The sequence below is a fragment of the Zobellia uliginosa genome, assembly GCF_018860745.1.
GTDB classification, from domain to species: domain Bacteria; phylum Bacteroidota; class Bacteroidia; order Flavobacteriales; family Flavobacteriaceae; genus Zobellia; species Zobellia uliginosa_B.
The window spans coordinates 115,343-173,013 of the sequence record NZ_JAHKPY010000006.1; the positions used below are offsets into that span (position 1 = coordinate 115,343).

Annotated in this window: 40 protein-coding genes and 3 tRNA genes (2 of these 43 running past the window's edge); 21 read left to right on the forward strand and 22 right to left on the reverse strand. The window is 36.1% G+C overall.

Going from position 1 to position 57,671, the window contains the following annotated elements; genetic code table 11:
* Together KO521_RS10500 and KO521_RS10505 are read right to left on the reverse strand one after the other, a co-directional pair.
* Positions 1-823, reverse strand: partial view of a glycerophosphodiester phosphodiesterase gene (locus KO521_RS10500; protein WP_252730011.1) — the 5' portion only. It extends 329 nt beyond the left edge of the window; only the first 823 of its 1,152 coding nucleotides appear in the window; its start codon is at positions 821-823; its stop codon lies off the left edge, out of view.
* Between the two features lie 131 nt (positions 824-954).
* Positions 955-1,893, reverse strand: a complete 939-nt coding sequence (locus KO521_RS10505) for a calcium/sodium antiporter (RefSeq protein WP_215939878.1) — start codon at positions 1,891-1,893, stop codon at positions 955-957.
* A gap of 569 nt (positions 1,894-2,462) precedes the next feature.
* Between KO521_RS10505 and KO521_RS20445 the strand changes: the two genes are divergently transcribed.
* Positions 2,463-2,615 (forward strand): SsrA-binding protein, encoded by a 153-nt coding sequence (locus tag KO521_RS20445; RefSeq protein WP_252730012.1) that lies wholly within the window; start codon positions 2,463-2,465, stop codon positions 2,613-2,615.
* On the opposite strand, the gene KO521_RS10510 is transcribed toward KO521_RS20445, so the two are convergent.
* Complete coding sequence (locus tag KO521_RS10510; protein ID WP_215939879.1) at positions 2,612-3,124, reverse strand: adenine phosphoribosyltransferase; 513 nt, start codon at positions 3,122-3,124, stop codon at positions 2,612-2,614. The two genes, KO521_RS20445 and KO521_RS10510, sit on opposite strands and share 4 nt — an antisense overlap.
* 129 nt (positions 3,125-3,253) lie before the next feature.
* Between KO521_RS10510 and KO521_RS10515 the strand changes: the two genes are divergently transcribed.
* The 11 genes from KO521_RS10515 (at position 3,254) to KO521_RS10565 (ending at position 28,257) form a co-directional block, all read left to right on the forward strand.
* A tRNA-Arg gene (locus KO521_RS10515) sits at positions 3,254-3,330 on the forward strand.
* Positions 3,331-3,649: 319 nt separating this feature from the next.
* Positions 3,650-6,493 (forward strand): outer membrane protein assembly factor BamB family protein, encoded by a 2,844-nt coding sequence (locus KO521_RS10520; protein WP_215939880.1) that lies wholly within the window; start codon positions 3,650-3,652, stop codon positions 6,491-6,493.
* A 96-nt stretch (positions 6,494-6,589) separates the two neighbouring features.
* The gene (locus KO521_RS10525) at positions 6,590-7,501 is read left to right on the forward strand and encodes a sialate O-acetylesterase (RefSeq protein WP_215939881.1); all 912 of its coding nucleotides are present in this window, start codon (positions 6,590-6,592) and stop codon (positions 7,499-7,501) included.
* Between the two features lie 98 nt (positions 7,502-7,599).
* On the forward strand, positions 7,600-9,069 hold the full coding sequence (locus tag KO521_RS10530; RefSeq protein ID WP_215939882.1) for an arylsulfatase: 1,470 nt from the start codon (positions 7,600-7,602) through the stop codon (positions 9,067-9,069).
* Positions 9,070-9,355: 286 nt separating this feature from the next.
* Positions 9,356-10,942 carry a sulfatase family protein gene (locus KO521_RS10535; protein ID WP_215939883.1) on the forward strand — a complete coding sequence of 529 codons (1,587 nt, stop codon included), beginning with the start codon at positions 9,356-9,358 and terminating at the stop codon, positions 10,940-10,942.
* A 286-nt stretch (positions 10,943-11,228) separates the two neighbouring features.
* Positions 11,229-12,746 (forward strand): sulfatase family protein, encoded by a 1,518-nt coding sequence (locus tag KO521_RS10540; RefSeq protein WP_215939884.1) that lies wholly within the window; start codon positions 11,229-11,231, stop codon positions 12,744-12,746.
* Between the two features lie 61 nt (positions 12,747-12,807).
* Entirely contained in the window at positions 12,808-16,050 is a 3,243-nt protein-coding gene (locus tag KO521_RS10545) for a glycoside hydrolase family 2 TIM barrel-domain containing protein (protein WP_215939885.1), read from the forward strand.
* 25 nt (positions 16,051-16,075) lie between these two features.
* Positions 16,076-18,721: a WD40 repeat domain-containing protein gene (locus KO521_RS10550; RefSeq protein WP_215939886.1), complete on the forward strand. Its 2,646-nt coding sequence runs from the start codon at positions 16,076-16,078 to the stop codon at positions 18,719-18,721.
* A gap of 573 nt (positions 18,722-19,294) precedes the next feature.
* Positions 19,295-22,411, forward strand: a complete 3,117-nt coding sequence (locus KO521_RS10555; RefSeq protein WP_215939887.1) for a SusC/RagA family TonB-linked outer membrane protein — start codon at positions 19,295-19,297, stop codon at positions 22,409-22,411.
* 18 nt (positions 22,412-22,429) lie between these two features.
* Positions 22,430-24,217 carry a RagB/SusD family nutrient uptake outer membrane protein gene (locus KO521_RS10560; RefSeq protein ID WP_215939888.1) on the forward strand — a complete coding sequence of 596 codons (1,788 nt, stop codon included), beginning with the start codon at positions 22,430-22,432 and terminating at the stop codon, positions 24,215-24,217.
* Positions 24,218-24,570: 353 nt separating this feature from the next.
* Positions 24,571-28,257: a BamA/TamA family outer membrane protein gene (locus tag KO521_RS10565; RefSeq protein ID WP_215939889.1), complete on the forward strand. Its 3,687-nt coding sequence runs from the start codon at positions 24,571-24,573 to the stop codon at positions 28,255-28,257.
* A 54-nt stretch (positions 28,258-28,311) separates the two neighbouring features.
* Here the strand turns inward: KO521_RS10565 and KO521_RS10570 are convergent, their stop codons facing one another.
* On the reverse strand, positions 28,312-29,196 hold the full coding sequence (locus tag KO521_RS10570; protein ID WP_215939890.1) for a DUF6268 family outer membrane beta-barrel protein: 885 nt from the start codon (positions 29,194-29,196) through the stop codon (positions 28,312-28,314).
* A 334-nt stretch (positions 29,197-29,530) separates the two neighbouring features.
* Here KO521_RS10570 and KO521_RS10575 point away from each other — a divergent pair, with 334 nt between their 5' ends.
* The gene (locus KO521_RS10575; protein WP_215939891.1) at positions 29,531-30,088 is read left to right on the forward strand and encodes a YeeE/YedE family protein; all 558 of its coding nucleotides are present in this window, start codon (positions 29,531-29,533) and stop codon (positions 30,086-30,088) included.
* A 2-nt stretch (positions 30,089-30,090) separates the two neighbouring features.
* Positions 30,091-30,504, forward strand: coding sequence for a DUF6691 family protein (locus tag KO521_RS10580; RefSeq protein ID WP_215939892.1), 414 nt, complete (start codon positions 30,091-30,093; stop codon positions 30,502-30,504).
* Positions 30,505-30,525: 21 nt separating this feature from the next.
* On the opposite strand, the gene KO521_RS10585 is transcribed toward KO521_RS10580, so the two are convergent.
* The 5 genes from KO521_RS10585 to KO521_RS10605 form a co-directional block, all read right to left on the reverse strand.
* Entirely contained in the window at positions 30,526-30,801 is a 276-nt protein-coding gene (locus KO521_RS10585) for an ATP-dependent Clp protease adaptor ClpS (protein WP_215939893.1), read from the reverse strand.
* 27 nt (positions 30,802-30,828) lie between these two features.
* Positions 30,829-31,665: a 50S ribosomal protein L11 methyltransferase gene (prmA, locus tag KO521_RS10590; protein ID WP_215939894.1), complete on the reverse strand. Its 837-nt coding sequence runs from the start codon at positions 31,663-31,665 to the stop codon at positions 30,829-30,831.
* 149 nt (positions 31,666-31,814) lie between these two features.
* Positions 31,815-32,564, reverse strand: coding sequence for a triose-phosphate isomerase (tpiA, locus tag KO521_RS10595; RefSeq protein ID WP_215939895.1), 750 nt, complete (start codon positions 32,562-32,564; stop codon positions 31,815-31,817).
* Positions 32,565-32,621: 57 nt separating this feature from the next.
* Positions 32,622-33,719, reverse strand: coding sequence for a BT_3928 family protein (locus KO521_RS10600; RefSeq protein WP_215939896.1), 1,098 nt, complete (start codon positions 33,717-33,719; stop codon positions 32,622-32,624).
* Between the two features lies 1 nt (position 33,720).
* Complete coding sequence (locus tag KO521_RS10605) at positions 33,721-34,269, reverse strand: DUF1599 domain-containing protein (RefSeq protein ID WP_215939897.1); 549 nt, start codon at positions 34,267-34,269, stop codon at positions 33,721-33,723.
* Between the two features lie 106 nt (positions 34,270-34,375).
* Between KO521_RS10605 and folP the strand changes: the two genes are divergently transcribed.
* Together folP and cdaA are read left to right on the forward strand one after the other, a co-directional pair.
* Entirely contained in the window at positions 34,376-35,203 is an 828-nt protein-coding gene (gene folP / locus KO521_RS10610; RefSeq protein WP_215939898.1) for a dihydropteroate synthase, read from the forward strand.
* A gap of 41 nt (positions 35,204-35,244) precedes the next feature.
* The gene (cdaA, locus tag KO521_RS10615; protein ID WP_215939899.1) at positions 35,245-36,033 is read left to right on the forward strand and encodes a diadenylate cyclase CdaA; all 789 of its coding nucleotides are present in this window, start codon (positions 35,245-35,247) and stop codon (positions 36,031-36,033) included.
* Here the strand turns inward: cdaA and KO521_RS10620 are convergent.
* Complete coding sequence (locus KO521_RS10620) at positions 36,030-37,796, reverse strand: ABC transporter ATP-binding protein (RefSeq protein ID WP_215939900.1); 1,767 nt, start codon at positions 37,794-37,796, stop codon at positions 36,030-36,032. The genes cdaA and KO521_RS10620 overlap by 4 nt on opposite strands.
* Entirely contained in the window at positions 37,789-38,541 is a 753-nt protein-coding gene (gene truA, locus KO521_RS10625) for a tRNA pseudouridine(38-40) synthase TruA (protein WP_215939901.1), read from the reverse strand. Before truA ends, KO521_RS10620 begins: the two co-directional genes overlap by 8 nt.
* 112 nt (positions 38,542-38,653) lie before the next feature.
* On the opposite strand from truA, the gene KO521_RS10630 reads away from it, so the two are divergent.
* On the forward strand, positions 38,654-39,154 hold the full coding sequence (locus KO521_RS10630) for a metallophosphoesterase family protein (RefSeq protein WP_215939902.1): 501 nt from the start codon (positions 38,654-38,656) through the stop codon (positions 39,152-39,154).
* A 55-nt stretch (positions 39,155-39,209) separates the two neighbouring features.
* On the opposite strand, the gene KO521_RS10635 is transcribed toward KO521_RS10630, so the two are convergent.
* The 5 genes from KO521_RS10635 to KO521_RS10655 all read right to left on the reverse strand — a co-directional run bounded on the left by KO521_RS10635 (position 39,210) and on the right by KO521_RS10655 (position 45,503).
* Complete coding sequence (locus tag KO521_RS10635; RefSeq protein ID WP_215939903.1) at positions 39,210-40,241, reverse strand: T9SS type A sorting domain-containing protein; 1,032 nt, start codon at positions 40,239-40,241, stop codon at positions 39,210-39,212.
* A gap of 116 nt (positions 40,242-40,357) precedes the next feature.
* Positions 40,358-42,778 (reverse strand): T9SS type A sorting domain-containing protein, encoded by a 2,421-nt coding sequence (locus KO521_RS10640; protein ID WP_215939904.1) that lies wholly within the window; start codon positions 42,776-42,778, stop codon positions 40,358-40,360.
* 566 nt (positions 42,779-43,344) lie between these two features.
* Positions 43,345-44,205: a hypothetical protein gene (locus KO521_RS10645; RefSeq protein ID WP_215939905.1), complete on the reverse strand. Its 861-nt coding sequence runs from the start codon at positions 44,203-44,205 to the stop codon at positions 43,345-43,347.
* Between the two features lie 122 nt (positions 44,206-44,327).
* On the reverse strand, positions 44,328-44,825 hold the full coding sequence (locus tag KO521_RS10650) for a DM13 domain-containing protein (RefSeq protein WP_215939906.1): 498 nt from the start codon (positions 44,823-44,825) through the stop codon (positions 44,328-44,330).
* Positions 44,826-45,092: 267 nt separating this feature from the next.
* The gene (locus tag KO521_RS10655; RefSeq protein WP_215939907.1) at positions 45,093-45,503 is read right to left on the reverse strand and encodes a DUF4293 domain-containing protein; all 411 of its coding nucleotides are present in this window, start codon (positions 45,501-45,503) and stop codon (positions 45,093-45,095) included.
* Between the two features lie 192 nt (positions 45,504-45,695).
* Between KO521_RS10655 and rho the strand changes: the two genes are divergently transcribed.
* The gene (rho, locus tag KO521_RS10660; RefSeq protein ID WP_215939908.1) at positions 45,696-47,318 is read left to right on the forward strand and encodes a transcription termination factor Rho; all 1,623 of its coding nucleotides are present in this window, start codon (positions 45,696-45,698) and stop codon (positions 47,316-47,318) included.
* Between the two features lie 277 nt (positions 47,319-47,595).
* Complete coding sequence (locus KO521_RS10665) at positions 47,596-48,318, forward strand: hypothetical protein (protein WP_215939909.1); 723 nt, start codon at positions 47,596-47,598, stop codon at positions 48,316-48,318.
* A gap of 1,617 nt (positions 48,319-49,935) precedes the next feature.
* Here the strand turns inward: KO521_RS10665 and rpsT are convergent.
* The 4 genes from rpsT to proS all read right to left on the reverse strand — a co-directional run bounded on the left by rpsT (position 49,936) and on the right by proS (position 51,967).
* Positions 49,936-50,187 carry a 30S ribosomal protein S20 gene (gene rpsT, locus KO521_RS10670; RefSeq protein ID WP_215939910.1) on the reverse strand — a complete coding sequence of 84 codons (252 nt, stop codon included), beginning with the start codon at positions 50,185-50,187 and terminating at the stop codon, positions 49,936-49,938.
* Positions 50,188-50,237: 50 nt separating this feature from the next.
* Positions 50,238-50,309, reverse strand: a tRNA-Glu gene (locus KO521_RS10675).
* A gap of 38 nt (positions 50,310-50,347) precedes the next feature.
* Positions 50,348-50,419 (reverse strand) — tRNA-Glu (locus tag KO521_RS10680).
* 69 nt (positions 50,420-50,488) lie between these two features.
* The gene (gene proS, locus KO521_RS10685; RefSeq protein WP_215939911.1) at positions 50,489-51,967 is read right to left on the reverse strand and encodes a proline--tRNA ligase; all 1,479 of its coding nucleotides are present in this window, start codon (positions 51,965-51,967) and stop codon (positions 50,489-50,491) included.
* A 95-nt stretch (positions 51,968-52,062) separates the two neighbouring features.
* Here proS and KO521_RS10690 point away from each other — a divergent pair, with 95 nt between their 5' ends.
* Positions 52,063-53,319, forward strand: coding sequence for a hypothetical protein (locus KO521_RS10690; RefSeq protein ID WP_215939912.1), 1,257 nt, complete (start codon positions 52,063-52,065; stop codon positions 53,317-53,319).
* Between the two features lie 41 nt (positions 53,320-53,360).
* Complete coding sequence (locus tag KO521_RS10695; RefSeq protein ID WP_215939913.1) at positions 53,361-54,872, forward strand: OmpP1/FadL family transporter; 1,512 nt, start codon at positions 53,361-53,363, stop codon at positions 54,870-54,872.
* 52 nt (positions 54,873-54,924) lie between these two features.
* On the opposite strand, the gene KO521_RS10700 is transcribed toward KO521_RS10695, so the two are convergent.
* The gene (locus KO521_RS10700; RefSeq protein ID WP_215939914.1) at positions 54,925-56,349 is read right to left on the reverse strand and encodes a T9SS type B sorting domain-containing protein; all 1,425 of its coding nucleotides are present in this window, start codon (positions 56,347-56,349) and stop codon (positions 54,925-54,927) included.
* Positions 56,350-56,467: 118 nt separating this feature from the next.
* Positions 56,468-57,671, reverse strand: the 3' portion of a protein-coding gene (locus tag KO521_RS10705) for a T9SS type B sorting domain-containing protein (protein WP_215939915.1). 599 nt of this gene lie beyond the right edge of the window; only the last 1,204 of its 1,803 coding nucleotides appear in the window; the start codon falls outside the window, past its right edge; the stop codon is at positions 56,468-56,470.

Consider the following 57,671-nt stretch of genomic DNA (forward strand, 5'->3'; position numbering starts at 1 on the left):
AGGTTCTAGCATCTCCATTGGCATAAAAATCGAATGGTGCTGCATAGGAGATAAAATCACCCTCAGGTACATTAAAATCCAAACTACCGTCTGCATTTACATTATAAGTTGAAATTAGCTGTACCAATTTTACATCTGATTTTGAGTTGATATACTGCAAAGGAGCAACCTCAAAACACTGAACGAACACAGGCGAATTATACGAGTTAAGTTTTGCTTCCGATAATTTTGCCAATAGAGCATCTTCAATAGGAAGGCCTATTAAGTTATGAAAATAAGGATGCTTCATTTCAGGATAAAGCCCCACATCACTTCCATTTGTAGTTTTTCTAGATTTTGCCAAAGTGATAATTTCGTCTAATGTTGGAATTTGAAACATGCCATCAAAACGATCGGAACGGTCAGAACGGGCTTGTTTGGCTTTTAGTTTTTTAATCTGCTCCAAAGTAAAATCAGAAACAAACCAGTCCGTAATTTCTTTTCCATCCAGATTTTTAGTTGTTTTTAAATTAGCAAACTCCTGTAGGTCTTCTACGTTGGTTGTGCCGGAAATAAAAGGTTCGTGACGCGCTACCAAAAAACTGTCCTTGGTCATGACCAAATCTGGCTCAATGTAATCAGCACCCATTTCAATAGCTTTTGCGTACGCCTCTAACGTGTGCTCTGGATAAATGGACTGTGCACCTCTGTGCGCTATGACCAAAGGTGTTTTACTATTTTCTTCGTGATGACCTCCCCCTATAAAATCATCTAATTTATCACAAGAAGTGAATAAGGTTAGAAGGGATAAACCTGCCATTGGTAAAAAATTCATTTTCTTCATTTTAGTGGTTTTTAAATTGACACTAAAACAACAAAACAGATATTAGCCTAACGTTAAAGAAGATTACTATATGAATATGCTTAGATGAGGATAAGTTAAGGGAATTGTAAAGTAACTAATAAAGACAAAAATTAAGTGATCGTATGGTAAACAAACGCAATATAAACTCCTAGTAATATAATACCATCCCTCCATCCTAAACGAAGACCCCTAGGAATAAAAACTAGAGGAAGTATAAGAAAGGAAATACCTAACATCCAAAAAATATCATTACTCAATAACCCTTCATCCATTACATGAATAGGCGTAATAATAGAGGTGATACCTAGAACGGCCAATAAATTAAAAATATTTGAACCGATCAAATTTCCTAAAGAAATAGCTTTTTCCTTTTTGATCACGGCAATTATAGATGCCGCCAATTCTGGTATGCTAGTACCCACGGAAACTATAGTTACGGCTATTATACGCTCACTAACGCCATATAAAGTAGCCAAACCTACCGCACCATTGATAAGCAACTCTGACCCTCCCCAAAGTGCCGTACCGCCAAGACCTAAAAATAGTACTAACTTATACAGTGGCAAAGGTTCATCATCCTCCGGTGCTTCGTCTTCTACTGCTTGCTTTTGAAAGCGCAATAAATAGACTAAAAACAAGAATAAGGCAACAACCATTATTATACCTTCATACTGTTGTATTTGCCCATCAAAGAAAATAAACCCAAAAAATAGCAGTGAAGCGGCCATCATTACGGGCCAATCTGTTGTATAGAAAGTTTTACGAACATCTATACTTCCTAACAATACCGTCACGCCTAATACTAAACCAAGGTTAGCAATATTAGAACCTACTACATTTCCTAATGCCAAATCCGGAAAACCATCTAATGCTGCTTTTATACTTACAATAAGCTCAGGTGCTGATGTAGCAAAAGACACCACCGTCATACCTATCACTATTTTGGGGATATTCAATCTTAAAGAAAGAGCAACTGCTGATTTTAAAAGCCAATTACCACCCGCTATTAAAAGTGTAAGGCCTAGAACAATAAAAAGAAGATTCTGCATGTACAGTTTTCAGAAAATTAGTGAACAAAGATATAGGAACATTTTTACTTTTAAATGTCTTTTTTAGCGAGTTACCAAAGCAAAATATACGTGTGAAAAAAGTCGTTCAAAAATGGATTTGCACCAAAAGCATTAATTCCGACTCAAAACTATGCTTAAAAAAGAAAAGGATCTTCAAAACAGTCCTTCATTTGTTTCAATATGAAAGTTTTATTTTACTAATAAATTACAAATTGAAACCATACTGTAGACATATTTTTAAATTTATTAACTGTAACCATTTTTTAACCTGCATAATCGTATGAAAATTGAATAATTCTCATCATTCTGCTAGGATATCAATATTTCTTTTAATTATCTTGATTGGATAATCGATTATTATCAACTATCTATTAACCCTAAAAACCCCTAATTATGATTACACTTGCAAAAATTCTATTACTACTCCTAGTATCGATGATCACGATAGTAGCGTAAGTTAAATCATATAGGCCTATATAATAAAAGACCGCCGTAAAGCGGTCTTTTACTTTATTTTCAATAAGTTAGCATATTCTATATACCAACTGATGAAGAAAACATTATTTAAATTTCTTGCCAAAGTAAATCAAGTACTATTACCCTCTTATTCTCAAAAAAGGCTAGACTTATCTAAAGCTTCCAAGATACAGATGGCTATAATTGGCTGGCGCTATTTTGTTACTACTCGGGCTTTGGACTAGTAATTTAAAAGTGCTTTTGTCATAATATTTTCTATTTTGTTCCTACCGTTTAAAAAATCCAGTTCAATCAAAAAGTTACATTGAACGATTTCCCCTCCCAAACGTTGTACTAAATCGCACGTAGCTTTTGCTGTACCTCCAGTAGCTAGTACATCATCATGAATTAGTACTTTTTCGCCTTTAAGAATAGCATCACTATGTATCTCCAAGGTATCTGTACCATATTCAAGATCATAGGTCTGACTAGTTCTTGCTGCCGGTAACTTATTAGGTTTTCTAACCGGGATGAAACCTGCATTCAGTTTTTGAGCCAAAAGAGGTGCGAAAAAAAATCCGCGGCTTTCCATGCCCACAACTTTATCTATCTTAACATCACCCACCATTTCAGCAAGTCTATCTAACGTAAATTGCATGGCTTTGGCATCTGCCAACAGCGGTGTTATATCTTTAAAGACCACTCCATCTTGCGGAAAATTATCAATATCTCTAATAAAGGTTTTTAAATCCATTTAATAAGTAACTTATATTTTGCCGTAAATGTAAAAAGAAATATATTTGCACCCCGTTAGGTAAAAAGCCCATTACAATTGGCTTATTTTAATTTCCGTTCAGGGAAAGCTAACGAAAGTATTTTTATTGGTCCTGTGGCGCAACTGGATAGCGCATCTGACTACGAATCAGAAGGTTACAAGTTCGAATCTTGTCAGGATCACCAAATTGGACGTATTCCAATATCAAAACCTTGCTGATCTTAAGATCAGCAAGGTTTTTTGCTTTTTAAGAATATAGTTGAATTTTGATAATGCTTAAACTGTAGATTTTTGAAAACCCATTGAAGTCTGTCTACTTTTTCAACGTTATATTGATAGCTTACCACTAGTAATTGAAATGAATATACCCTAATACTCATTCGATAAATTACAACTATCCAATACAACTGTTTTTTACGCAAGAGTACAATTAATATATTCTCAAATACACTTCTTCTGAAGCAAAGACTTTAATTTACTCTGTTCTAAAATGCTTAGTAAATTATGAATACATATATAACTCAATCTCCATTAACTCTACTTATTCTACTTTTAGGTATAAATTGTTCGTCGAGTCAAGATACAAGATATAAGGAAGTTATAAATACATCAGGTGTTTACAGTATTGACACAGGATATACAATTTCTAAAGTACGTCCTGCAGTAAACAAGAATAAAACGTACATCGTTGCTAGTAGTTATGAAGGCACCGTTTTAGGCATTTCTTATAACGGAAAAATACTTTGGAAAAATGAACTATCAGGTTTTATGAACCATGATATTTGGGCCGATGATATAAATAATGATGGCTTTGATGAGATTTTAGCCGCAAATGCGGATGGTACTGTATATTGTCTTGATCATAAAGGAAAGGTATTATGGAAATTTAAACAGAATACCGCACCCATGTATGCGGTTTGTATCATAAAAAAAGATAAAAAGGCCTATGTAGTTTGTGGTGGGTACGACAATAGCTTTTACTATGTGACTAGTGATGGTAAATTAATTGATGAAATTGCTTCTCATACCTATTCTGTAGAAAAACCCTTTAGTAAAGCAAAAAAAGAACTACCTCCCGAAGGGTTGCATTTAACCAATTTTTTAAGACCTGGAAAACTTGCGAACGGCAAAGAAATATTGATAGTTCATGGAGTTCAAAACAGCATGAATGGCAATGGAACGCTTTACTATTTCAACCCTTTAGAGAAACTACCTTACAAAACCATAAAAATTAAAAAACGTGGCCCTTATGGAGATGTGAAAATTGGAAATGTAAATGGAGCTCAAGAAGTGTTACTGGGTCGTGTTGGGGCGCAGGCAAAAGGTATGCACTTTACAAAAGTTAGCCTTGACAACCCCAACCACCAATCTTTTGTTGATTTTAAAGAAGTAAAAGACCAAAAACCCCTTAAAAGAGGCATGTATCGTGTTATTCAAACCGATGTGTTCAACTACAAAGGGAAAACGGCTTATATAACCCTATTTGGTAGCAATATTTTAATTCATAATGTTGGAGCTAAAGATGCAGATGCCGAAGTAATCCCTACACGGTTTTCATTTAACGACATGTTTAAAGACCACAACGCAAATAAGCTAATCTTAGCTAGTGCACAAAGTGGAGGAAGCGCTATTCAAATTATAGATTTAGATAATACGAATTGGAAAAATGAATTTTCTAAATTAAATCCTCCAGGGAAAATTCAGACTATACTTACCAATACGAACAAAATAAAACAAGATTTACAGCAGTTTAAAAAACCTTCTTATCAAAAAGAATCCGCTACTGTTTATTTGATGTCAGAAAACAGAAAAAAAACAGGTGCGGCAGAAGCTATTGATAAAATTGAAGCTACATATAGCAACCCTGTATTTTTAAACGGAGGGAGTTTTGATAAAGAAAAGTGGGATCGTTCTGCCATGCCAAGTGAAGTTTATAAAAATAAGCGAGATGGTAGAATGAAATACATATTAACCCAAAACGAGGTTTTAGAAATACTGAAGAAAAAGCATAAGCAGTCTAACGGAAAAGGGATTTCTTATTGGGCCGGTCACGGTAACGACCCTTATATGTACCAAGTAGCTACTACGAAAAAAGGATTTGATATTGCTAACGGAAACAAAACCGTAATAATTTACCCTGAAGTTGAAGACCATTCGGACGAGTTTAATTTTGTCATGAATGATTTAATTCTACCCCTAGCAGATTATGCGAAAACAAAAAATGCTAGTTTATACCTACGCAATAAGCATTTGTTCTGGCAATCTAGTGTTTATATGGATAAATGGGAACCATTAACATCTGGTAAATATGCTAGTGTTTTTGTGCCCGCTATGGAAGAAACCACGGATAAATCTATGGAATTGAGTTTTACATCTCGCTTAGGCCTTTGGGCAAGCGGAGCGGTAGATAGTTGGGGTGCCCGTTGTGCTAGAGACAACCCTAGTTTTGATCGTTTACGCCAACATTCCAATCAAACGTTACCCAACCATTTCTTAAGAACCATGGTGTATACTATTTCAAGTGGTGCCCAATATATAGATAATTTCCCCGTGGATCAAGAGTACATGAGTTTACTATGGGAACTGATTGCAAAAGGGGCTTTATTTGTTCCTGAACGCTCGGACATTTTAAGTTTTTCCCCTGTTCATTTAAGCATTAATAATCCTAATGAAGACTATCTAAATGAAGCTAGCAATGTAAAATGGCTAACGTTTTACAATAAAAACGGAGATAATAAAGAAGCATATGCTTTTAGCAGATTAAATGGTACGTGGCCAGGAGCTCCATTAACTGAATGGGATTTTTCCAGATTTGCTGCAGGAGCAACAGACCGTCATTTAAATTTTATCCCAAAATATAATAACGGTATGGTTTTGATTACTCCTACACAAAATGGTGCGTTTGTAGACAAAGATGCCATTAGAAAACCTTTAGAAGAAAATATTAACCCATGGTACAAAGGCAAACTAAAAGAATACTATTCTGACGGAAAAAATTATATGTCTGCAGATGGTAAATCCATTTATAAGCCTAGAGATTATTACAAGGTAATTGAAAAAGATATTATAGAAAGTGCCACTTTATTACCATTAACAGTTTCTGGCAATGTGGGGTGGGTAGTTGCACAGGTCTCGCCAAAGCATTTACGTTTAACCCTTGTCGAAAACGGATATATTAACCCAAAAGAAGCTACGGCAACCGTTAAATTTAATAATATGAAAGTACTGAAGATTAAAGACCTGTTGAATAATGAGGAGTTTAAATCGAGCCCAAATACGGAGATAAAGATTGCTGTTCCGTTAGGTGGCTTCCGATTTTTAGATATTGAACTAGCTGAAGCATTATAGCAGAAAAGCGAGAATATTAAGATTGATTTAATCGATTTCTAAAATATTCAAAAAAACACATGACAGCTGTTTTATTGAACAAATTATGAATTAAAAATGAAGCATACATTCTTTTATTTAATCCTATTGACTTGCACTTTTGTTGGATGTAAAACAGCAAATATTGATACTATTAACGCAAAAGCATTAGAATCAATAGATGTTAAAATTGTATTGTTAGCAGGGCAGTCCAATATGGCTGGAGCGGGAAATTTTGATGAATTGAGTCCGGTAGACCTTAAAAGAATTGAACATATATCAAAAAGAGTTTCATTAAGTTTCAATGGCAAACCAGCTGAACCGCTTTCATATTATGATAATAAACCAAACGAAAAATATGCCTTTTTAAAGCGTTTTGGTCCAGAACTATTTATGGGATTGACATTAGCAGAGCGTAACCCATATCAAGAATTCCTATTAATAAAGCGTTCACAGGGTGGGACAGCATTGTATGGCGCTTGGAATCCTAATTGGACAGCTAAAAAAGCTAAAGAAGTGGAAAAAGGAGAGTCTAAACAAAATTTGAAACTCTATGATCTTCATATTACAGATATCAAGAAAAATATAGAAGTTTTAAAAACTCAAAACAAGACTTACAAAATAATAGGGTTAGCTTGGATGCAAGGAGAGAATGATGCTGCCAAAGAGATTAGTGCAACCACTTATAAAGACAATCTTAGAATTTTAATTAAAAGTTATAGAGAAGATTTAGGTAATAAAAATCTATCATTCGTAATTGGACAAATAAATTCCAGATATGGAAAATTCCAAGAAAAAGGCCCTGCTATAGTGAGACAAGCAATGAATGAAGTTAGCGCTTCAGACAATCAGGCAGCTATTATTAAAACATCAACAGATACCACTTGGGCGGATTATCCAAAACATACAGATAATGTCCATTACAATACTAAAGGTCAAAAACGTTTAGGGATTGCATTTGCCAATAAGCTAAGTATTCTAAACCAATAGAAGAATTGACAACGGACTACCCCAGAAACGGGCGAAGCCAAGCGCAGAATTAGCTTAAAAGCAATAGAGTAGGTTTTAAACGCAAAATATTATAGAATATGGATGTTAAGAAAATAGCACTATTTACAGTTGTCTTACTTCAAATAACAGCTTGTGGTGCTCAAGCATTAAAAAATTCAAAACCGAATATCGTTTTTGTAATGACAGATGATCAAGGGTTGGTTTTGGAATCAATTGGGCATCCTGTAGTTGAAACACCGTTTATAGATGCTTTTGCCAAGAAAGCATTACGATTTACTAATTTTTATGTAAGCCCAAACTGTGCACCTTCTAGAGCTGCCATTATGGGAGGCGTACATGAGTTTAGAGCAGCAGTTACGGCAACACACAACGAATGTGAACGTATGGCTTTGGATTTGACAACCTTTCCTGAATTACTCCAAAAAGAAGGGTATGAAACCGGAATATTTGGAAAATGGCATTTAGGGGATATTGATGCGCATTTACCTAGGAATAGAGGGTTTTCCGAAGTCTTAATGCATGGAGCCGGAGGAATTGGTCAAAGAGAAAAAGGTGTAGAAATAACAAGTTATGCAGATTTCACACCAAATCAAGGAGAGAAAATGAATGCTAAATATTTCGACCCAGTTTTATTACACAACAAAACCGTAGTGCAAACCAAGGGCTATTGTACAGATATATTTTTCAATTCGGCAATTGCATGGATTAAAGAACAAAATGAGGCCAAAAAACCATTTTTCGCATATATATCTACAAATGCACCTCATTCGCCTTTGATAGCAAAGCCAGAAAATTTGCAGCGAATGAAAGACCGTGGTGTTACAAAACCACAACCTAGGTTGGCAATGATTGAAAATATTGACGACAATTTTGGTGTATTGATGCAGAAGTTAGAAAAATGGAATATGTTAGAAAATACACTTGTTATTTTCACTTCTGATAACGGAGCACCAGGCTCTGACCCAGATTTTATTCAAGGTCATAAAACAGGTAAAGGAACACCCTATGAAGGGGGCGTACATGTACCTGCTTTTTGGTATTGGAAAGGGAAATTTAAAGAAGATGTAGCTATTGACGCATTAACTGCCCATGTAGACTTATTTAAAACGTTTTGTGAATTAACCGGAGCAAATAGTTCCAAAGCAAAACAAGAATTAACCGGAAGAAGTTTGTTGCCGTTATTAGAAAATCCAAGTTATAATTGGAAACCAAGAGTATTGCAAACACAACGTGGAAATATTGCTAAAAACCCCATAGATTCTGCAGACAAAATGTGGTCGGTAAGAACAGACCGTTGGCGATTAGTTGGAAAAGAATTGTATGATATTTCAAATGATCCTTATGAACAAATAGATGTTTCTGAGGAATACCCAGATGTTGTTGCAGCACTATCAAAATCTCATTTTGATTGGTACCAAACAATGATTCCCCATATGATTAATCAGAATAATGTGTGGACAGACCCCAAAGCTCCTTTCGAAAAATTATACGACGAACAATTAGCTAAAGGGGGTATTCCTAATTGGGCACCTGCTAGTATTGACTAATGCAATTGAGGTACTAGAATAAATTATGATTCTATAGACAAAACTCAGAAGATAGTTATCAGTTAATTCAAATAAAAAGCCATTCTAAACCCTCAGTTAAATTGAAAAATTTCCTGAGGGTTTTCTTATTTCTTGAAGATTGTATGGTGTTTTGCGTCAAAAATACTCAGAGAGACATTGAAAATACTGTTAGATACTAAAAATCGCCTACACATTGTAATTTTATCTGCATCGCTTATAAGTGTCTAAGTATTAATATCACTTGAGCTCCAATTAATAATTTAAAATGAAAACAGTCAATTTAAAACAAGGGTTATTATTAGTTCTGCTAGCAGTTACGTCTATTACTTGTAACGCTCAAAATAAGCAAGATAAAAAACCAAACATCATTTACATTTTAGCAGATGATATGGGCCTGGGCGATGTACAATTGTACAACAAGGACAGTAAAATACCAACACCTAATATTGATCGCTTAGGTACTGAAGGTGTTAGATTCACAGATGCTCATACAAGTTCAGCTGTATGTACTCCAACAAGATATGGTATAATTACAGGCCGTTATTCTTGGAGGACTTCGACATTAAAAAAGGGAGTTTTAGGTGGCCATAGTGAACATTTAATTGATATTGAAAGAGAAACCGTTGCCAGCATATTAAAAAAGCAAGGTTATAAAACCGCATGTGTTGGAAAGTGGCATTTAGGTATGGATTGGAAAGAACTTAACGCTACTGAGTCCTTAAGGAAAAAAGCCAATAATGTTGATATGAATGCTCCAATCAAGAATGGCCCTAATACAAATGGTTTTGACTATTATTTTGGAATTTCGGCATCATTAAACATGAATCCCCATGTATTTATTGAAAATGACAAAGCGCTGGGAACTTTCGAATATTTAAAAAATGAAGATGCATTAGAAAAAAGAGGATACATAGGGGCAAAACCAGGCTGGTCTGCTAAAGAATTTGAACAAGATGAAGTCTTATCAACCTTTACTAAAAAAACGTGTGATTGGATTGAAGAAAACAAAGACACTCCATTTTTTGTCTATATGCCATTGAATGCGCCGCATTCGCCAATTGTTCCCAGTAAAAAATTTATCGGTAAAAGTGGTTTAAACGATCATGGCGATTTTTGTATGGAAACAGACTGGGCCGTAGGGCAAGTAATGGAAACATTAGACCGGTTAAACATAGCAGACAATACTATTATAATCTTTACTGCTGATAACGGAACGTCTCCTAAGGCAGGTTTTCCGGCGATGGCAGAAAGAGGACATCATTCAAGTTGGATTTATAGAGGAATGAAAGGAACAAACTGGGAAGGTGGCCATAGAGTACCTTTTTTAGTACGTTGGCCAAACAAAGTGAAAAAAGAACAAGTTTCCGATCAATTAATTTGTACTACTGATTTGATGGCTACCTGTGCTAGCCTTTTAGGAATTACACTAAATGAGAATGAAGGAGAAGATAGTATTAGTTTTTTACCTGCATTACACGGGGAAACAATTCCTGAAGTAAGTGAGCGAACAATAGCACACCATTCTGATGGAGGGATTTTTTCTATTCGAACAGCCAAATGGAAATTGATGTTTGATGATTTTGGAGGTTCAAACAGAACCGACCCAAGAAAAAACGAACCAATAAAAAATGCTGCATCACTACAATTATTTGATATGGAAAATGATGCAACCGAAGACGTAAATCTAGCAAGTCAATACCCAGAAATAGTTGAAGAACTAAAGAAAAACTTGGCAACTATAATCAAAGAAGGAAGAAGTAATCCTGGTAAAAATCAACCAACAGATTTAAATACCTCAAATTTAAAATGGCCACAAATAAAAGTGGTTGAAGAGTATTTATACCAAAAATAAAGATATAGAAAGAAGAAAATTTTTAAAAAGGGAGCTGTAGGAGCCGGTAGCAACAACTATAGTTCATTAAGCTCATATTCAGCTTCTACAGAAACTACTAATTCTGGCGCCTCCGACTTAGAACATTGGAAAAAAGTAGCTACAAGAGAAAAAGAAATTCCGAATAGAAATAAAGAAATACATGCGGATGTATTTGTTGCTAGAGGTGGGGTTATTAGTTGTGGTTTGAAATTTGGACACGCTAATTTATACCAAGAATAACAAAAAAATATATTCAATAATAATTATGAAATTTAAAACCGGACTACTATATACCTTAACTAGCGTATTCTCTTTTGTGAGTTGCACAGGTCAAAAGGTAGTTACAAACAAAAAAGACATAGCTTCTAACTCAACTGAAAAACCAAATCTTATTATCATCCATACAGATGAGCATAATTTCAGGACATTAAGTTGTTATCAAAAACTACTTTCGCTAGATCAAGCTTTTGTTTGGGGAAAAGGTAATAATTCTACAACACCAAACATAGATAAATTAGCTAATGAAGGTGCTATAAGTACTAGCTACTATGCCTCCTCCCCTGTTTGTACACCATCACGAGCGTCGTTAGTTACAGGCTTATATCCGCAAGCTACGGGTGCACCAAAAAATGGACTTCATATTAGTGAGGATGTTCCAACTTTTGCAACCATTTTAAGAAATCAAGGTTATGCAACATCTTACGTGGGCAAATGGCACTTAGCAGGTCATAATAAATATAGTTTCGGGATAAAGTATAAAGCAGGTTTTGAAGATAACCGCTATATGATGCGAGGTGGTCATGCCCCCTATTTTCATGTTAAAGACGGTAAAGTTCTAGATGGACTTGGATATAAAGCCATTAAGAAATATCCTGAAAATGAAATTATACACGCAACCGATTTTTTCACGAACAAAACACTAGAAATCCTAAAACGGGATAAAGACAAACCTTTTGCCCTAATGCTGTCCATTCCGGATCCGCATACACCAGATTATGCCAAGCCGCCTTACAATACGATGTATACAAATATGAACGTTGTAGCGCCTAAAACAATGAATCCAAAATATGCGGATCAAAGACCGTCCTGGGGAAGAGGTGGAAATAACGAAGCTTCCGGGAAAAAATCTTTTGAAAAAGAAAAAAAGATGCTAAAGCAGTACTTTGGAATGGTTAGCCATATTGATGATAGTGTAGGTAAAATTTTAGATTTTCTTGAAGAAAACAATCTTACTAAAAACACCATTGTTGTCTTTACATCTGATCACGGAGATATGTTTTTTGAACATCAAAGGAGAAACAAAGGAGTGCCTTATGAAGCATCTGCCAGAATTCCTTTTGTAATTCGATATCCTAATAAAATTCCAGCTAAAAAAGTTGTTAATACAGCATACACCAACGTAGATTTTACACCAACCATTTTAAGTTTGATGAATATAAAAACCGATACAAAATTTCATGGCTTGGACAGTTCTAATGATTTTACCAATGATGAAAAAATAGTGAATAGCGATAGAATTACATACTTCGCCAAATCCGGTGGCTTTTGGGTTGCTGGAGTGAGTGACCGTTATAAATTAGTATTTGATAAAAAGGAAAAACCATATTTATTCGATTTAGAAAAAGACCCAGACGAGCTTATTAACTTTTACTACAATAAAGATTATGCCGATATTGTTCATAGGATGCAAACCGAATTGATTAAGCAGTTAGTGAAATATGATGAGCCTGGATTAAGAAATCACAAGGATTTGACACAGAATAATCTTAACTTTAAAGGCTGATAAAGTATTGGATTTTAATAGGTTGTTCTTAAACAAATTTGTTCATCTAACATATTTAAAAATGAAAACTTACTCTGTTATTCTTTTGATGTTTGTGTTTTGTTCTCAATTCAGTTTTGGGCAAAACGACTGGGAAAATGAATTAATGTTCGAGCAGAACAAACTACGTGCTCGCGTTCCAAGTTATTCTTATACAAAACATGATGATGCCTTAATAGGAAAACGGGAGGTTTCAAGGCTACAATCCCTAAATGGATTCTGGAAATTTAATTTCGTAGAAAAATCATCGGACAGACCACAAGATTTTATTGCTAAGGATTTTGAAGGAAGCTCTGTAAATTGGAAAGACATTTCTGTGCCGTCAAATTGGGAACTTCAAGGTTATGGCCAACCCATTTACACAAATATAATTTATCCTTTTACTCCAGATATTGAAAATGGAGGCAAGCGGAATTTTAGTTATATGGGACCGCATCCGCCACAATTCCCATTTATAGAAAAATACAGAGATAATCCTGTTGGGTCTTATTACAGAGATTTTACGATTCCCACAGACTGGAAAGAGCAATCCATAATCCTGCATTTTGGCGGCGTGTCTTCTGCTTTTTACGTTTGGGTCAATGGTAAAAAAGTAGGGTACAGTCAAGGAAGTAGATTGGCTGCGGAATTTGATATCACTGATTTTTTGACCGAAGGTAAAAATCGAGTCGCCGTACAAGTTTTACGTTGGAGTGACGGTAGTTACCTTGAAGATCAAGACATGTGGCGTTTAAGTGGCATTCATAGAGAAGTGCTGCTTTTGGCACAACCCAAAATAGCACTTAATGATTTCTTCGTGAGAACAAAATTAGATGCAAATCTTAAAAATGCCAAACTAGAAATTCGTCCACATTTATGGATGAAAGGAAATGAAGACAAACTAGAAGGGTGGACTATTTCTGCAGAATTATATGACACCAATAACAACAAGGTTTTAAAAAAACCAATGTCTTGTTCAATTGAAGATGTCTTTTTTGAAAGGTGGCCTCAACGCGATATTACCAAATTTGCCTTCTTGGAGGCGGATATTAAAAACCCAAATAAATGGTCTGCAGAAAATCCATATCTCTACACTTTAGTTTTTGATGTTAAGGATGCTTCTGGAAAAACAGTTGAATCTAGAAGTCAGAAAGTTGGGTTTAGACAGGTTGCCTTTAGCTCAGAAAATGAACTACTTATTAATGGAAAATCTTTAAAAATAAAGGGGGTAAATCGTCACGATCATCATCCAAAAAGAGGAAAATCACTCACGCGAAAGGATTTAGAAGATGATGTAAAACTGTTAAAACAATTCAACTTCAACGCTGTGCGAACTTCACATTATCCAAACGACCCTTATTTCTATGAATTATGCGATAAATATGGAATTTACGTGATGGATGAAGCAAATATAGAAATCCATCATTTAGGAAGTTATGCACCGCAACAACCAAGCCTTGCAATTCCAATATTAAGTCGGGTTATGCGCATGGTAGACCGGGATAAAAATCACCCAAGTATTATTTCGTGGTCTTTAGGAAACGAGGCTGGCACAGGCCCTGCATTTGCTGCTGCAGCTTCTTGGGTGAAAGATTATGATGCCTCACGATTCGTGCATTATGAAGGTGCTCAAGGACAACCAACTCATCCGGAATATAAAGAAGGAGACGAAGGTCAAAAAGTATTTAGGGGAAAAGCGCATGCTAACCCAGATGACCCTTATTATGTTGATGTTCTAAGTAGAATGTATCCAGAAATCTATCAGCTAAAAACAATGTCTGAAAGCCAATATATAAATAGGCCAATTGTTATGTGCGAATATGCACATGCCATGGGCAATTCCATTGGTGGTTTAGGAGAATATTGGGATTTAATCAACTCTAAACCAAACTTGATCGGTGGTTTTATATGGGATATGAAAGATCAAGGTTTATATAAGACCAATTCAAAAGGAGAACAATTCTTCGCGTACGGAGGTGATTTTGGTGACATCCCAAATGCTGGTAATTTCTGTATTAATGGTGTGTTTTCCCCAGACGGTAAACCAAACCCACACGCTTGGGAAGTAAAATATATTCACCAACCTTTTAATTTTAAGGATTCTGATATTAAAAACGGAAAGCTTACTGCAATTAATCATTTAAACCATACGAATCTAAATGCTTATGAGGTAAAATGGGTACTGTCCGAAAACGGGAAAGAACTTCAATCTGGAATCTTACAGGATATTGATTTAAAACCCAGTTCATCTTCAGTATTAAGTATTCCATTCAAAAAGATAAAATTTAAATCAGATTCAGAGTATTGGATTACGGTTTCTGTTCACGAAAAACAAAATCGTTTTTGGGCCAACAAAGGGTTCCAAATTGCTAAAGACCAAATACTCTTAAACCCTAAGGAATTCTTAGGCGATTATAAATCAAAGTCCAAAGCGAAGGTTTCGGCATTAGAAACAAAAGATAAAATAAAGGTCTTAGGCAAAGGATTTTCTGCAACAGTTTTAAAATCCACCGGAGATTTAAATACTTTTCGTTTAAACGAAAAAGAGCAAATCATTACACCGCTAAAACCTGATTTTTTCCGTCCTCCTATTGATAACGACTTGCGTGGCGCCAGTAGTAGAGATTTCAACAAATCAAGAAAATACTGGGAGTTTATGGCAGATTCTTTGGTAACCGATGTTGTTGAAATTTCAAAACAACTAGAAAATGAAGTAATCATAAGTGTGTCTAAGTACTATAAAGACGAAATTGGACTTACGATTACTTATCGGTTTTTAAGTGATGGACGTATCATAGTAAAAATGAATATGGATGCTAAAAAATCACTTCCAGATTTAGTAAAGTTCGGGATGACCATGGGCGTTCCAAAAACTTATTCTGAAACCACTTTCTACGGAAAAGGACCTCACGAAAATTATATTGACAGAAAAAGAGGAACTGAGGTTAGTGAATACACTTTTAAAACGGACGATTTGTTTACCAATTACATTTTCCCACAAGAAAACGGAAATCGGTCTGAAGTAAGATGGCTGAAGCTTTCAGAAAACAAAAAGAACGATTTGATAATTAAAGGTTCTCCGAAATTGGGATTTTCAATTTGGCCATATACAGCTCAAAATATAGAAGAGGCAAAACATACTTTTGATCTAGAAAATAAAGGATTTTATACCTTAAATTTAAATTTGATTCAAATGAGCGTTAATGGAACCTTGTCGGAAACATTACCACAGTTTATAATACCTTCAGGTGAATATAAATTTGAATTTATTCTCAATGCACAATAACAGCTTGATTCAATAAAACATTGAAATGAATAAACTTCTCTCCTCTTTTCTTTTTACACTAATAGCATTTAATATTTCAGCTCAAAGTTTCTCTACAGGAGGAAATGCTATTAGACATACTATTATCGGGTCCGTAAATGGAGAGTCCGTATTATATATTGGAGAATTAGACGGCAGTCTCTCTTCTTATACCATTGAGGGAAAGAAACTATGGCGAGTCACAACCCATACTCCTGCTGTGCTTTTTGAAATTGAAGCAGTAGATATTAATAATGATGGTAATGATGATTTGATAGCTGCAAATGCCAATGGTAACATATATTGCTATGATAGTTCAGGAAAATTGTTATGGCAATTTACATCAGACCATAAAGTGCGTTTTTCTGAAGTTGCTGTAGTAAAAAATAATGGTAAGATTCAGGTTTTTGCAGGTGGTAATGATTACACTTTATATGAATTAGATGCTAAAGGAAAATTAATCTCAAAAACAAGGATTACGGGTGTTGTTAGAAAGCTAGAATCCGGAAATTTTACGGATACCGAAACAGAAAGTCTTTTTCTAATGACTTACGATCATGATAAATTCCGTTGGGATTTCCTAGGGCTTATAGACCCCTATTCTAAAGAAGTGGTCAAAAGTGTTGATATTAAGAAAAAACATCTAAGGGAACTAACAAAAATAATGGTTACCGATATTGGAATTGCTGATATCAATAATGATAAAAAAGATGAAATACTACTATTTGGAGACCAAAAATTCAAGCCCTTTTTTGCGGCTTTAGATGGCGATTTAAATAGTGTTGCAGAATATAAAGGCCACAATAAACAAACTCAACGCTATGCACATTCTCAAGGTACGTTTTTGCCAAGTAGAAATGAGTTTATGTTTCAGCATGGTGGTATTCTTTTGGTTTTGGATAACAAGGGAAAACTAATAAAATCGTCTGGGGCACGGTATGGTAAAATGGTCTACAGTGATTTTGCATTCGAACCAAAATCAAATCAACTTATAGCTGCTGGGACTGTAGATGGCGGGAATACCATTAATTTTTATGATTTAACAAAAGATAATTGGTTTAAAACTACGCATAGGAAAGAAGGCAGAATGCTTGAGGTACAAAAGAATATTACCTCACTTTATAAGCAGACCCTAAATTTTAAATTACCCAAATATCAAACTAAACCGGATAAGGAATGGGTTATGATAACAAAGAGTAATACCGATCCTAGGATAGAAAAATTAAATGGTGCAAATGTTACATTTGTTATTCAAAAAGCACCTAAGGAATCTACGGACCGCTCCCATTTAGTAGCGATTATGGGTGATATTGCTTTAAAAAAAGACAAACGAGGAAAATACCTAGATTCAAGAGAGGACATTGTACAAATGGCAAGAGATTTTGAAGCCAAAGGACAACCATTTGCATTTTGGGCCGGTCACGGTAACGACCCTTTTTATATTCAGATAGAAACCTTAGAACAAGTTTTAGAGGTTGCACCAAATACCTGTTATGGTTTTATATATGCTGAAATGGCAAATGCAGAAGACCCTAGGGTTATTCATTATGTCAAAGAATATATACCAAGGTTAGCTAAGGCAATCCGTAAAAACAATAAGGCCAAATTATACTTTAGATATAAAAATATGTTTTGGGCAGCAACTGCGCATTTACCGCTGTGGAAAGATATGTTCTTCTCAAAGAAATATAGCGATATTTTAGCACCGGCTTCAGAAGACACCAGCAACCGTACGCAAGACCTAAATTTAGCAGGCCGTGTTGGCATGCATTCCGGAGGTTATGTAAATGATTATGCAATGCGTCTAATTGATGATAACCCAACAAGCTGGAGACCATTATCCCCGGGTGGGCAAAACTCAGTTTCACCCTACTTAAGACAAGGGGTTATCATGGCTGCATACGGAGCAAGATATGGTGTGGTTTCTACAAGTGGCTTTGTTGAGGAACCCGGTCTAAACGTATTGTTTGCTCTAATGAAATCTGGCGTGCTACCTATTGTAGAACCTGAAGATATTCTATCTATTGGTTCATGGCATCTTATAAAAGACGTAGATGATAAATTGATTCATAGTGTAGATGATCATCATAAAATAAATCAATACAAAACTGATGATGACAATGCAGTGTTTTCCGTTTCTCAAATGCATTGGGCAGGAACAAGTATCCCTAAATATGATTTCTCTAATATTGCTTTAGGTGTAAAATACCGTTGGACCAACTATATGCCAGAATTACCACACGGTATGGTTCCCGTTGCTCCAATAGAAAGTAAAGCAGCACTAGAAATAGCTAATGTTCCTTATTTTGTTTCTGATACAAAAGCTGGTTATAAAGGTAAAAATAAAGTACCCGCAGATGAATTTGGCGCTACTATTGAAAACACAGTAGAATCTGGAAAAAAAAGACTAAACATTGTTGTGAAAGGTGCGTCATGGAGTGCCATTAAGATTGACGACAACCACACAAGATTGGTTATTGTAGACCAAGGTTACATTAATCCTCAAGAAAGAACTGCAGCTATTACTTTTCAGAATAAAATACCAAAATCAGCAACAGATATCTTGAATGGTGAAATATTTGCCATAAAGGATAAAAATCTAAATTTAAAAATTCCAGCTGGCTCTATGCGATTTATTGATGTGGCCTATTAACTATATTTTTAACTTAGTGATAGCTTTGTAAGTAAACACTTCTTCTTTTTCTTACCATAGTTTTATCCATGTGTAAAGTTCAATACTACATATCTACCTAAATTTTCTAAAGTTTCTTCAAAATAATCAGTAGTATTTGAAAAGCTGTTTTTCAAACTCAGATATTAATTCATTAAAAATAAAGCGTTAAATCTAACATTCCACAACCCAGCTGATATAAAAGTAGATTATCAACAACAGGTACATACGTTTTATAACCATCATTATAAATTAACAATTTACAGCTACTACGTTTACCATAAAATTTACAGAATTACACTGCAGTACTATAGCCGGTAAATACCATTCTATTCGGTAAAACTGAGATAATTCACTTTTTAAAGAATATCACATACTCCCACAACCCCCATAATTACGGAGTTTACCTGTTAATTTACTGTTAAATACATTTTATGTACGCATATATACATGTCTAAATTAGAATTGAACAATATTTACAGCTGTAGCTGAATATAAACCAATCAAACTCAACCATTAATTAACTCAATTATAAACTAACTTAAAGAGAACTAAATGAAAAAATGGAAACTATTAATAACTAATAAATTAATAAGTAGGCACTTACTTATTATGATATTGTTGTTAGCACAGAGTATTGGAGCACAAACACAGGAATTAACCGTTAGCGGTACGATTACAAGTGCAGATGATGGTGTACCTATACCAGGAGCCACTATAATAATCAAAGGAACATCTACAGGTACAACTTCAGACTTTGATGGGCACTATTCAATTTCAGCTAAAACCGGTGATATTTTGACCTTTAGTTTCATTGGTATGAAAAACAAAAGCATAACAGTAACAAAAGCCAAATTGAATGTAATACTTGATGTAGAAGCAGAGAACCTAGATGAAGTTGTTGTTATTGGATACGGTGCTGTAAAGAAAAAGGAACTGACCGGTGCCGTTGCCCAGGTAAAATCCAAGGATATTGAACAGTTTGTAACTTCAGATGTTGCCTCTGCATTACAAGGACAAGTAGCAGGAGTCTCTGTTGTTTCTAGCTCAGGTGCACCTGGATCACAATCTAGTATACAAATAAGAGGTGTTACATCTATATCGGGCTCAAATTCCCCATTATGGGTTGTAGACGGCATACCCCAAGTTGGAAATCCAGGCTTGAATATGAATGAAATTGAAACGTTTGATATTTTAAAGGATGCGGCGTCAACAGCTGTTTATGGATCAAGAGGAGCTGCTGGTGTTATCTTAGTTACCACTAAAAAAGGTAAGGAGGGGGTTATGAGCGTTGATTTTAACCACACCTATGGTATTCAGAGACTAAATGAAAATGCGCCTTTAATGAATGCAAGTGAGCAAATATCTTTTGAAACATTAAAAGAATCACTGGGTTTTACCAACCACATTTCAATTTTAGAAGCAAACCCTTCATGGTATAACAATGATAACGATTTTAGCGGTTATGTATTAAATAATAATGCTGCAACAACTAATTATACCCTTAATGTTTCGGGCGGGGCAAACAACCTTACTTATAACTTTTCAGGAGGCTATTTAGATACCGAAGGTTCATTGGTAAACTCAAATTTAAAACGGTACAATGCCCGTACATCTACAACATATACATCCGATAATTGGAAAATAAATACGAGTATTGCGGTAACTATCGAAAAGAATGCGGTAGCAAGTAGTGGTTTGCTAGCAACTGCAAGTCGCTACGCACCTTATTTTCCATTAATTGATCCTGAAGCAGACGCTGTTTTCACTACCGATGACGGACCTGTGACCACCCCTTTGAACAATTTAGCACAATCAATTAAAAGAGAGAATCTATTTAGAAGAGATATTTTAAATGGAAGTTTGGATATTACACGTCGTGTCACAAATAACTTAGACTTTAAAACTAGAGTGGGTGTATCCATAAGGAATCAATTACAAAAACAATTTATACCCGCATACACACTTGTAAATCCAGATGATTTTAGTGATACAGAAACTGACCCTACAAAAAGTTCCGTACTAAGTGAATCACAAAGAACTTCTAAATTCAGTTGGGATGCCAGTTTAAATTATACCAAAGAAGTAGGTGAACATACTTTTGGTCTATTAGGAGCTGTTACATTAGAAGAAGATAGTTTTGAAGGGTTCTTTGGTCAAAAACAAGGCGTATCCAACAATGATATTAATGTTTTGAACACTGCCACAATAAACCCAACTACAAATAGTCTAACTGGGTATGATATTTCGCGAGTGGGTACTTTGGGTAGATTGCAATACAATTACAAAGGAAAGTATCTACTTTCATTTTTAGGCCGTTATGATGGTTCTTCTCAATTCGCACCTAACAATCGCTGGGGATTCTTCCCTTCGGCCTCTGCTGCGTGGAATGTATCTGATGAAGATTTTTGGAATTCCATATCGGATGTTGTGAACAACTTTAAGATTAGAGCAAGTTACGGAGAAGTAGGTTATGACCAAATACCGGCTTACGGATACAGTAGTACCATAGGACAGGCTGCAGATTATATTTTCTCGGACAACGATGCTTCCTTCACTAATGGAACTGCGATAAGAGATTATGCAAATGAAACCTTATCATGGGAAACGTCTAAATCCGTAAACTTGGGTGTTGATTTAGCTTTTCTACAAAATAAGTTTGTTCTAACGGCAGAATATTACAATACCAAAAAAGAAGATATGTTGTTTCCTATAACATATGCCAGTTCTTCTGGAGCATTTAATGCAAATGGTGGACCTTTTGATAACAATGACCACCGAAATGTAATATTAAATGTGGGTAATATGACCAATCAAGGATTTGAACTGGGGGCAAGATTCACACAAAATATTGGAGCAAGCAATTTGAATTTGAATGCTACTTTCTCAAAAAACACAAATGAGATTACTAATATTTTCAACAATATTCCATTTATACTTAATGGTAATTCAGCCTTGGTTAGTGGAGATAATCAGAATTCACTTATTACGCAATTTGCCACAGGTTATGAAGCTGGTGCCTTCATTATATATAAAACAGATGGCGTAATACAGACAGATGCAGAATTGGCAGAATACCAAAAACTTGGTGGACGGGGAAATGCCGTAAAAGGAGATTTAAAATATGTAGACACAAATTCTGATGGTGAAATAACTGCTGAAGATAAAGTATACAGAGGAAGCGGATTACCCGACTTTGAAATAGGCTTTAATATGAATTGGAACTATAAAAATTTCGATTTTGCCATGAACTGGTTTGGTAGTGTTGGCGCAGAAATCATGAATGGAAATAAAGCAGTGAGTTATATTGCCGGTCGCCATCCTGATTTAAATAACATTTGGACCGAGGATAACCCTACTTCTAACATTCCTAATTGGAGTGGAGCCAAAGGTGATATCAACCATAATGGAAATACCGATTACTGGCTAGAAAAAGGGGATTATTTAAGGTTAAAACTAGTTACATTAGGGTATTCACTTCCCGCAGACGTTTTAGATAAATTAAACATTTCTAATTTCAGACTTTTTGTTTCAGGACAAAACCCACTAACTATTACAGGGTATAAGGGGTTTGATCCTGAAATTGGAGGTAACGTTGCTAGAAGAGGTTTAGATGTTTCTAGATATCCAATATCTTCTTTGTACAGTTTAGGTATCAACGTCAGGTTTTAAAAAAAAAAGAATTATAATATGAGAAATATTAAAAATAAATTAATCGCACTTATTGCAATTACAGGCTTTTTGCAATCATGCTCTGATTATCTAGAACAAGATAATCCCAATGAAGCTTCTACAGATACGTACTATTCTGATCTGGACCAGACTAATGCTAGCCTAACGGGTGTTTACGGAGGAATGTTAGATACTTTTATAGTAAATGCATGGTCAGAATCTCTACGGTCAGATTTAGGAATTCATTCTTTATTAAGACCGGACAAGCCCAAACCTAACGCGAGAATTACTCCATTTTATGCCCATACCTATACCTCTGGTAGCTTTAATTTCCATAGGCAATGGAATGCTCTATATCAAGTTATCTTTCGATCCAATCAACTTATTGAAGGGCTTGAAAATATGGATGATACTTTTAAAAGTGATGACCGCTGGACCGAACAAATGGGCCAGGCAAGACTCTTAAGGGGTATGTGCCATTTTTATTTACATTCCATATACAATAACGGAGAAATCATAATCCGTGATAAAGTTCCTGGAGGTGTAGAGGAAGTTTCCGTACCCACATCAACATCAGCAGAAGTACTTGCATTTTTTAGGGAGGATCTAGTTTATGCATATAACCATCTTCCTGCTGCTTTCAATGAAAAATCAAGAGTAGACAAAGGAGTTGCCGCAACACTTTTAGGCACTAGTTATTTATATGAGGAAGAATACGGGCAAGCGCTTAACTATTTTAATGATGTCATTACAAATTCTGAATATGGGTACGCACTTTTGACAGGAGAAAATGTTAAACAAATGTATACCCAAGCAGGAGATTTTAATTCAGAATCAATTTTTGAAATAAATTACTCGGTTGCGTTAAAACCAGAAGAGTCTCAATGGTACGAGGAGAGTTTTAATAACAGAAACGCCAGATACTCTGCCATGAACGGTAAAGGTGGAGGAGCTCCAGAACATTACGTTCCCGCTGCTTGGTTAACAGAAGCATATTCTACAGAATTTTTAGATCCTTTAGACCAACGGAATACGGTAAAAGGTTTTAACGGTAGGGACAGGATTGAAGATAATATATCCTTAAGAGCATCCTCTATGATTGCACTCGTGAACGACGAACATGCTGAATTTTACCAAAAACCTACTGCAGCAATTGCTGAGAAATTCGATAACAATAAAATTTCCGCTTTCAAGCAATTTACAAATCATGACATTGCAGAGCATGAAAAGAATGTTGGTGGCTCACCGTGGAAATCAGGAAAAAACGTAATAGTTAATCGTTTAGCAGACGTTTATTTAATGAGAGCGGAAGCATATTTGGAAACCGGCAAAATTACCGAAGCGTTAGCAGATATTAATACCATAAGAGCGCGTTGGGGCTTGGCATTATTGGGGCCTGCTGTAGATGGTAGTAAAACGTATATTGCCAATGAACCGGTAACAAATATGCCATATACCGATGAAAATACGTTGAGGAAACATCTAAGACATGTTGAAAGACCTCTAGAATTAAACGTTCAAGGTATTTCTACTAGAAACATAGATTTGAGAAGATGGGGTAATGCGCAAGCCAGATTTGCAGAATTAAATGACATTAAGTACTACCTTACCGATTACGAATATGTAAAGAATGCCGGTGGTGCAACAGCAATCAGAGAAAATAGCTTATTGACAAGAACCGTCACAGAAAAGGAATTGTATAGCAATGGAGAGAACGAGTTTAAAGATGCTTCTCAAAATTACAATGAACTACGTGATTATTTACCACTGCCCCTTACTGAAACAGATAATAATACAAGCCTGTAAGATGAGTACATTGCAAATTTGGTTAATGGTATAATCAGTTCTATTATTAAATAATTATAGGATTAAAATACGTTACAGAATCACTTCATAATAAAGCAGCTACAAAATAATGTAGCTGCTTTATTCATTTTTCCCCACCCTTGACTTATAAAATGAAAAACACCTAAATTTTCTGGTTTGCGCTAATTAAATCTCCGTAGAAATCCATATTTTACATTAATAAAGCACAGTCCCAGTACCAAAATTTTATGTTGCATAAATTTCTAGTAGTTATTATCTCTGCTTAACGTTGAAACGCAATCTAACATACCCTACTACATTTCTCAATTTAAGTTTTACTTAAAATCAAGGTTATGAAGAAACATTCAAAATTTACTTTTACTCTATTGTTCTTTATAATTTTAGGAACATTACAAGCCAAAGCACAATCTACAAATATTGAACACCAAGTTTATTTGTTGGGAAACACCACTGATATTGATATGGAATCTCCATTCTATGATAGCCTGTCATCGGTTTTTCCATCCACAGCACCTTTTACCGTTATCCTTAACGGAGACCTTATAAATAGTGGTTACAGCAAAGAACCGACTTTCCAAGATTCATTAAAAATCGATAAACTTTTGAGAAGTATCACTACGTTCAAAAACGGAAAGGTCGTTATCATTCCCGGAGATAGGGATTGGGCCAATTCCAGAAAAAAGGGATTGAGCAGTGTAAACAAACTAGAGAAATTAATTAAGTCCATGGATTTCAACAATGTAAAATGGGCTATTAAAAAGGGCTGTCCCGGACCCGATATTATTGATATTACCGAACACTTAATATTGGTGTCTATAAATACACAATGGTACAATCACCCTTTTGAAAAACCGGATGCGACCACTGCGGAATGTGGTATTGCCACAGAGCGGGATTTTCTTATTGAACTGGAAAATGCAGTAGAAGATTCCGAGGATAAAAACATACTTGTGGCAGGGCATTTTCCATTAGAATCGTTAGGAAACTACGGAGGACATTTTCAGTTTTCAAAATATGTATCCCCTCCCCTTTTAGGAAGCCTTATTGCGGGTTACAGGCAAAATATAGGTTCTTCAGTAGACATTGTAAACAAGCGTTTTAATGCTATTCGTGGCAGTATTGGGAATATCGTCCTCCGGAAAGGGTCTGTTATCTATGCAGCTGGTCATGAAAAAAACCTTCAGGTTCTTCGTATGGGAGAAAATTATATCATAAATAGTGGGGCACCAACTAAGGCAAAATATGTAGCTAAAGATAAAGAACACACCCTTTTTGCTAGGGCCATTCCCGGCCTAGTGGAATTGGACTACTATAGCTCTGGAAAAGTTGGTTATATCATTCACAAATTCACGCCTTCAGGAGAATTTGAAGCGAATTCTACGGAAACCCTATTTACTTCGCCATGTGAATCGGACACAGACGCCAATTTTAATTCCGCATACAATCCGTGTAAACCTACAATCGCTGAAAAACATGGACCAAGAACTTGGGCCAAAGACACTATTGCCATAGCCGGCGATTACACTATTGGGGGTGTGACAAAGTTCTTTATGGGCGAACACTACAGAACGACCTGGAAGGCTCCTGTAAAAGTACCTTATCTGGACTTAGAACAAACCTTTGGCGGATTATCCGTCTACGAGAAGGGCGGCGGACACCAGACCACTTCTTTAAAAATCAAAGGAGGAGACGGCAGGGAATATGCCTTTCGCTCCGTAGACAAAGACCCGCTTCAACTATTGCCTTATGAGCTCCAAGGGACGATCATAGCAAGAGTATTGCAAGATGTCACTTCATGGCAGCAACCTTATGGAGCAATGGCCGTTGGTTCCATGTTGAATGCTACTGATATTTTGCATGCCACTCCCAAACTGTACATGATGCCACCATCTAATGAATTAGGTGCTTTTAAAAGTAAATATTCCAATCTTCTGGGAATGTTAGAAGAAAAACCAGTGAATGTAAAAAAAGTTGCACAACCCTTTGCTAACGCCGATGAGATTTTGCAAAGTCGAAAAATGTTCAGGGAACTTTATAAAGACCACGATAATAAAGTAAATGCCAAAGAGTACGCAAAAGCAAGAATGTTCGATATTTTAGTTGGCGACTGGGGAAAACATGAAGACAATTGGAAGTGGGCCGGATATAAGAAAAAACATGATTACCTATACAGACCCATTCCACGAGATAGAGATTACGTATTTTCTCTGTGGGACGGCTTTCTACCCTACTTGGCAGATAGAAAATGGGGAATTGCAAGAGGAGAGAATTTTGGATACAAAATCAATGATATCCGTAGTCTAACATTTAGCTCGCAACCGGCAGACAGACGTCTACTTAACGAACTTACACGAAAAGATTGGCAAGAAGCTGCTAAGTATATTCAAACGCATATTACAGATCAGGTCATTGAAGAGGGAATTAACACAATGCCCTCAGAAATATATGAACTTTCAGGGGAAGAAATAGTCCAAAAATTAAAACAACGTAACAAAGATTTAAATATTTATGCAAATCAATATTACGAGCAATTAATGGTTGGCGGTGTAGAAGTTGTTGGATCAAATAAAAGAGAATATTTTGAAGTAACAAGAAATGAAGATGGTTCAGTAAAAGTATCTATGTTCAATACTATAGATGATAAAAACATAAAAGGAAAACGACTTTATTACGAGCGGACTTTTGACCCAAAGGAAACTAAAGAAATTCGTCTTTACGGATTGGATGGCCATGACGTTTTTAATATTTCTGGAGCAGCAAGAAAATCTATAAAAATCAGAATAATTGGTGGGCCTGACCCTGATGTTATTACAGACAATTCTACTGTGCAAAAAGGAGGGAAGAAAACTCTAATTTATGAAAAGGGGAATACCTCAGTACTTCATCTTGGAGAAGAAAGCAAAATTGTTGACCATTGGAACACAGAACTCTATTCTTACGATAGGCATAGATTTGGATTCAACAGGTATCTGCCGATTGCGGCCATCCAGTACAACAGTAACCAAGGATTGGGAATAAATGCAGGAATTGAATTTACCCAAAGAAACCCTTTAAAAATAGACTACAGTTCAAAGCATAGAATAACCGGTACGTTTACAACTGAAAGCATCAACATACTCAAATATGAAGGAAGGTTCCATCATGTTTTTAGAAAATGGGATATCCAAATAGGTGGTAAATATGCAGACCATAATAGCTTTACGGATTTTTATGGCTTAGGTAATGGCTCCATAAAAGATGACGATTTAGATGATATGGATTTTTACAAAACCAGATATGATTCCTATAGTCTTCATGCCGGTATAATCAAGGATTTCTGGAAAAGAAGCCGTCTTGGTTTTACTTTCAACTACGAGAATAATAAAACAATTAGAGAAGAAGGTACCATCTTAGCTAAAGATAACCCCAATCCCCTACTTGAAACGTTTGGTCTTGGAGATGCCAATCTCTATGAAATCATAGCGGAATTAGATTTCGATTTTAGGAATAGAACAAGCCTTCCCGAACAGGGAGCTCGTTTTTTCTTTAAGCATGAAAGTGGTTTGGTATCAGATAATATGAATTCAAATTATGGCATTACCCAAGCTTTTTTTGAACAATATGCTACTACCAATGGTAAAACACCCCTAACATTAGGATTACGTTTTGGTGGTACTACAACCTATGGAGATGAAACTATTCCTTTTTATAAACTGAATTATTTGGGTCAAAATTCCAATTTAAGAGGCTATGTAAACAATAGGTTTACTGGCAAGTCTACATTATATCTTAACTCGGAATTACGTCTGCAATTGTCAGAATTTCGTACGTCTATCGTACCCATGAAGTTTGGCATAAAAGTCTTTTATGATACGGGCAGGGTTTTTTCCGATTATGATATGAATTCTGATTGGCATCAAGGATATGGTTTTGGACTTTATATGGTTCCTCTTTCCGAACAGTTTGCTATTGGTGTTTCAGCCGGGTTTTCAGAAGAAGAATCTGGGCTTATTTTATTTAGCGTCGGATCAACGTTTTAGAAAAAATTATCCGAATAAAATGCATCAAAAATAAGATTATAAATAGTGTTACGATTAAATCTTTAAGCGTATTCCCGTCCTTAAATAATAGATATTGTTCTTTTTTACGGAGTTTATGGTATTATGATTACTATCCTTTAACTTAGCATTACTACTCATAATCCTAGAAACGTTACCAAATAATTCTAGATGCTTCGTGAATTTATATTCATAGCGTAAACCAGATATTATTATAGACATATTTGCCTTATCCGCTATTTCATTTTCGTTTACTAAAAGCCCACCCTGTATGTTTGCCGTAAACCCGTCAAGCTCCGCCACCCATTTTAACCTTGATTTCGCAGAAATGTGGTATTGAAGATTTGCAGTAGGAATACCCAGTTTATAAGACCACTTCGGATGGAATTTTCTGTAATAACTTATAAATGGTAAAGGAAATGGAATCCCTCTATTTTCGGCATACGATACGCCAATTATCAATCTATATGGTTTGGATACTTTGCTATCTTTTCTTTTGTCATTTATAAATACGACATCCCCAGCAAAAACAGCATCTTCAACAGATAATTTTCGAACGAGGTTAGAGCTATAACCTATGGAAAATCGAGCTCCAAAACGCCAGTCGCCTTTCATTTTAAAGGTATAGCCAAAATTAATATCCAAAAGCTGAAAATCTTCAACTGCTTCAATATCAAAATTATCTACACTGCTGTCAAAGGAAAGGTCTATTTTACTATAGTCCATCCCTACTAGGAAATAATTACCCTCACCTAACCTTATAGGATAATTAAATGCACCCCTAAGCCGATCGTAACCTACTTCTGAGCCTCCTTTAGGCAGACGTGTATAATCTATTTTGGCAAGATCTGACAGTTGAGCTGAACAATTACCCAAACCTAGTACTAGAATTATTAGCAGTTTTAATGTAGTATATCTCATTGATGATTGTTACTTACTCTACAATCCATACGCTAGCATACGTCTAACCTATTTTTATTGAAGGCAAAAATACTTATTTAATTTAGGTTGAATAAACTTAAAACAAGATAGCTTAAAAATGACTTTTAAAACCTTATCTCGAACTTCAACGGGACCAGAATAATATCCTTCAATACTTCTTACACCTTATCGTATAAAATCATAATGAAAAAGTTAAAAACAGATAGTTTGTAAGGAAACTATCTGCTAGAACGACTTTACAAGACTCTTATGTAACATGTATTACATTGACTAAAACCATTACCAGTACATTTGCACAAATCTTAATTTATATATGGATAATATACTTCAGCCGTGGCCTTGGTACGTTTCTGGGCCTTTGATAGCACTGGTAATGGTTTTTCTCATCTATTTTGGAAAGACTTTTGGAATGTCTTCAAACCTCAGAACGCTTTGTAGTATTGGTGGTGCAGGAAAATACTCTGATTTTTTCAGATTTGATTGGAAAGCACAAAAATGGAATCTAACCGTTGTACTTGGCGCTATTATTGGAGGCTTTATAGCTGTTAACTTCCTATCGGACGGTTCTGCAATAGACCTTAATCCGCAAACCATAATAGATTTGGAAAAATTAGGGTTTGAAAATGCAGGAAGCACCCTACTACCCGCCGAAATTTATGATTGGAGTAACGCTTTGTCCTTTAAAGGCTTGGCTATTTTAGTTGTAGCTGGCTTCCTAGTAGGTTTTGGAACACGATACGCTGGTGGGTGTACCTCAGGACACGCCATTACAGGCTTAAGTAATCTACAATTACCTTCTTTGATCGCTGTAGTTGGCTTCTTCGTGGGCGGACTTATTATGACCCACTTATTACTTCCCTTAATTTTCTAAGCATGAAATTTATAAAATTCTTATTCGTAGGTATATTTTTTGGTATTGTATTAGTGAAGTCAGAAGCGGTTTCTTGGTACAGAATATATGAAATGTTCAAATTTCAATCCTTTCATATGTACGGTATAATTGGCTCTGCAGTAATGTTAGGTGCAATTTCCATATGGGCGATTAAAAAATTCAGAGTTAAAAGTATAGAAGGCAAAGAAATTGACCTTCCTCCAAAAAACAAAAGCTTTGCCCGTTATATTTTAGGCGGTACAATCTTTGGGTTAGGCTGGGCGCTAGCAGGTGCTTGTCCAGGGCCTATGTACATTCTTTTAGGCACAGGAGTTTTTAGCATGCTTATAGTAATAGCAGCAGCTACTTTGGGTACTTTTGTTTATGGATTGCTAAGAGATAAGCTTCCACATTAACAAAAACCGGAAATTGGTTACTTAAACGATTTCTGCACTCAGACCGGCCTCAAGTAATTTACCGCAACGTGGCTCCAAATCTTTATATTCGCCCGTTTTAACGGTACACTTACCGTTGTAATGAACTATGAGCGAGCATTGTTCTGCCTGTACGGGTGTATGATCGCATACATCCACCAAGGTTTCTATAACGTGATCAAAAGTATTGACCTCGTCGTTGAAAAGAACAATTTCGTTTTGTTTTACTACTTCTTCCTCCAATAGTAGTTCTTCCGATACTTTTTCTTTGAAACTCATACAATCAATTTAAAATAGTATACCTCTCTAAAATACATATTTTACCGCAACCCAATTATTTTTTTTCAGATTTTTTTCAAACTTTAACCCTGCTTTTAGACACGTGTCAGAAATAAGAGGAATATCTTCCTCATAAAAACCGCTTAAGAAAAGGGTTCCGTTTTCTTTAAGGTTGGCAGCATAAACAGGAATATCTCCCAATAGGATATTTCTATTAATATTTGCTAGAATGACATCATACTTACGATTTCCTAGCAAAGAAGAATCACCTTCAAATACAGAAATATGTCCGCAATTATTTCGCTCTACATTTTCTTGAGCATTCAGATAACACCAATTATCAATATCTATGGCATCTATATGTTTGGCATCTTTCATGGCAGTAAGAATAGCCAAAACCCCTGTACCACTGCCCATATCTAAAACGTCTTTTCCTTTAAGGTCATTTTCTAGAATAAACTGTAGCATCATATGGGTGGTTTCATGATGGCCTGTACCGAAACTCATTTTTGGCTCTATGACAATATCATATTGTACATTGGGCTTTTCATGAAACGGAGCACGTACAACACATTGATCCGCTACTTGAATGGCTTCAAAATTCTTTTCCCAAGTGGCGTTCCAGTTCTCTTGTTCTATTTCTTTCTGCTCAAAATTTACCGCGAACAGTTCATTATCCAATATTTCTAGCGTCTCAAGAATATTTTCGTTCCAATCGTTTTTTTGAATATAGGCCAAAACGCCTTCTTCATTTTCAACAAAGCTCTCAAAACCTACTTCTCCCAATTCGGCAATTAAAATATCCGACCCGGGTTGCAGCGGAGTTACTGAGAAATTATATTCAATGTATATAGTGTTGGACATTTTACTGTTTTTTGACTGATTCTTTGTCGCATTTTCCTGGCTAACCTTACGAAAACCAGAACCGGCATTCTTTACTTTATGATTACTAAATGAATAACCCTTTCCATATATAGGGAAAGGGCTTATAAAATAACAGTGCCGTTTAATAATTAGATAGCTTTTATAATGGCCACAAAATCATCTGCAACCAATGAGGCACCACCAATAAGACCACCGTCTACATCTGGTTTACCAAAAATTTCTACTGCATTACCCGGTTTAACACTACCACCATAAAGGATAGAAACATTATTGGCAATTGAAGCATCATAAGTATCAGTAATCGTTTTACGGATAAATGCGTGCATTTCCTGAGCTTGCTCCGGAGATGCTGTCTCTCCTGTACCAATAGCCCAAACAGGCTCGTAAGCCAATACTATTTTACTCCAAGCAGAGGCATCCAAACTAAAAAGAGCATTTTTTAATTGACTCTCAACCACATTGAAATGATTATCAGACTTTCTGTCTTCTAGTTCTTCGCCAAAGCAAAACATTACACGAATATTCTTATCCAAAGCAGTAACCACTTTCTTAGCCAATATTTCATCGGTTTCACCAAAATAAGCTCTTCTTTCCGAGTGACCGATGATAGCTGTTTCCACACCAATACTCAATAACATATCCGCAGAAATCTCCCCGGTATATGCACCGCTTTCCGCAAAGTGCATGTTCTGAGCTATAACCTCAATAACCGAAGAATCCAAAGTTCTAACAGCAGAAGCTAAGTTTACATAAGTTGGTGCTACCATTACCTCAGCTTGTGTATCGGGTAACTTTGCAGCTAACTCGGTTAACAATGCTTCCGTTTCAGGTAAGTTTTTATTCATTTTCCAGTTTCCTGCAACAATTTTGCTTCTCATTTTCAACGTGTTTAGTGTTATTGTATAGGGTTTGATTCTACTGCATCAACTTAAAAATCAATCAAAAGTCAACTCATCCAAATCATTATAATGTACTTTTTGTTTAATAGTTCCTTTTTCCAAAACCAATACTCCGGGATTGGAACGGACAATAGTTTTTAAAGCGGTCTCATCCGTAAAATAAAATTCAAAATTTAATCTATGGGCTTTCTTTAAAGCACTAGTCTGTTCATTATTAGAAGCAGACATACCGATTACCTTATAGCCTTTTTTGATCGCCTTGTCCGTTACTTTTTTTACCTCAGAATATACGTCCTTATTTGTTTTTCTAAGATCATATGCAATAATCATCACTAATTTTGGCTCTTGCAACAAGGTATCCGCGAAGTTCATTTTCTCCTTCTCTATGGTAAAATCGTGAATGGGTGGCTCGTATCCTTTTTGTACTTCTGTTGTTTCTACATCAAGAAATTCACCATCTACCTCTGGGTAATTGCCTTGCGTAACGACTACCTTATCCTCGCCATCTACTTTAAAACGCCATGCATAATCGTAAATAGGCTTTGGTGCATCTTCCGGAACGGTCATACCCTCACTGATATTAGCTCCAATTTTATAGGGTCTAAAATCTATGGCCGGAAGGTGATTCAATACATAATAACAGTACCCAATACAAAGCACCAATGATACAAGAGTTGCTATCCGTTTTGCATTAGCTCCAAAAATAGGTGTTATGTATTGCTTGCCTTTAAATAGAATGATAATTAATACCAAAAGAACTATATCCTTTGTAAACGATTCCCATGGGGTAAGTTTTATGGCATCCCCAAAACATCCACAATCCGTAACCTTATTGAAATATGCCGAATAAAAAGTAAGAAAAGTAAACCCGATAATCATTAAGAGCAGGCTCCATATCGTAAATTTTACTCTAAAACCTACCAAGAGCATTACGCCCAATAGAACTTCCAAAATCACCACAAAAATGGAAATAGCCAAAGCGTGGGGCTCAAAAAATGCCAAGTCAAGAACACCAGGACTAAAATACTCTTCTAACTTAAACGAAAAACCAACGGGGTCGTTCAGTTTTATGAAACCACTGATGATAAAAAGTATACCTACAAATATTCGGCTAATGCCAACAAGATATTTCATATTAGGATTTAGGGGTTACACCAAGATGAATCATTGCAAAAATCGCATAATTTACCATATCCTGATAATTAGCGTCAATACCTTCACTCACTAAAGTTTTGCCTTTATTGTCTTCTATCTGCTTCACGCGCAAAAGCTTTTGTAAAATAAGATCAGTTAAAGAACTTACCCTCATGTCTCGCCAAGCTTCACCATAATCATGGTTTTTATTTTCCATGAGCGTTTTAGTGGCGTTAGCATGTTTGTCAAAAAGAGCTATAGCTTCCTCTACCGAAAGATCTGGTTGGTCTGCTACTCCTTTTTCCAATTGAACCAGAGCCATTATTGAGTAGTTAATAATACCGATAAACTCGGAACGCTCACCTTCATCTACTTTTCTAACGTCATTTTCCTGCAAACTCCGGATGCGCTGTGCCTTTATAAATATCTGATCCGTTAAAGAGGGAAGTCTTAAGATACGCCACGCACTACCGTAGTCCTTCATTTTCTTTTCAAAGAGGTTTCTACAGGTTTTGATTACCTCATCATACTGTTCGGATGTCTTCTGCATGGCTATCCTTTCTAATTTGCGTAAATTTCACTCAAAATATTGAATTGCTCAAAGTTCGTGTTTTAAACTTGGTTAATCAAGGGATACGGCTTCAACTTTATCACATATGACTCTAAATTGCAAAGGCCACCTAATAGACCTATCCACTCCAAAAGTAATGGGCATTCTAAACTGTACACCAGACTCGTTTTTCGATGGCGGAAAATATCTGGACGAAAATGCTATTTTAAAGCAAACCGAAAAAATGCTTAATGACGGAGCTACCTTTATTGATGCCGGAGGATACAGCTCAAGACCCGGTGCAAAGCATGTTTCCGAAGAAGAAGAAATAAGACGAATGCTGCCGTTAACAGAACTATTGACTACCAATTTTCCCGATATAATTTTATCCATTGATACTTTTAGAAGTAAAGTAGCCTCTACTTGTCTTGATGCCGGCGCCGCCATGATCAATGATATTTCTGCTGGAAAATTAGATGAAAATATGTTGCCTACTGTAGCAAAGTTTCATGTGCCCTATATCATGATGCACATGAGAGGCACGCCGCAAAATATGCAAGACCAGACCAATTATGACAATCTTTTGGTTGATATTGTCACCTATTTCTCTGAACGAATTGCCAAAGCAAAGGCGGTAGGAATTATAGATATTATAGTTGATCCTGGGTTTGGATTCGCTAAAACCTTAGAACAGAACTATGAAATTTTACAAAAATTAAACCTTTTACAGAATTTAGAACATCCTCTATTGGTTGGAGTGAGCCGAAAATCCATGATCTACAAAGTGCTGAAAATAGATGCTAAAAGTGCATTAAACGGTACTACAGCCCTCAATATGGCCTCATTAATGAACGGTGCCAATATTTTAAGGGTTCATGACGTTAAAGAAGCGTACGAATGTGTTAAACTTGCAGAAGAATTAATGCCCTGTTAAAAGTGTACGGATTTCATTAATTTTACAAAAACGCCTCCGGATTGGACTTTCTGAACTTTCTTGAATTTAAGATTACCGATATACTAGATATTATTCTGGTAGCCATTTTGTTATACTATATCTACAAATTGGTACGAGGTTCTGTTGCTATTAATATTTTTCTTGGTATTGTTATAGTTTGGGGCTTTTGGAAACTAACGGAACTATTGGGCATGGAGATGATCAGTAGCCTTGTTGGTGCCTTTATGCAAGTAGGACTTATTGCGCTTATTATCGTATTTCAACAAGAGATAAGAAAATTTCTTTTAATGATTGGCTCTACCAATTTTGCCAATAAAAGAAACTTCATCAAACATTTTAAATTCCTAAGACAAGATGGCGTAAGCGTAAGTATGGATGTGGATGCCATTGTTGCCGCTTGTAAAAAAATGAGTTCTACAAAAACGGGTGCGTTAATAGTTTTGGAACGTAATAACTCTTTGGACTTCATAAAATCTTCAGGAGACAAAATGCACATAGAGGTAAATAAGCCTATTTTAGAAAGTATTTTTTATAAAAATAGCACCTTACATGATGGCGCTGCCATTATTGAAAATAATTATATTGTTGCCACTAGAGCAATTTTGCCAGTTTCTAATGAGCGTAATATACCATTGCGTTTTGGGCTTCGCCACAGAGCTGCTGTAGGTGTTACTGAAAAAACAGATGCGTTGGCATTAGTAGTCAGCGAGGAAACCGGAAACATTTCCTATATCAAAAATGGCAAGTTCGTAGATTTTGGTAGTATGGATGAATTAACCACTTTAATAAAAGAAGACCTAATAGACTAAGCAACTTCTTCAGAAAGAAATTGTGCTTCATAGAGATTGCTATAGTATCCTCCTCTTTTCAATAATTGCTTATGCGTTCCTGTCTCAACGATCTTACCGGCATCCATAACAATTATCTTATCGGCTTTCTTGATCGTAGCCAAACGATGTGCTATGATTATAGACGTTCTTCCTTCGGTTATTTTCTCGGTTGCCCTTTGTATTAACTGCTCAGAATAGGTGTCTACGGATGATGTTGCTTCGTCTAAAACCAGAATACTAGGGTTACTTACATATGCCCGTAAGAAAGCAATTAACTGGCGTTGTCCGCTAGATAACATGGTTCCCCTTTCTTTTACATTATATTGATACGCACCCGGAAGACTGGTTATAAACTCATCTACACCAATTTGCTGGGCCGCATCCTCAATAACATCCAAACCAATACTCCCGTTCTTTAAGGAGATGTTATTCTCTATCGTATCCGCAAAAAGGAAAACGTCCTGAAGCACTACCGCAATCTGAGACCTTAAAGAAGCTAAACTAAAGTCTTTAATATCTACACTATCAATTAAAATGGAACCAGAATTGATTTCATAGAATCGGTTCAATAGGTTAATAATCGTAGACTTTCCTGCGCCAGTAGCCCCAACAATAGCAACTGTCTCTCCTGCTTTTACATCAAAAGAAATACCATGAAGCACTTCTTCATCTTCCAAATACCCAAACCGGACATTGCTAAATTTAATATCGCCCTTTACATTATTTTTCACGACCGTTCCTAAATCCTGAATATTACTTTGAGTATCCAAAATTTTAAAGACTCTATTGGCAGCAACCATTCCCATTTGCAAGGTGTTGAACTTATCCGCAATTTGGCGTAAAGGCCTAAAAAGCATATCGATCAACAGAATAAAAGCAAACAATGTACCCAGTTCTTCCTTGGAAAGATTAGAAACATTCTGGAGTCCGCCGTACCAAACTACCAGACCCACCGCAATGGAAGAAGAAATTTCTGCAATAGGAAAGAATATAGAGTTATACCAAACTGTTTTTAACCAAGCATTTTGGTGCTTTTCGTTAATGACCCTGAATTTTTCGCTTTCGATTTTTTCACGTGTAAACAACTGTACGATTTTCATACCCGTTATGCGCTCCTGAACAAAAGAATTCAGGTTAGACACTTGTGCTCTTACCTCTGCAAATGCAACTTTCATTGCCTTTTGAAACAAACGCGTTGCATATAGAATTAAAGGTAATATGGCGAAAACAATAAGTGCTAAACGCCAGTTCATTATAAGCATAACCACGGCTGCGACAAGCATTTTCAACAAATCTGCAACAATAACAAAAAAACCCTGACTGAAAATTTCACCAATACGTTGCATATCAGCAACGGCACGAGTTACCAACACCCCTAAAGAAGAGCTGTCAAAATACTTCATACGGAAACCCAACATGTGCTTAAACAAATTGATCCGTATATCCTTTATAACCGATTCTCCTAACCAGTTTGCATAGTAATTAAATAACAGCTGGCAAATAACCTGTCCTAAGAGAACACCGCCCATTGCCAAGGTTAAAAACAATAATTTTTCTTCATCCCCTAATTTAATGGCATCATCAATAATCTTCTGGACGATTATAGGTGTCATTACCGCAAATCCTGACAATAGAATAGCAGCAAGGGCAACCCCATAAAAGGTTAATCTATACGGACGGGTATGCGCTAAAAGGCGCTTAAACAACCGCATATCAAATGCTTTTCCAGAATCTTTATCCATGCTTTTCCGTAATCTTTTTGGGGTATAAAACAGAGGTCAAATATAGCCCTTTTGCAGGTACCGAAGGGCCGGCATTACTTCTGGTCTTGCTATTTATGATTGATTTAACATCGGACGGTTTAATTTTACCCGTACCTACTTCTAACAACGTACCCACAACGGCACGCACCATATTCCTTAAAAACCTGTCTGCGGTTATTGTAAAGACCAGCTTTTCTTCCTTCAACTCCCAAACTGCCTCTTTAACATCACAGAAATACGTCTTTACATCTGTATGGGTCTTTGAAAAACATTCAAAATCTTTAAATTGTAACAACAATGCTGCGGCTTCATTCATTGCCTCAATATCTAGCGAATGCTTAATATAATGCGAAAAATCTCCGTAAAATGGATTCTTATCCTGCAACACCCAATATTCATAAGTTCGCTCTTCCGCATCAAAACGGGCATGAGCATCCGGGTTAACCTCAAAAACATCTTGTACGGCAATAGCCTCTGGTAATAATGCATTCAGTCTGTAAACAAACATTTCTAAATCCGAAATTTCCTTAAAATCAAAATGAGCGAACATTTGCTTAGCATGTACGCCCGCATCCGTTCGACCGGCGCCCACCAATGGAACGGTATCGCGGAGTAGCGTAAAAAAGGCTTTTTCCAAAACTTCTTGCACGGTAATGGCATTAGGCTGGTTTTGCCAACCATGGTAGTCTTTACCCAAGTATGAAAATTCAACGAAATATCTCAACCTAAACCTTTAATTTTGTGAACTTCAAAGATACTTCTCTTTGAACAAACAGAACAAGGCACTCATAAATATCGACTGGCCCAAATCCCACAACCTAATTTTAGTTTAGTACATGACCAAAATTTTATTGCTTTCCGATACCCACTCGCATATGGATGACACCATTTTAAAATACGCCCGTCAAGCAGATGAAATATGGCACGCCGGAGATATAGGCTCATTAGAAGTAACCGATACTTTACAAAAAATTAAACCGCTTAGAGCTGTTTATGGCAATATTGATGACCATATTATTCAAAAGGAGTTCCCTTTGAACGACCGTTTTTTTTGTGAAGGCGTAGAGGTTTTTATGACCCACATTGGTGGCTATCCCCCTAAGTACAATATTAGGACCCGAGATATCATTAAAGCTAATCCTCCTAAATTGTTTATTTGTGGACACTCCCATATTCTTAAAGTAATGATGGATAAAAAATTAGGGGTGCTACACATGAATCCCGGTGCTTGTGGAAAACACGGTTTTCACCAAATGAGAACTATGCTACGTTTTACTATAGAAGGGAAAGATATTAAGGATTTAGAAGTTATAGAGCTAGGAAAACGTGGGGCTTAAAAAAAACCTGCACTTTTTTTTAGTACAGGTTTTCCAAACTATGGTTTCGAGGGTACTAGTTCTTGATTAGTTTTAATGCTTTTTCGCCTTCAGACGTATTGATGCGTAAAATGTAAATACCTTTATCAAGATTACCAGTATCTACCACATCACTGTAATTTCCAGGCCTATGGCTTTCTTTATCTTTTAAAGTTTCTATTTTTCTGCCATTTAGGGCGTACAATTCCACCGTAACATCATCGTAATTTAAAACGTTGTACGTATAAACAAATGAGTTTATAAAAGGATTGGGAGAGACCATGAAATCATTTAAATCTTGATTCTTACTACTATCCGACTCATTAAATGAACTCACTTTTAAAGCTCTAGTTGCACTAGAAATCCTAATGCCGGACTTGGTAATAGTCGCCAATTTGTTTTTCCAATCACTATTAAACATTTGAATGTTCCACTTATAGTCACTTCTGGCTGATAGATTGAACGGTATTTTAAATTGGACAGATATTAGTCCTGATCTATCTTCACTAGACTGTGTATCTTGAAGAATTATCCCTCCCTCTTTAGACAACAATCTTGTTTGTATATGAACTTTACCATCTTCTGTCTTTGTGAAATTATAGGAGATATTCTGAGTTGCACCTGCGGTAATTCTTGTTGGAGGGGAAAAATTAGAAAATGTATTATTTGATGGTGGAGCTCTACGTTCAGTAACTTTAACTAAATCTTTATAGTAGTGTTCGGCAAGTTTCTGTTTCCAATTACTACTATACATTTGAACGTGCCATTTATAGACTCCACCAATGGGAAGGTTCGGTATTTTAAATTCAAACAACATAAGACCCGGCCTTACAGGCACGCCCGTTGAATTTTCTATTACCACCTTACCGGAAGTGGTCATTAATCTTGCTTGAATATGAACTTTATCAGAACCTGACTTGGTGTAACTTACTGAAAAAACACTTTTAAAATCAGATGATATTTGCGTGTCAGCATGATCAATCTCTATGGTGTTTTGAGCATTACCAACCCAGGAAAAGAGCAATGCAAGAAAAGTTGTGGTGAAAAGTAGTGTAATTTTTGTTTTCATAATTTTAATTTTAGTGTTCTTAATTTTGCGTAAAATAGATATAGGAAGTAAACTTTAAATAAAGAACCCGCTCCACCCCACAATGGAACGGGAACTTTCAGAAATATTCTGAAAAATTAGTTTTTGATTAGTTTGATTGCCTCCTCACCTTCTGAAGTATTGATGCGTAAAATGTAAATACCGCTATCAAGATTACTAGTATCTACCGCATCACTGTAATTTCCGGGCCTATGGCTTTCTTTAGCCTTTAGGGTTTCTATTTTTCTGCCATTTAGGGCGTATAAATCTACCGAGACATCCTCATAGTTCTTAACGCTATATTCATACTCAAATGAGTTGATAAACGGATTAGGAGATACATTGAAATCTTTGGCTATCTCTTTATCTACAATTGAATCTTTTTGAGCGATTTGTGTTTTTAGAGCTATCGAATTAGGACATGTAATTTTAGGATTACTCTCACAAGGACTTTGAATGTAATATTCTTCGAATGTAAAACGACCTCTACTATTAGGTATATAGGTATTCACATCAAAATCAGGATTACCAGGTTCATGCTTATAATCTCCAGACTGCCCAGTAATTGTCCACTCCATAACTTCAAGCGTCCAATCTTCTGTCATTGTAGGTACAGGTATATCTACATTACTATTAACTAGCTTTCTAGTATCTGGACCATTTTCAGTTTCAATTTCAATAATTTGATTGATTATTTCAGCTACATCAACCTCCTTTTTAAAAGATTCGGTAGGAAAATCATCTATGTGATTTCGTCTCCAACCGCTTGGAATAAGATTATAGGAACACGATTCTCCTTCACCACCAGGTATTGTACGTAAAACATCATAAGTATTATAATCATCAGATGCAGTACCTATTTTCTCAAAGGTATATATAGTATCATCTCCTTCTTGCGACCATTGAAAAGAACGTTCATAATTACTTCTAATGTCTCCAGAATTATCCCACGCATGAATAATTACATCGCTTCTAACTCTTTCTCCTTCAGAATCAACACCATAAATCCAAGCCGTCATGTTGATATGACACCTACCCGTACTACCTTCGTCCCACTTTCCTGTAAAAGATGCTTTTAGAGGTCCTGTTATATCTCCTATTACACTCGGAAACCCATATGTTCCGTTCAAATCAGACCCAGTACTTTTTTCAACCCTAATATCAAATTCCGCATGACCACTATTACTAGATGACCCTAAATTTTGCCATTCTACCCAAAATTCTTTTCCATTTAATGCGTTTTCGCCATAATGAGACTTTATAGGACCTATCCAATTTTTATTGACCCACCAATTCGAACGATATATAGAATTTGTAGGTGCAAGAATATGATCAGTACCTGACCCTTGACCATCACCGTTATAATGTCCGCCAGTAGTTTCTAAGTCTCTATTATAATAACGCATATACTCTGAAACACCATTGGGGGTTGTATTTTTCTCACCAAATCCATAACCACTCCCAAACTGAATGTTATCTAAAGTCTTCTCAACCACAAGGTTCCATTGATCTTCGTTGCCATTTTTTATTACCTCAAATACTTGTACCACCAATAAATTAAATTCGACAGGTTCACCCGTTATTTCCAGTTTAACGATTTCGCTATCTGCACCTTTGGAAAATTCTTGTAATACTTTACCTATTTTAACATATGCACCTTCTGAATCAATATTTTTGTTGGTTACATATGCTTGCACATACCTATCACCTGAAAAACTATAATCAAATCCTATATCATAAGTTTCTCCTTGCGCGACTTTATCAGGTATAGTCGTTAGTGTCAATTGATCATTATCATTTTCTGGCGGATTTTCGACAACTGTAACCCCTTCAAAAAAATCGTTTGCCAATCCACTCCATTTATCGTCATCTTTTAAAAGTTGCGCCTGAAAACTATAACTACCCTCACTAGTTGGCGATTTTATGCTTAATGGTTTTGTGCCAGAACCATTTCCTACGGCTTCGAAATCTTGTTCCAGATTACCGCCGTTTGAGTCTTTAAAGCGGACTAATACATAAGCACTTCCTGAATTATTAGTGTAGCTTATATCAAGATTGACCATTTCTCCCGCTTTAACAGATGTTGGCGGATTACTTATTGACACAGAATTACCTCCCACCGATGGTTTTACCGGTTCTATGACCGTACCGTTAGCAACAGAAACATCAGCGTTATAGTTTGCCAATCCACTCCATTTACCGTCATCTTTCAAAAGTTGCGCCTGAAAACTATAACTACCCTCACTAGTAGGTGCTTTTATACTCAGACGCTCAATATCCGAACCATTACCAACAAGAATAAAATCTTGCTCCAGATTGTCTCCTAAAGCACTTTTAAAGCGAACCAACACATAGGCGCTTCCCGATATATTGGTATAATCAACATCAAGACCTACTATTTCCCCAGCTTCAACGGAAGATGGAGGATCAATAATTTTAATACTGTTTTGTGCCCATAGCACATTAGAAAAGCATATCGTAAAAAACACGATAGAAAGAAAAGTAATTTTTGTTCTCATAACTTCAAAATTTAGGGGTGTATAAACACATCTCCTATTAAGGAGAGTCTACTAACCTGAAGTCATTTGTTATGTATTTGAAAAGGGGCTGGTCAGGAACTAAAGTCGATTATTTAAAATTTAACTTTAGCCAGACAAGAAAATTGGGGGAGCTTTCATTGTTCCAGTTTTAGGTTTATTAAACTCTACAAAAAATAGCATTGAAAAATTCAAAGCTGCTTCCTGATACGTTATAAGAGTACTAAAATTGGTTTGGAAAAAATGGCCTGCAATTGCTCGTAAAACTTTGATACAAGCATGCGGGTAAATGTAATTAAATATAGTTATCTAAAAGAATATGCGGGCAAAAATACTGGTTTTCCAGTAGTTTTTTAAAACTAAAAAAAGAGGGTCCTTTACTGTCAAAAGGAGCTAGAGTTAAATTATAAAAATATAATAATCAACATATTAATAAACTTAAAGCATAAAACCGGGTATCTAACCCGGGTTTAAAATCAGTTTTAAAAGGTGTTTCTCATTTATATTGAAACACATTTGTATTACCCCTGTATTATCAATTTTGTCAATTAATAATCCAAAGACAATCCCAGAGAAAAAGTACCTCCATCATAGATATTTTTACGCTCCACTAAAAAACCTGTATAATCAGAATAGTTGGCTACTAAATTTAAATGACCCGTTAGCTTATACATAGATGTAATTCCAAAGTTTGTGAAAGTTGTTCCCTCACCGAAAAGAAACGAGCCACTTTGATTATTGTTTTCCGACCCTAATTTTTCTTGAATTTTCAATTTCCCTATCAAATACAACTTATCAAAAAACAAGTGGCCAAGCTCTGCCCCTACCTGCAGTTGGTTGCTAAAAGATTCTGTTCTAAAATTGACACTTGTAAATGCAGAAGCATAGGTCTTTCCATTCGGAAAACCATGGGAAGCCGCTAAAGTGGTCCATACATTAAACTCCCCATCGGACAAGGGTAAATTAATTTCATTGAACTGCCCAAAATCGTCTACACTTTTAGATTGTGCAAAATTCTCGCCATCATTGCTAGGGATATCCAAAGCGACTTGTAATGACAATGGAAAATTTTTCAGTAATTTATATTTCACCGCAAGTTGAATATTTCCAACACCACCTACTGTTTCTGTTGTACTAAAACTATTCAGCCTCACTAAAGGAACATCCAAAATAGCGGTAAGTCTATTAGAAATTCCATACTCTCCGTATAACAAAAGTCCGCTACTATTAAAGGTACTGCCTTGATCAGCCAATCTACCCTCTGTAGTGTAGTAATCATTAGAAGAGAAATACGAAGCCGTAGCCTGAACGTAAAACCCTTTTGCTTCCCTAGTCCACCCGCTTTGTGCTTGCAAATAGCTGCCACAAAAGGAAATCATCACAAGAATGATATATTTATATTTTTCCATAATTCCGTTAGATTAAAATAGATATGGTAAACTGCGTCACATATCTAAAAAAGAAAAAGCCTTTGGGAGACATAGAAAAACAGAATAATGTGTCTCTATTCCCAAAGGCCATAAAAATTTAATTAATTCAATGCTACATTACCGAAAGGAATGTTCGCCGTGGCGCACCATAGTATAATATGTGTATATTTTGCATCTGGAGTTGCATCTAGCTTAATATATCTCTCACCATTATCCTGCACGTTACCGATCAACATCAAATCTGGGTTTCCGTTTCCTGGGTCAGCAGTAAAAGTTTCTGAAGTAGATAAAAAGATCCCTACTGTACCTGTTCCTAATTCAGTCATAAAATCATCTGAAAAATGAACAAAATTAGAGTCCTCGGTATCCACTCCTAATTCTACAAGCCCTTCTGTTGGTGTACCGCTTTCTGCCGTTAAATTTCCACTTCTAGCAACGGTCAAATCTCCAACTGGTAAAGATGAATCTACTTCAACCGTTTCAGTTTCTGTAATTGTCTCCGTAACGGTAACTGTTTCTACATCGTCATCTGAACAACTTACCATAAATGTTGTCATGGCCATAGCTAATAGTGCAATTGAAAAATTTCTGTTTTTCATAATCGTAATAATTTAAATTGTTTATCATTGTTTGAATCAGCTTTACAACCGACTATCGATAGCTCTGCTGTTTCCTGGGACAAACATAGAAAGGTGATATCACGAAGAATTCAAGGAAGTATAAAAAGTCTATCACAGCTATTTTATATCAGGAGACACTTCTGTGATATTCTCTTAAGAGAGATGGAATCCTAAATAAAAAAAAGGCACAAAAAAACCCGGTAACTACTCCGGGTTTTACGCACTAATACTACTAAGATGTAAGGTTTATCGTAGACGATCAACAGATTTTACAAGATCCTCATCCTTCTTTATGGCCCTATTGGCAAGAACCAATAAAACGATAGAAATGACAGGAATCAGCATCCCAATACCCTTCTCCGAGACCGAAATCTCTCCGGATAAATTTTGCGACCGGTAAACGAAAAATCCTAGTAAAAAAATATTTAATATCATATTCAATCTGTTTAGCACAAATTGATTTTTTCTATTTTTAAATAATACTATACTAATAAGGGCCAAAACAGCAGAAATGTAAAATGCTCCAGATATAAAAACGTCATTTCTAGCAAATATTTCATTTCCTTCCGCATCTGACCAAAGGTTTATCCAAAAAGGCAGTACTCCCGCTATAAGGATTACAATAGACAAATATATAGTTTGTATTCTTTGAATCATGGTCCAAACATCATTTTACTCCGCAAAAATACACGTCTTTTTGAAAAAAATCGGTGTAGCAAGGAAAATAATTCGTAATATTGTGAGATTATTAGTTATTATCTTACCTAATGGGAAATCTTTCCCTCGTAATACTCGGATAACAATTCACTTCTTATCAAATCAAGAGACGTATAATTTATATCATACTTAATGTTTGAAATTTCAGATTTAAAAGCAAAAAAACTGCCTGAATTGCAGGAAATTGCCAAAGGCCTTAACGTGCCAAAGTTCAAAACCCTAAAAAAACTGGACCTCGTTTATCAAATCTTGGATGTACAGGCGGCCAATCCTAAAGTCGTGGCAGAAGTAACCGCGCCAAAAACAACGGAGGAAAAACCAAAATCAAAGCCAAAACCTAGACCTCGGAAACCAAGAACGGTAACCGAAACCAAAAAACCTGAAGCAAAAGGCACTACTCCGGAAAAAACGGATAAAACGGATGCACCTGCACAACCTGCTCCAGTCCAATCTGCAGAAGTAAAAAAACCACGACCACGACCTGTAAAGCGAGAACCTAAAAATAACTCTCAACATAAAAATCAGAATTCTGGCGGAAATAACAACAACAAAAATCAACGTCACCAAAAATCATCAAATTACGATAAAAGTAACTTTGACAAGGACTTAAAAAACCGATATAAAGAACCGGAATTTGAGTTTGATAGTATTATAGAAAGTGAAGGTGTCCTTGATATCATGCAAGATGGCTATGGCTTTTTGCGTTCATCTGATTACAACTATCTTTCATCTCCTGATGATATTTATGTATCCCAATCGCAAATTAGACTATTTGGTCTGAAGACCGGAGATACGGTACTAGGAAACGTTAGACCCCCGAAAGAAGGCGAAAAATATTTTCCGTTAATTAAAGTGAATAAAATAAACGGTATTGACCCTCAAGTGGTGAGAGACCGTGTTTCTTTTGAGCATTTAACTCCGCTTTTCCCACAAGAAAGATTCAAATTAGCCGAAAGACAAAGTAATATATCCACTAGAATTATAGATTTATTCTCTCCTATCGGTAAAGGACAAAGGGGTATGATCGTTTCGCAACCCAAAACAGGTAAAACTATGCTGTTAAAGGATATTGCAAACGGTATTGCGGCCAATCACCCAGAAGTATATCAAATTATACTTTTAATAGATGAGCGACCTGAAGAGGTAACTGATATGCAACGTAATGTTCAAGGTGAAGTTATTGCTTCTACTTTTGACAAAGAGCCTTCTGAACATGTTCGTGTAGCTAATATTGTATTGGAAAAAGCAAAACGATTAGTGGAATGTGGTCATGATGTTGTCATCCTTTTAGACTCCATTACACGTTTGGCAAGAGCTTACAATACCGTACAACCAGCATCTGGAAAAGTTTTGAGTGGTGGTGTAGATGCGAATGCATTAAACAAACCAAAACGTTTCTTTGGAGCAGCTAGGAATATAGAAGGCGGTGGATCACTTTCAATTATAGCTACTGCCCTAACCGAAACCGGTTCTAAGATGGACGAGGTTATCTTTGAGGAATTTAAAGGAACCGGTAATATGGAGCTTCAGTTGGATCGTAAAATTTCTAACAGAAGAATATTCCCAGCCATTGACCTTACTTCATCCAGTACACGTAGAGATGATTTGTTGTTGGACAAAGAAACTATACAACGTATGTGGATTATGCGTAAGTATCTTGCTGATATGAACCCGGTAGAAGCTATGGAATTCATTGAGCAACGTTTTAAACAAACTAAGAACAACGAAGAGTTCTTGCTTACCATGAACCAATAATATTAAATTTATAGACTAAAAATATCAAACTTTTAATATCCCGGATTCCTAATTAAAAAAATGGGATTCGGGATTTTTTTATGGTCTCATCTAATAATTCTCTACCTATCTAAACAAAATGGAAAGATTTCACTCCACCTATAAAATCTTAAAGATTTAGGAATATTGTTGGTGATTTTCTAATTATCCAATTTTTCGGATATCTTTATAGCGCAAAAATTAATTACTTCCCCCGAATTTTGCATGTATAACAAGTAGAACTTAAAAACTTTATGTCATGAAAAATTCGTTGAAATTGGTGCAACACTGCGCCGCTGTATCCCTATTGTTAATTTTCACAAACTGTCGTCACAAAGAAGACGATAGTATAGTCGTCATAGATAAAAAAGAGGTGGATTCAGTGATAATTCCGCTTGAACAAGCTGAAGAAATGTATAATACCTACACGGATCGCCGTGTTGAGTTGATCAAAAATTTTGAAAATTCCTTAGACAGTTTAAATAATTACGACCCTGAAAGCAAGACTGATAACCAAAAATATAAAGCTGCTATACAGCAAAAAGAAAATGGTTTTGTACCTACAAGATATATTTCCTACGATTATCAAGCCTTGAAAAAATATATGGCCTTTATAGAGCAGGAATCAAAAAAAGCAAACGTAAATATTTCTACCTTAAGATTTTATCTAGCCAATTATTCCGATAAAAGTACTGATGCAGAAAAGAAACGTAGAAACACAATTATGATGGTACCATCTCTTCAGAAAAACGGCAAAGAATATGCTTTTTTTACTGCTAATGATGATAAGGATAATATGAGAAGGAAAGCTTTTTTACTTACTGAGGAATTAACAGAAGACGGCACATCTTACTCAGAAGACAAAAGGGACAAAGCTTCGTTAGGCACTAACTTCACTTCTCTAATCATGGCACCATTCGCTGCACAGAGCCAACAAAGTCTTGCAGGTAACGAAGGAGGCTTGCACCCTCCTAAAAATTAGAGATATATACTCCTACGAAAATGAAATCCAAAGGAGATGGACCATATGGTAATAGATATATTTTTAGAAAATTCTTATGTACCTATTTATGGAATAACCCTTGTCGTGGCCATGATTCGTTATCCTAAATATTTTGATACCTCATTAAAATATTTTCCAATATTAATTCTGTACACTTTTCTAAATGAGTTACTCGGTATTCTAATATTTAAAAACGAATCATTTAGCCTGGCATTGAATAATCTTTATTCTAATTCCAATATTGTAATTTATAACATCTACATGATATGCTTTTATCTGTATTTTTTCTTTTTATTTAAATTTCATATCATGAACAACAAATACAAAGCCTTTATAAAATACGCAAGCATATTATTTGTTATGATTTGTGTAATTAATCTTTTTTTACAAAATTGGTTTCATAATTATTTATATTTAATTTTCTTTTCTGGCTCTACAACACTGCTAATCATAGTATTGCTTTACATCTCTGAAAATATCAATCAACCCATTAGAAATTTCTCAAACAATATTTTATTCTGGGTAGCTACAGGCCTACTACTCTATCATATTGGTTATTTACCAATTAAAACAATTCGATATTATCATGAATTGGCGGGTATAATTGAGAAACCATACCTTAGACGCGTACACTTGTCTCTAATTCTTTTAATGTACAGCTGTTTTATTATAGGTTTTATAAAAATGAAAAGAAGGCCCATTAAATGATAATTAAAAACTAAAATAGCTTCACTTTTAGCTTGTTAACTTCTACATTGCACCTCTCTTAGCCTATATACAGCCCACATTTATTCTTTCATCAAGATCAGGCTGAATGCAAATAACGCTATATTGCGATATGTTAAAACAGTTACTAGAAAATGTATTTATAATATTCTATGGAATAACTCTTTTAGTCTCGCTGTACAGATATCCTAAATATTTTGATACCAAATTAAAGTACCTACCTATAATATTCTTATATACTTTTCTTAATGAGATACTTGGATACCTCATTTTTACAAACCTAAATTTCAGTTTGTTTGAAGACAGCACGTATTCTAAATATAACATAGTAATATACAACCTGTACAACATTGTATTTTACCTGTACTTTACCTACATCTTTATGTATTACATAAAAGAAGTAAAGATCAAAAAACTGATAAAACTGGGTATGATAATTTTTTTGATAATTGCCACAATCAATCCTTATTTTCAAAGCTTTTTTCACTCAACTCAAATAGGCACATATGCCTTTGGAGCAATGGTTCTATTAGCATGTATCTACATCTACTTAAAACAAATTTTTAAAAACAACAAAAACGATTGGGGTAGAAATTTACTTTTTTGGCTCGCTTTAGGACTACTTATATTTTATATAGGCTATCTCCCGATTAAAATGTCAAGGCAATATTTAAACATTCCTGAATCAATAGAAAAGTCCATTATTCATCCGTTACATATTAGCTTAATAATTATTTGCTATTCCTGCTTTATAACCGGATTTTTGAGAATGAAACTGAATATGCCAGAACAAAATCAAACATAACATTATGATATAAAAAAGCCCCGATGTATGAATACACCAGGGCTTTCTAAAAAGTATTATAAATATTACAATGCAGCTACGTGCTTTGCTAATTTACTTTTTAAGTTTGCTGCTTTGTTATCATGAATGATATTGCGCTTAGCTAATCTATCGATCATACTAACCACGCTAGGCAATAAAGCTTCAGCATCTTTCTTACTTTCTTCACCACGTAACTTTTTAATAGCATTACGGGTAGTTTTATGCTGATATCTGTTACGAAGACGTACTGCTTCGTTTCTTCTGATTCTTTTTAATGCTGACTTGTGATTTGCCATCTTCTTCTAACTTATTATAATATTTTAAAAAATTCCTTTCGAACCTTTAGTAGTCCGTAGGGGAATCGAACCCCTGTTACCAGGATGAAAACCTGGCGTCCTAACCCCTAGACGAACGGACCATTAAATCAATTTCGGATCAAAAATCCAGTTACTCTAGTAGTCCGTAGGGGAATCGAACCCCTGTTACCAGGATGAAAACCTGGCGTCCTAACCCCTAGACGAACGGACCATACTTTGCGCAATTGCGGATGCAAAAATACAATTATTTTTTACTAACACAATAGCTAGCATAAATTTTTTAATAAGCTTTTGCAAAAAGTACTCTTTTTGATGATGATTTTCCGGTCACCATACACTTACCCTCAATGTTTTCGGTAGCTAACGGGATACACCTAATAGTTGCCTTTGTCTCATCTTTTATTTTTTCTTCGGTTTCATTGGTACCATCCCAATGCGCAGAGATGAATCCGCCTTTTTTCTCTAAAACCTTTTTGAACTCCCCGTATGTATCAACTTCGGTAATATTGTCTTCTCTAAAATCGTATGCTTTCTTGTAAATGTTCTTTTGAATATCGTCTAAAAGAAATTCAATTTTGGAAATTACATCTCCCGTTGGTATAGTTTCCTTTTCAAAAGTATCTCTTCGTGCCACTTCATATGTACCATTTTCCAAATCTCGTTTACCAATAGCCAAACGAACAGGAACACCTTTCAATTCATATTCATTGAACTTAAACCCTGGTTTATGCGTGTCCCTATTATCAAACTTTACAGAGATACCTTTAGCTTGTAATTCTTTCACTAACGGCCTTACCTTATCGGAAATAGCGTCTAACTGCTCCTCTCCTTTGTATATAGGAACGATTACCACTTGAATTGGTGCTAATTTTGGAGGTAACACCAATCCATTGTCATCACTATGGGTCATTATCAGTGCTCCCATAAGACGTGTGGAGACTCCCCAAGAAGTAGCCCAAACATGCTCCTGTTTGCCTTCTTTGTTTGCAAATTTCACATCAAATGCTTTTGCAAAATTCTGACCTAAAAAATGTGATGTACCTGCCTGTAACGCTTTTCCATCTTGCATTAAAGCCTCAATACAATAGGTTTCCAATGCTCCGGCAAAACGCTCACTTTCTGTCTTAACACCTTGTATAACCGGCATAGCCATATGCTCTTCCGCAAATGCAGCATAAACTCCGTTCATTTTTTCCGCCTCTTCTATCGCTTCCGCTTCCGTAGCATGAGCGGTATGCCCTTCTTGCCATAAAAACTCAGCGGTTCTAAGAAAAAGGCGAGTACGCATTTCCCAACGAACTACATTTGCCCATTGGTTGATCAATAGAGGTAAATCCCGGTATGATTGTATCCATCCTTTGTATGTATTCCATATAATGGCCTCGCTAGTTGGGCGTACCACCAATTCCTCTTCTAACTTAGCATTAGGATCAACTCGCAATTTCCCTGGTTTATCCGGGTCATTTTGAAGTCGATAATGTGTAACTACAGCGCACTCTTTTGCAAAACCTTCTGCATTTTTTTCTTCGGCTTCGAATAAGCTTTTGGGTACGAATAACGGGAAGTAAGCATTTTGATGGCCTGTCTCCTTAAACATTCTATCTAGCTCTGCTTGCATTTTTTCCCAAATAGCAAAACCGTAAGGTTTAATAACCATACAACCTCTTACCGCTGAATTTTCAGCCAAGTCTGCTTTTACCACGAGTTCGTTATACCATTTGGAATAATCCTCGCTGCGCTTTGTCAAATTCTTACCCATTATATTTAGTTTGGCACAAAACTTGTGCTTATGTTAGCAAAATAATTGGGTAAAACTACTTATTTTTACTATGTTCAACAATAAAAATTGCACCCATGATACATTTACCATCCCACAGTAAAATTCGTCTCATTGCACTTTGCACCCTAACAGGCATTATTGCAGTGTCTTGCGGCTCATATCAATCGGCCTCATATTATGATAACGACGGAATTTATTCCAACGACAATCAGGTTAGCGTGGAACGTCAAGAAAGACCTCAGCAAGCAAGGCAAAAAGCTCAGGCTACAGACGAACCATATTCCGATTATTTTGGACAGCAAGCCGGACAATACGACCAAATGCTTGACGGTGAAATTTTTACTGATATAGATTCATATTCTAGCGAATCTGCTCAGGATAGTATTTCTGACAGTCAATTGACGGATTATTATAATAATGATAATGATTATGCCGGTTATGCAGGATGGGGTGATAATGCAACCAGCGTAAACATAAATGTTTATGATAAAGGATGGAACGGTTTCGGTGGTTTTGCATGGGCCTCGCCATGGCTTTATAATTCTTATGGCTGGGGCGGATACGGATACGGCGGATACTACAACCAATGGAGATACAGATACAGTCCTTGGGGCTGGGGTGGCGGATATGGTTACGGATTCGGTGGGTTTTACGGCGGCTTTGGCTGGGGCGGATACGGAACATGGTGCCCTCCTTACGGTTATTATAATGGGTTTAATAATTATTCCTACAGAAACCGCAGCTATGCATACAATCGTGGTAGAAGAGGTTACCAAACCAATACAAATGCTATTTCAGGAAGAAATTCTAGATATGTATCAAGAAGTGCTAACGTAAATAGAACTAGCAGATCTACACCAAGATACTCGGCTAACAGATCTAATGCCAACAGAAATTCAACAACATCGCGTAGCTCAAGAAACTATAGCACCAATCGTTCTGCAGCATCTAGAAGAACTGTAGGTGTTGACCGCAACAGTTCGTACAGAACAAGCAGGAGTACAAGGGCTACACCAAAATATAATGGTTCTTCGCGAACTAGCACCTCTAGAAGAAGTAGTTCTACTCCCCGTTCTTCCACGTATAGAAGTTCTGGTACAAGAACTAGTGGAAGCGGAACATATAGAAGTTCAACACCTAGGACTAGTACATACAGATCTTCTGGATCAAGTAGAAGCAGTTCTAGTGGTAGTACTTACAGAAGCTCGGGCAGATCTTCAAGTAGTTCTGGTACTTACAGGAGTTCTGGAAGCTCTAGTAGATCTTCGTCAGGATCTAGTTCTAGATCATCCGGCTCTAGCTCACGATCTTCATCAAGCCGTAGAAACTAAGTTCATTAATTAAAAGTAACTTACTTTAAAAATTACTAGGAATGAGAAACTATCTAACATTCATAGGGCTGTTTGCTTGCGTTATTGCAAGTGCTCAGAATATAAATGACGTATTACGCTACGGCACGGAGAATTTACAAGGTTCTGCGCGTTTTCAGGCCATGGGCGGTGCTTTTGGTTCTTTAGGTGGTGATTTGTCCGCTTTGAACATCAATCCTGCCGGTAGTGCTGTTTTCAATAATGGAATATTCTCTATATCGGGAACCAATTATAACAGAAATACAGATTCTAATTATAACGGTGCTTTAAGCAATTCCACCAATAACAATTTTAATATTAATCAGGTGGGAGGTGCATTTGTTTTCAAATCTACCAATCCCGATAGTAAATGGAGAAAATTATCTTTAGCCGTAAATTATGATGTAGTTCAAAGTTTTGACGATCGCCTTATTACCTCTGGATCAAGTAATGAAGGTATTGACAATTACTTCCTTGATTATGCCGATGGCATAGCACTGCAACCACTGAAACTACAAGGAAACGAAACCATTGGCGAGGCATATTTAGATATAGGAGCCACAAATGGATTAGGTTTCTCCGGTCAGCAGGCTTTCTTGGGATTTCAGGCAGGAATTATAGACCCAACTGTAGACGAAGATGATAACACCAGCTATTTCTCAAATGCCAACTACCAAAGCGTTAATCAGGATTTTAGACAAAATGTATCAGGATACAATAGCAAATTTACCGTAAACGGTGCTACACAATATGGCGATAACTTTTACTTTGGAGCTTCTTTAAACTTTCACACAATACAGTATGAGAGATTAAATAGGTACGATGAATCCTATTCCAATGAGGGAGAATCGAGGTTTGTAGCTTTTGATAACCTTTTAGAAACTGAAGGAACAGGATTTTCCATGAGCATTGGTGCTATTGCTAAGGTTAATGATGTTATTAGGTTAGGAGCAAGCTACCAGTCACCAACATGGTACCGCTTGACAGACAATTTTTCTCAAGCGATAGATTCAGATTATCCTAACAAAGAAAGTTCTTTTAGTTTTTTCGACCTTAATTACATAAATATCTTTGACTACCAGATTAAAACACCCGGAAAAGTTACAGGAAGTATTTCTGCAGTTTTTGGCAAAAGCGGACTTGTAAGTCTTGATTACGGTTACCAAGATATGTCCAACGCAGAATTAAGACCCACGAGTGACTCTGGCTTTGCTGATGAAAATCAATTTATATCTGAAAGTTTAGGTGGTGTTTCTACAATTAGAGTTGGCGGTGAATACCGTATTAAAAGAGTAAGCCTAAGAGCTGGATATCGTTACGAGCAAAGCCCGTATGAAAGTGGTAATATCGTTGGAGACCTTAATGGAATATCAGGTGGGATAGGCTATAATTTTAATAGAAGCCGATTAGATTTAGCTGTAAACCGCACAGAACAAGATGTACTGCAGTATTTTTTTGATACAGGAATTAACACACCTGCCCTACTAAACAACGTTAACACTAATATTACTATCGGTTATACATTAAATTTCTAAAGGTAACATAAAGACTTTAAGCTATTTTAAAAGTTCGGCCTATGCCGGACTTTTATCTTTTTAGAGCAAAATACGCCTTGGTTAATTTAGCTACTTCAATATTGTTTTCTTGTTCGCTATATTCAAGTCTAAACCAATATGTAGAAGAAGGTAATTGGTTTCCATTTAAGGTTCCGTCCCAATCCACATCAGTACTTAATTGTGCTAAGAGCTTACCGTAGCGATCAAAAACAAATACCATTGGATCAGTTAAAGTTTCAATTCCCTTAATATTCCACGTATCATTTGCCCCATCATTATTTGGAGTGAAAAACTTTGGGTACCCCACTACTAAAAACTCTATAGGCTCTGTTGTTCCGCAACCATTTTTATCATTGATTATTACGGTATTTATACCCGGAGGCACATCATTGAAAATAGCATCATCCTGAAACTCACCTTCATTAATAGCGTATTCATAATCTCCATCACCTTCAGCAAATATTTCTATATTGTTCATATCCGGATCTAAAGACAAATTAGAATTCAGTGTTTCAACACGGTCTAGAACAGGTGTTCCATAATAGGTTATGAGAATATCGTCTAAAATATGAATCCCCTCATCTGTAGTAATATCAACATGGTATCTTCCTGAGTCTGGACTTGTAACCGTAATTTGAGTAGCTGATGGACCTGAACCTAACGGCCCGTCTATAGTTCCGTCGTCATCATAATCAACAGACCAAGCGATATTAGAAATATCCGGTCCTGCCGGGGAATTCAATGCACTCAAAGTGATATCCGGGTCACCTTCACATGCCGTTATATCCAAACCTAAGAACTCATCCCGTAACGTACAATCAAGAGCAGTATTTTGATCAGCTTCTACAGAGCTACCCGTGAATGTAAGCATGAAAGGCTCCCGTTCATCATCAAAATTAGTATTGAAATTATTAATCAAAATGTAGTAAACCTCTCCCGGCAGTACATCTAAATACTCATCATAGGTATTTAAATTCTGAGTTACAGAAGGTGATCCAGCCTGACCATTTTCCGGGTTTACCCCTAGCCCGGTGAATCTGGTATTATTTACCTCATAGTTACAACGTATAGGTTGAACAGCACCAGTACCAATACCAACACAATCAACATCAGGGCCATAAACGGCAAAATCCCATTCGGCTGTTGGGGTTCCCGAACCGGTAACCGGTAAAGCCTCCAGATCAAATCCTACTTGGCCTTCTGTACCTGCCCTGAACACAAACCAAGATGTATTGTTTTCAACATTAGCATTACTTACACTTCCTTTTTCAAGGCAGCCAGTTTCAGAAATAACTTCAGGGTCAAAGTCATCTATGACTCCACGTCCATCAGCATACCCCATTATAGGAGCATCCGCACATACAGGAATAGCCGAACGACAATCACCGGAGTTTTGTGCTTGAATTTCTGTGGAAACGAAAAAAAACACACAGATAACAGATAGTAAAAAGCGCATAAGTTTGGGACTAAATAGATACTATTTAATAACTCAAAGACAGTGATTTTAGTATGTTAAGCTGAAATATCCGGGTGTTTATCGATAAAATACCCACTAGAAATGCCATTTCTGAAAGCTAACGTTTTAGAGAAAAGTGGTTATTAATATATTGGGCAGTCACTATTTGGCCATCTGCCCTAGTGTACGTTAACTTAAACCAGTAATCGGATTCCGGCAGAAGTTCCCCATTATAGGAACCGTCCCATTCAGAATCTGCAGCATCTAATTGGGCTAATAATTTGCCAAAGCGATCATAGATAGATACGATGGCAGAATCCAACAAATCTACTCCGGTTATACTCCAATAATCATTGGAATTATCTCCATTTGGAGTAAAAAACTTGGGAAAACCTATGACAGCGATTTCCTCGGTTACCTCTCCACAACCTTGAGGGTTATTTACAGATATAGTGTGCATTCCCGGCTCTACCTGATAGAATTTATGCCCTTCTTGATACGGACCATTGTCCAGGCGATATTCATATATTCCCGTAACATCCGTAATGACCGTAACCGTATTATTATTTTTAAGGTCATCTATAATGATATCCGTAATTTCAGGTGGGCGCGAAACGGCTACCCTTACTACTTTAGAAGCGGAACAAACCAAACCGGACTTTGTATTTGTTGCAGTCAATTTATATTCGCCCGCTTCAGAAACCATAAGGGTAGGAGTGGTCTCTCCCGAGCTCCACTGATAGGTGAAATCGGTATTTCCATTTTCTAGACCAATAACAACTCCAGTATCATCATCACATAAAAAGGCCTCTTCCGAAATATCTAAATTCGGCGTTTCTAAATTGATCAACTGAAATTGCTCCGAGGCATCAAAACATTTGGAATTGGCAATTGATGTAATACGAACAAAAATGGTCTCAGAGCCGGATTGCGTCGGGTATTTTTTAGGCAATGCATTAAATCCGGCAACAGCATCAGATTTACTATTATGATAACTGACCAGAAATTCACTTAAACCTTGACTTCCTAATACCTCTGCGTCTTTTTGAGAAAGATCATAAATCTCCAAACCACTACATGATGCATCGTCTGAAACAGCATTTGCGACTGGCATAGTAGAAAAAGAAACTTGAACATCACTAATAATAGTTTCAGATGGCCTAATCACTTCTACTCTGTAATTTGCTGACTGAGCAACTTGATAGGTTGAATTAGTTTCCCCTACTATTTCTGTAAAACCGCTACCTGAATCTACAAACCATCTATAAGAAGTTGCATCAGAAGTAGTCCCATCTAAAACTATGTTTTCATTTTCACAAGCA

What these genes read in the sequence shown, in the direction of transcription:
- KO521_RS10520 (WP_215939880.1), top strand. Translation starts at nt 3,650, where the DNA reads ATGAATACATATATAACTCAATCTCCATTAACTCTACTTATTCTACTT.
- KO521_RS10555 (WP_215939887.1), top strand. Translation starts at nt 19,295, where the DNA reads ATGAAAAAATGGAAACTATTAATAACTAATAAATTAATAAGTAGGCAC.
- KO521_RS10525 (WP_215939881.1), top strand. Translation starts at nt 6,590, where the DNA reads ATGAAGCATACATTCTTTTATTTAATCCTATTGACTTGCACTTTTGTT.
- KO521_RS10575 (WP_215939891.1), top strand. Translation starts at nt 29,531, where the DNA reads ATGGATAATATACTTCAGCCGTGGCCTTGGTACGTTTCTGGGCCTTTG.
- KO521_RS10505 (WP_215939878.1), bottom strand. Translation starts at nt 1,893, where the DNA reads ATGCAGAATCTTCTTTTTATTGTTCTAGGCCTTACACTTTTAATAGCG.
- KO521_RS10655 (WP_215939907.1), bottom strand. Translation starts at nt 45,503, where the DNA reads ATGATTCAAAGAATACAAACTATATATTTGTCTATTGTAATCCTTATA.
- folP (WP_215939898.1), top strand. Translation starts at nt 34,376, where the DNA reads ATGACTCTAAATTGCAAAGGCCACCTAATAGACCTATCCACTCCAAAA.
- KO521_RS10695 (WP_215939913.1), top strand. Translation starts at nt 53,361, where the DNA reads ATGAGAAACTATCTAACATTCATAGGGCTGTTTGCTTGCGTTATTGCA.
- KO521_RS10545 (WP_215939885.1), top strand. Translation starts at nt 12,808, where the DNA reads ATGAAAACTTACTCTGTTATTCTTTTGATGTTTGTGTTTTGTTCTCAA.
- KO521_RS10690 (WP_215939912.1), top strand. Translation starts at nt 52,063, where the DNA reads ATGATACATTTACCATCCCACAGTAAAATTCGTCTCATTGCACTTTGC.
- KO521_RS10630 (WP_215939902.1), top strand. Translation starts at nt 38,654, where the DNA reads ATGACCAAAATTTTATTGCTTTCCGATACCCACTCGCATATGGATGAC.
- KO521_RS10580 (WP_215939892.1), top strand. Translation starts at nt 30,091, where the DNA reads ATGAAATTTATAAAATTCTTATTCGTAGGTATATTTTTTGGTATTGTA.
- KO521_RS10540 (WP_215939884.1), top strand. Translation starts at nt 11,229, where the DNA reads ATGAAATTTAAAACCGGACTACTATATACCTTAACTAGCGTATTCTCT.
- KO521_RS10605 (WP_215939897.1), bottom strand. Translation starts at nt 34,269, where the DNA reads ATGCAGAAGACATCCGAACAGTATGATGAGGTAATCAAAACCTGTAGA.
- KO521_RS20445 (WP_252730012.1), top strand. Translation starts at nt 2,463, where the DNA reads ATGAAGAAAACATTATTTAAATTTCTTGCCAAAGTAAATCAAGTACTA.
- KO521_RS10620 (WP_215939900.1), bottom strand. Translation starts at nt 37,796, where the DNA reads ATGGATAAAGATTCTGGAAAAGCATTTGATATGCGGTTGTTTAAGCGC.
- KO521_RS10635 (WP_215939903.1), bottom strand. Translation starts at nt 40,241, where the DNA reads ATGAAAACAAAAATTACACTACTTTTCACCACAACTTTTCTTGCATTG.
- prmA (WP_215939894.1), bottom strand. Translation starts at nt 31,665, where the DNA reads ATGTCCAACACTATATACATTGAATATAATTTCTCAGTAACTCCGCTG.
- KO521_RS10550 (WP_215939886.1), top strand. Translation starts at nt 16,076, where the DNA reads ATGAATAAACTTCTCTCCTCTTTTCTTTTTACACTAATAGCATTTAAT.
- KO521_RS10565 (WP_215939889.1), top strand. Translation starts at nt 24,571, where the DNA reads ATGAAGAAACATTCAAAATTTACTTTTACTCTATTGTTCTTTATAATT.
- KO521_RS10640 (WP_215939904.1), bottom strand. Translation starts at nt 42,778, where the DNA reads ATGAGAACAAAAATTACTTTTCTTTCTATCGTGTTTTTTACGATATGC.
- KO521_RS10530 (WP_215939882.1), top strand. Translation starts at nt 7,600, where the DNA reads ATGGATGTTAAGAAAATAGCACTATTTACAGTTGTCTTACTTCAAATA.
- rho (WP_215939908.1), top strand. Translation starts at nt 45,696, where the DNA reads ATGTTTGAAATTTCAGATTTAAAAGCAAAAAAACTGCCTGAATTGCAG.
- KO521_RS10600 (WP_215939896.1), bottom strand. Translation starts at nt 33,719, where the DNA reads ATGAAATATCTTGTTGGCATTAGCCGAATATTTGTAGGTATACTTTTT.
- tpiA (WP_215939895.1), bottom strand. Translation starts at nt 32,564, where the DNA reads ATGAGAAGCAAAATTGTTGCAGGAAACTGGAAAATGAATAAAAACTTA.
- proS (WP_215939911.1), bottom strand. Translation starts at nt 51,967, where the DNA reads ATGGGTAAGAATTTGACAAAGCGCAGCGAGGATTATTCCAAATGGTAT.
- KO521_RS10700 (WP_215939914.1), bottom strand. Translation starts at nt 56,349, where the DNA reads ATGCGCTTTTTACTATCTGTTATCTGTGTGTTTTTTTTCGTTTCCACA.
- KO521_RS10585 (WP_215939893.1), bottom strand. Translation starts at nt 30,801, where the DNA reads ATGAGTTTCAAAGAAAAAGTATCGGAAGAACTACTATTGGAGGAAGAA.
- KO521_RS10570 (WP_215939890.1), bottom strand. Translation starts at nt 29,196, where the DNA reads ATGAGATATACTACATTAAAACTGCTAATAATTCTAGTACTAGGTTTG.
- KO521_RS10560 (WP_215939888.1), top strand. Translation starts at nt 22,430, where the DNA reads ATGAGAAATATTAAAAATAAATTAATCGCACTTATTGCAATTACAGGC.
- KO521_RS10535 (WP_215939883.1), top strand. Translation starts at nt 9,356, where the DNA reads ATGAAAACAGTCAATTTAAAACAAGGGTTATTATTAGTTCTGCTAGCA.
- KO521_RS10650 (WP_215939906.1), bottom strand. Translation starts at nt 44,825, where the DNA reads ATGAAAAACAGAAATTTTTCAATTGCACTATTAGCTATGGCCATGACA.
- KO521_RS10665 (WP_215939909.1), top strand. Translation starts at nt 47,596, where the DNA reads ATGAAAAATTCGTTGAAATTGGTGCAACACTGCGCCGCTGTATCCCTA.
- KO521_RS10645 (WP_215939905.1), bottom strand. Translation starts at nt 44,205, where the DNA reads ATGGAAAAATATAAATATATCATTCTTGTGATGATTTCCTTTTGTGGC.
- KO521_RS10510 (WP_215939879.1), bottom strand. Translation starts at nt 3,124, where the DNA reads ATGGATTTAAAAACCTTTATTAGAGATATTGATAATTTTCCGCAAGAT.
- rpsT (WP_215939910.1), bottom strand. Translation starts at nt 50,187, where the DNA reads ATGGCAAATCACAAGTCAGCATTAAAAAGAATCAGAAGAAACGAAGCA.